At 66.2% G+C, this 55,900-nt stretch carries 53 protein-coding genes (1 of these 53 cut by a window edge); 11 read left to right on the top strand and 42 right to left on the bottom strand.

Annotated elements, in window-relative coordinates:
* From ACFDR9_RS05840 to rpsF, 5 genes are all read right to left on the bottom strand, one after another.
* Positions 1-584 carry the start of a replicative DNA helicase gene (locus ACFDR9_RS05840; RefSeq protein ID WP_017879141.1) on the bottom strand. 802 nt of this gene lie to the left of the window's left edge, so the window shows 584 of its 1,386 coding nt (coding positions 1-584); the start codon lies at positions 582-584; its stop codon lies off the left edge, out of view.
* A 119-nt stretch (positions 585-703) separates the two neighbouring features.
* Positions 704-1,156 carry a 50S ribosomal protein L9 gene (rplI, locus tag ACFDR9_RS05835; protein ID WP_035787940.1) on the bottom strand — a complete coding sequence of 151 codons (453 nt, stop codon included), beginning with the start codon at positions 1,154-1,156 and terminating at the stop codon, positions 704-706.
* 32 nt (positions 1,157-1,188) lie between these two features.
* Entirely contained in the window at positions 1,189-1,479 is a 291-nt protein-coding gene (gene rpsR / locus ACFDR9_RS05830) for a 30S ribosomal protein S18 (protein WP_010400024.1), read from the bottom strand.
* Between the two features lie 27 nt (positions 1,480-1,506).
* On the bottom strand, positions 1,507-1,806 hold the full coding sequence (gene priB, locus ACFDR9_RS05825; RefSeq protein WP_026133464.1) for a primosomal replication protein N: 300 nt from the start codon (positions 1,804-1,806) through the stop codon (positions 1,507-1,509).
* Between the two features lie 20 nt (positions 1,807-1,826).
* Complete coding sequence (gene rpsF / locus ACFDR9_RS05820) at positions 1,827-2,213, bottom strand: 30S ribosomal protein S6 (RefSeq protein ID WP_017879137.1); 387 nt, start codon at positions 2,211-2,213, stop codon at positions 1,827-1,829.
* Positions 2,214-2,471: 258 nt separating this feature from the next.
* On the opposite strand from rpsF, the gene lexA reads away from it, so the two are divergent.
* Positions 2,472-3,110, top strand: coding sequence for a transcriptional repressor LexA (lexA, locus tag ACFDR9_RS05815; protein ID WP_409030370.1), 639 nt, complete (start codon positions 2,472-2,474; stop codon positions 3,108-3,110).
* 120 nt (positions 3,111-3,230) lie between these two features.
* Here lexA and ACFDR9_RS05810 read toward each other — a convergent pair whose 3' ends face one another.
* From ACFDR9_RS05810 to ACFDR9_RS05725, 18 genes are all read right to left on the bottom strand, one after another.
* A complete protein-coding gene (locus ACFDR9_RS05810) occupies positions 3,231-4,472 on the bottom strand; it encodes a cystathionine gamma-synthase family protein (protein WP_409030369.1) in 1,242 nt (413 codons plus the stop codon).
* Positions 4,473-4,540: 68 nt separating this feature from the next.
* Positions 4,541-6,064 carry an amidophosphoribosyltransferase gene (gene purF, locus ACFDR9_RS05805; RefSeq protein ID WP_026133461.1) on the bottom strand — a complete coding sequence of 508 codons (1,524 nt, stop codon included), beginning with the start codon at positions 6,062-6,064 and terminating at the stop codon, positions 4,541-4,543.
* Between the two features lie 39 nt (positions 6,065-6,103).
* Positions 6,104-6,592: a CvpA family protein gene (locus ACFDR9_RS05800; RefSeq protein ID WP_017879134.1), complete on the bottom strand. Its 489-nt coding sequence runs from the start codon at positions 6,590-6,592 to the stop codon at positions 6,104-6,106.
* Positions 6,593-6,632: 40 nt separating this feature from the next.
* On the bottom strand, positions 6,633-7,670 hold the full coding sequence (locus tag ACFDR9_RS05795) for an SPOR domain-containing protein (protein ID WP_409030368.1): 1,038 nt from the start codon (positions 7,668-7,670) through the stop codon (positions 6,633-6,635).
* 26 nt (positions 7,671-7,696) lie between these two features.
* On the bottom strand, positions 7,697-8,995 hold the full coding sequence (gene folC, locus ACFDR9_RS05790) for a bifunctional tetrahydrofolate synthase/dihydrofolate synthase (RefSeq protein WP_409030367.1): 1,299 nt from the start codon (positions 8,993-8,995) through the stop codon (positions 7,697-7,699).
* Between the two features lie 76 nt (positions 8,996-9,071).
* Positions 9,072-9,944, bottom strand: a complete 873-nt coding sequence (gene accD / locus ACFDR9_RS05785; protein WP_026133459.1) for an acetyl-CoA carboxylase, carboxyltransferase subunit beta — start codon at positions 9,942-9,944, stop codon at positions 9,072-9,074.
* A 267-nt stretch (positions 9,945-10,211) separates the two neighbouring features.
* On the bottom strand, positions 10,212-11,009 hold the full coding sequence (gene trpA, locus ACFDR9_RS05780; protein ID WP_017879130.1) for a tryptophan synthase subunit alpha: 798 nt from the start codon (positions 11,007-11,009) through the stop codon (positions 10,212-10,214).
* 84 nt (positions 11,010-11,093) lie between these two features.
* Positions 11,094-12,338 carry a tryptophan synthase subunit beta gene (gene trpB, locus ACFDR9_RS05775; protein ID WP_035787935.1) on the bottom strand — a complete coding sequence of 415 codons (1,245 nt, stop codon included), beginning with the start codon at positions 12,336-12,338 and terminating at the stop codon, positions 11,094-11,096.
* Positions 12,322-13,014 carry a phosphoribosylanthranilate isomerase gene (locus ACFDR9_RS05770; RefSeq protein WP_026133457.1) on the bottom strand — a complete coding sequence of 231 codons (693 nt, stop codon included), beginning with the start codon at positions 13,012-13,014 and terminating at the stop codon, positions 12,322-12,324. Before ACFDR9_RS05770 ends, trpB begins: the two co-directional genes overlap by 17 nt.
* Positions 13,015-13,126: 112 nt before the next feature.
* Entirely contained in the window at positions 13,127-13,939 is an 813-nt protein-coding gene (gene truA, locus ACFDR9_RS05765; protein WP_017879127.1) for a tRNA pseudouridine(38-40) synthase TruA, read from the bottom strand.
* A 68-nt stretch (positions 13,940-14,007) separates the two neighbouring features.
* Positions 14,008-16,740, bottom strand: a complete 2,733-nt coding sequence (locus ACFDR9_RS05760; RefSeq protein ID WP_409030366.1) for a FimV/HubP family polar landmark protein — start codon at positions 16,738-16,740, stop codon at positions 14,008-14,010.
* 350 nt (positions 16,741-17,090) lie between these two features.
* Positions 17,091-18,218: an aspartate-semialdehyde dehydrogenase gene (gene asd / locus ACFDR9_RS05755; protein WP_081611973.1), complete on the bottom strand. Its 1,128-nt coding sequence runs from the start codon at positions 18,216-18,218 to the stop codon at positions 17,091-17,093.
* Between the two features lie 50 nt (positions 18,219-18,268).
* Positions 18,269-19,342 carry a 3-isopropylmalate dehydrogenase gene (gene leuB / locus ACFDR9_RS05750; RefSeq protein ID WP_017879124.1) on the bottom strand — a complete coding sequence of 358 codons (1,074 nt, stop codon included), beginning with the start codon at positions 19,340-19,342 and terminating at the stop codon, positions 18,269-18,271.
* A gap of 14 nt (positions 19,343-19,356) precedes the next feature.
* Positions 19,357-20,004 carry a 3-isopropylmalate dehydratase small subunit gene (leuD, locus tag ACFDR9_RS05745; protein WP_017879123.1) on the bottom strand — a complete coding sequence of 216 codons (648 nt, stop codon included), beginning with the start codon at positions 20,002-20,004 and terminating at the stop codon, positions 19,357-19,359.
* Between the two features lie 53 nt (positions 20,005-20,057).
* Complete coding sequence (locus ACFDR9_RS05740; protein ID WP_409030365.1) at positions 20,058-20,180, bottom strand: entericidin A/B family lipoprotein; 123 nt, start codon at positions 20,178-20,180, stop codon at positions 20,058-20,060.
* Positions 20,181-20,240: 60 nt separating this feature from the next.
* Positions 20,241-21,644: a 3-isopropylmalate dehydratase large subunit gene (leuC, locus tag ACFDR9_RS05735; protein ID WP_026133455.1), complete on the bottom strand. Its 1,404-nt coding sequence runs from the start codon at positions 21,642-21,644 to the stop codon at positions 20,241-20,243.
* A 233-nt stretch (positions 21,645-21,877) separates the two neighbouring features.
* Positions 21,878-23,767: a chemotaxis protein CheA gene (locus ACFDR9_RS05730; RefSeq protein WP_409030364.1), complete on the bottom strand. Its 1,890-nt coding sequence runs from the start codon at positions 23,765-23,767 to the stop codon at positions 21,878-21,880.
* Positions 23,767-24,600 carry a protein phosphatase CheZ gene (locus ACFDR9_RS05725; RefSeq protein WP_327075882.1) on the bottom strand — a complete coding sequence of 278 codons (834 nt, stop codon included), beginning with the start codon at positions 24,598-24,600 and terminating at the stop codon, positions 23,767-23,769. The genes ACFDR9_RS05730 and ACFDR9_RS05725 overlap by 1 nt, the downstream gene beginning before the upstream one ends.
* A 476-nt stretch (positions 24,601-25,076) precedes the next feature.
* On the opposite strand from ACFDR9_RS05725, the gene ACFDR9_RS05720 reads away from it, so the two are divergent.
* The 3 genes from ACFDR9_RS05720 (at position 25,077) to ACFDR9_RS05710 (ending at position 27,619) form a co-directional block, all read left to right on the top strand.
* Entirely contained in the window at positions 25,077-25,541 is a 465-nt protein-coding gene (locus ACFDR9_RS05720) for a universal stress protein (protein ID WP_026133453.1), read from the top strand.
* 150 nt (positions 25,542-25,691) lie between these two features.
* Positions 25,692-26,336 carry a response regulator gene (locus ACFDR9_RS05715; RefSeq protein WP_409030363.1) on the top strand — a complete coding sequence of 215 codons (645 nt, stop codon included), beginning with the start codon at positions 25,692-25,694 and terminating at the stop codon, positions 26,334-26,336.
* Between the two features lie 482 nt (positions 26,337-26,818).
* Entirely contained in the window at positions 26,819-27,619 is an 801-nt protein-coding gene (locus ACFDR9_RS05710) for a Crp/Fnr family transcriptional regulator (RefSeq protein WP_035789016.1), read from the top strand.
* 152 nt (positions 27,620-27,771) lie between these two features.
* Here ACFDR9_RS05710 and ACFDR9_RS05705 read toward each other — a convergent pair whose 3' ends face one another.
* Positions 27,772-28,926, bottom strand: coding sequence for a glycine zipper 2TM domain-containing protein (locus tag ACFDR9_RS05705; protein ID WP_409030362.1), 1,155 nt, complete (start codon positions 28,924-28,926; stop codon positions 27,772-27,774).
* 201 nt (positions 28,927-29,127) lie between these two features.
* Between ACFDR9_RS05705 and hemP the strand changes: the two genes are divergently transcribed.
* From hemP to ACFDR9_RS05690, 3 genes are all read left to right on the top strand, one after another.
* Positions 29,128-29,328 carry a hemin uptake protein HemP gene (gene hemP, locus ACFDR9_RS05700; RefSeq protein ID WP_409030361.1) on the top strand — a complete coding sequence of 67 codons (201 nt, stop codon included), beginning with the start codon at positions 29,128-29,130 and terminating at the stop codon, positions 29,326-29,328.
* Between the two features lie 101 nt (positions 29,329-29,429).
* Positions 29,430-29,792, top strand: coding sequence for a hypothetical protein (locus ACFDR9_RS05695; RefSeq protein WP_051068346.1), 363 nt, complete (start codon positions 29,430-29,432; stop codon positions 29,790-29,792).
* A 5-nt stretch (positions 29,793-29,797) separates the two neighbouring features.
* Positions 29,798-31,027 carry a DUF2325 domain-containing protein gene (locus ACFDR9_RS05690; RefSeq protein ID WP_409030360.1) on the top strand — a complete coding sequence of 410 codons (1,230 nt, stop codon included), beginning with the start codon at positions 29,798-29,800 and terminating at the stop codon, positions 31,025-31,027.
* A 59-nt stretch (positions 31,028-31,086) separates the two neighbouring features.
* Here the strand turns inward: ACFDR9_RS05690 and ACFDR9_RS05685 are convergent, their stop codons facing one another.
* The 5 genes from ACFDR9_RS05685 to ACFDR9_RS05665 are packed head-to-tail and all read right to left on the bottom strand — an operon-like array spanning position 31,087 to position 35,543.
* Positions 31,087-32,451, bottom strand: a complete 1,365-nt coding sequence (locus ACFDR9_RS05685) for a sulfite reductase subunit alpha (RefSeq protein ID WP_409030359.1) — start codon at positions 32,449-32,451, stop codon at positions 31,087-31,089.
* On the bottom strand, positions 32,448-33,467 hold the full coding sequence (locus tag ACFDR9_RS05680) for an FAD:protein FMN transferase (protein WP_409030358.1): 1,020 nt from the start codon (positions 33,465-33,467) through the stop codon (positions 32,448-32,450). Before ACFDR9_RS05680 ends, ACFDR9_RS05685 begins: the two co-directional genes overlap by 4 nt.
* 21 nt (positions 33,468-33,488) lie before the next feature.
* A complete protein-coding gene (locus ACFDR9_RS05675) occupies positions 33,489-34,307 on the bottom strand; it encodes a DUF4198 domain-containing protein (RefSeq protein WP_409030357.1) in 819 nt (272 codons plus the stop codon).
* 18 nt (positions 34,308-34,325) lie between these two features.
* Positions 34,326-34,841, bottom strand: coding sequence for a DUF2271 domain-containing protein (locus ACFDR9_RS05670; protein ID WP_409030356.1), 516 nt, complete (start codon positions 34,839-34,841; stop codon positions 34,326-34,328).
* A 54-nt stretch (positions 34,842-34,895) separates the two neighbouring features.
* Positions 34,896-35,543, bottom strand: a complete 648-nt coding sequence (locus tag ACFDR9_RS05665) for a PepSY-associated TM helix domain-containing protein (protein WP_409030355.1) — start codon at positions 35,541-35,543, stop codon at positions 34,896-34,898.
* A 320-nt stretch (positions 35,544-35,863) separates the two neighbouring features.
* On the opposite strand from ACFDR9_RS05665, the gene ACFDR9_RS05660 reads away from it, so the two are divergent.
* The gene (locus ACFDR9_RS05660) at positions 35,864-36,373 is read left to right on the top strand and encodes a pyridoxamine 5'-phosphate oxidase family protein (RefSeq protein ID WP_409030354.1); all 510 of its coding nucleotides are present in this window, start codon (positions 35,864-35,866) and stop codon (positions 36,371-36,373) included.
* Positions 36,374-36,494: 121 nt separating this feature from the next.
* On the opposite strand, the gene ACFDR9_RS05655 is transcribed toward ACFDR9_RS05660, so the two are convergent.
* The 12 genes from ACFDR9_RS05655 to ACFDR9_RS05600 form a co-directional block, all read right to left on the bottom strand.
* A complete protein-coding gene (locus ACFDR9_RS05655) occupies positions 36,495-36,737 on the bottom strand; it encodes a hypothetical protein (protein WP_409030353.1) in 243 nt (80 codons plus the stop codon).
* A gap of 224 nt (positions 36,738-36,961) precedes the next feature.
* Positions 36,962-37,393 (bottom strand): KGG domain-containing protein, encoded by a 432-nt coding sequence (locus tag ACFDR9_RS05650; protein WP_409030352.1) that lies wholly within the window; start codon positions 37,391-37,393, stop codon positions 36,962-36,964.
* 149 nt (positions 37,394-37,542) lie between these two features.
* Complete coding sequence (gene pdeM, locus ACFDR9_RS05645; RefSeq protein WP_409030351.1) at positions 37,543-38,202, bottom strand: ligase-associated DNA damage response endonuclease PdeM; 660 nt, start codon at positions 38,200-38,202, stop codon at positions 37,543-37,545.
* Positions 38,199-40,661 (bottom strand): ligase-associated DNA damage response DEXH box helicase, encoded by a 2,463-nt coding sequence (locus ACFDR9_RS05640; RefSeq protein WP_409030350.1) that lies wholly within the window; start codon positions 40,659-40,661, stop codon positions 38,199-38,201. The genes pdeM and ACFDR9_RS05640 overlap by 4 nt, the downstream gene beginning before the upstream one ends.
* Positions 40,658-42,307, bottom strand: a complete 1,650-nt coding sequence (locus tag ACFDR9_RS05635) for an ATP-dependent DNA ligase (RefSeq protein WP_409030349.1) — start codon at positions 42,305-42,307, stop codon at positions 40,658-40,660. The genes ACFDR9_RS05640 and ACFDR9_RS05635 overlap by 4 nt, the downstream gene beginning before the upstream one ends.
* The gene (locus tag ACFDR9_RS05630) at positions 42,300-43,364 is read right to left on the bottom strand and encodes a ligase-associated DNA damage response exonuclease (RefSeq protein ID WP_409030348.1); all 1,065 of its coding nucleotides are present in this window, start codon (positions 43,362-43,364) and stop codon (positions 42,300-42,302) included. The genes ACFDR9_RS05635 and ACFDR9_RS05630 overlap by 8 nt, the downstream gene beginning before the upstream one ends.
* 179 nt (positions 43,365-43,543) lie before the next feature.
* The gene (locus ACFDR9_RS05625; protein WP_409030347.1) at positions 43,544-45,262 is read right to left on the bottom strand and encodes a RecQ family ATP-dependent DNA helicase; all 1,719 of its coding nucleotides are present in this window, start codon (positions 45,260-45,262) and stop codon (positions 43,544-43,546) included.
* 221 nt (positions 45,263-45,483) lie between these two features.
* A complete protein-coding gene (locus ACFDR9_RS05620) occupies positions 45,484-48,840 on the bottom strand; it encodes a PAS domain S-box protein (RefSeq protein WP_409030346.1) in 3,357 nt (1,118 codons plus the stop codon).
* Positions 48,837-49,973, bottom strand: coding sequence for a hybrid sensor histidine kinase/response regulator (locus ACFDR9_RS05615; RefSeq protein WP_017879099.1), 1,137 nt, complete (start codon positions 49,971-49,973; stop codon positions 48,837-48,839). Before ACFDR9_RS05615 ends, ACFDR9_RS05620 begins: the two co-directional genes overlap by 4 nt.
* 9 nt (positions 49,974-49,982) lie before the next feature.
* Positions 49,983-50,339: a chemotaxis protein CheB gene (locus tag ACFDR9_RS05610; RefSeq protein ID WP_409030345.1), complete on the bottom strand. Its 357-nt coding sequence runs from the start codon at positions 50,337-50,339 to the stop codon at positions 49,983-49,985.
* 1 nt (position 50,340) lies between these two features.
* Positions 50,341-51,177, bottom strand: a complete 837-nt coding sequence (locus ACFDR9_RS05605) for a CheR family methyltransferase (protein ID WP_409030344.1) — start codon at positions 51,175-51,177, stop codon at positions 50,341-50,343.
* Positions 51,178-51,256: 79 nt separating this feature from the next.
* Entirely contained in the window at positions 51,257-52,234 is a 978-nt protein-coding gene (locus tag ACFDR9_RS05600; RefSeq protein WP_409030343.1) for an aldo/keto reductase, read from the bottom strand.
* 87 nt (positions 52,235-52,321) lie between these two features.
* Between ACFDR9_RS05600 and ACFDR9_RS05595 the strand changes: the two genes are divergently transcribed.
* Together ACFDR9_RS05595 and ACFDR9_RS05590 are read left to right on the top strand one after the other, a co-directional pair.
* Positions 52,322-53,215, top strand: coding sequence for a LysR family transcriptional regulator (locus ACFDR9_RS05595; protein WP_035787930.1), 894 nt, complete (start codon positions 52,322-52,324; stop codon positions 53,213-53,215).
* Positions 53,216-53,290: 75 nt separating this feature from the next.
* On the top strand, positions 53,291-54,424 hold the full coding sequence (locus ACFDR9_RS05590) for a serine hydrolase domain-containing protein (RefSeq protein WP_409030342.1): 1,134 nt from the start codon (positions 53,291-53,293) through the stop codon (positions 54,422-54,424).
* 27 nt (positions 54,425-54,451) lie between these two features.
* Here ACFDR9_RS05590 and ACFDR9_RS05585 read toward each other — a convergent pair whose 3' ends face one another.
* Positions 54,452-55,039: an O-methyltransferase gene (locus tag ACFDR9_RS05585; RefSeq protein ID WP_409030341.1), complete on the bottom strand. Its 588-nt coding sequence runs from the start codon at positions 55,037-55,039 to the stop codon at positions 54,452-54,454.
* A 54-nt stretch (positions 55,040-55,093) separates the two neighbouring features.
* On the opposite strand from ACFDR9_RS05585, the gene ACFDR9_RS05580 reads away from it, so the two are divergent.
* Positions 55,094-55,810 (top strand): transposase, encoded by a 717-nt coding sequence (locus tag ACFDR9_RS05580; RefSeq protein WP_409030340.1) that lies wholly within the window; start codon positions 55,094-55,096, stop codon positions 55,808-55,810.
* Positions 55,811-55,900: the final 90 nt, after the last annotated feature.

The following is a 55,900-nucleotide window of genomic DNA, read 5'->3' as shown; positions in this document are numbered from 1 at the left end:
CCGGTGATCTCGCTCTGGTTGTCGCGGCTGTAGAGTTCGTCGATGCGCTCGACGACCTGGGTCAGCAGCGGCTGGATCGCGGTCCAGCCCTGGGCGCCGCGGGCGCCCTCCTCGGCGATGGCGAAAATCTTCGACTCGGCCTCGTCGAGCATCTGCTTGACCTCCTTGCCCTGCGGGCTGAAGGCGGTGCCGGAGATGTCGTCGGCGACGGTGATGAGCTTGCGCAGCACGCCGCGGTCGCGGACGATTTCGGCGTAGCGGCGGATGTTGGCCGCCGACGGCGTGTTTTGCGCCATCGCGTTCAGGTACACCAGGCCGCCGACCTCGTCCGCCTTGCCCAGCTGGGTCAGGGTTTCGTACACGGTGATCACGTCGGCCGGGCGCGAGGCGTTGATCATCTTGACGATTTGCTCGAAGATGATGCGGTGGTCGTAGCGATAGAAATCCTCCGCATGCATGAAGTCGGCGATGCGGTCCCACGCCGCGTTGTCGCGCAGCAAACCGCCGATGACGGATTGTTCTGCTTCGATCGAATGCGGCGGAATACGGAGGGAGTCGAGTTGCGGATCTGAGGGGGCGTTCATGGCGCGAATTATACCCGCTTCGGCGGCGCGGCTAAAAAAAATTGGCGATAAAAAAGCCGGGCGGACCCGGCTTTTTAGCATTACAACAAGCTTGCACCGGCCGTCGGGCCGGTAGCGCTTTAAGCGTGCTCGCCGACGACGGCGATGGTGACGTCAACGACGACGTCGGTGTGCAGCGCAACCGACACGGCGTGCTCGCCGGTGGTTTTGAGCGGGCCGTTAGGCATACGCACTTGCGCTTTTTCGACTGCGAAACCTTGCTTCGTCAACGCTTCAGCGATGTCGAAGTTGGTGACGGAACCGAACAGACGGCCATCGACGCCGGCTTTCTGGGCAACTTGAACGGTCATGCCGTTCAGTTTTTCGCCCTGGGCTTGGCAAGCGGCCAGTTTAGCGGCGGCAGCTTTTTCCAGTTCCGCGCGCTTGACTTCGAATTCAGCGATAGCGGTAGCGGTAGCACGGCGAGCCATGCGTTGCGGGATCAGGAAGTTACGAGCGTAACCGTCTTTGACTTTGACGACTTCGCCGAGGTTGCCGACGTTAGCGACTTTTTCTAACAGAATGATTTGCATATTTCTCTCCAGGAATTCTCTGACGCCAGCAATTAAGCGTGGTGCAGGTCGGTGTATGGCAGCAGCGCGAGGAAGCGGGCGCGCTTGATTGCGGTGTCAACTTGGCGCTGGTAGTGCGCTTTGGTACCGGTCAGGCGTGCTGGCATGATCTTGCCGTTTTCCTGGACGAAATCTTTCAGCGTATCGACGTCTTTGTAGTCGACTTGTTCAACGTGCGCGGCGGTGAAGCGGCAGAACTTCTTACGTTTGAACAGCGGGTTTTGCTGTTTGCGCTTTTCTTTAAGCTTGAGCTTGTTTTTGTCGAACTTTTTACCGAATGCCATTTGAGGCTCCTGTATCTAATAAATGCGCTAGTCTGAATTGACAGCACTAAAATCAATGATGTGAAACACCAGGCTTTTACTGTTGCGGCTCTTGCGAGCCAGGAAACCGGTGAACTGATAGACCCCGCCCAAGGCTGCCTCACTGAACCGGCCTGAGATTTCGCCAGCGGCAAGCGCGGCGACGTCAAACTCGGTCAAGCGGGCGATGCCGGCCTCCATTTGTTGCGAACTGTGCTGCAATACTGCATTCACAATCGGCATACCCGCCGGGGTGTAGCGCAATACTTCGCGCTCGGCAATGACGGCGACAACTTGTAGCTGGTTCAGCTCAGGTTCCCGAACAACAATTAAGCTGCGACGGCGGCGGCAGCCGCAGGCGCTTCGGTGCGATGGCTTTTGGCCGCGTCTTCACGTTGAACCGACTTCATCATCGGCGAAGGAGCTGTTTCAGCTTTCTTCATCTTGACGGTCAGATGACGCAACACGGCATCATTGAATTTGAATGCTGTTTCCAATTCGACCAGGGTCTCATTGTCGCACTCGATGTTCATGCAGATGTAGTGTGCTTTGGCGAGTTTTTGGATCGAGTAAGCCATTTGACGGCGGCCCCAATCTTCCACGCGGTGAACCGAACCGCCGCGTGTCGACACACTGGCTTTGTAACGTTCGATCATGGCGGGCACTTGCTCGCTCTGGTCCGGATGGACGATAAATACTATTTCATAATGACGCATGCAAACTCCTTAAGGACGGATTGATAATCGCCCACCTCGGCGTCAAGACGAGTGTGGGAAGCGGTGAGCCGAAGATTATAACGCCTTTTTTGTCAATACTCAACACCCATCTTGCGCGCCGCCGCCGCGCAACACGGGCCGGTTGCTGGTTTTCGGCATTATTTCTCAAAAACGGGTAAAAGCCCTTGCATTGGCGTCGATACTGTACAAAAATACAGTCTGTTTATATAGACAGCATTTCACGATGCGCGGACCCCCATGATCAAGCTCACTGCACGGCAAGAACAAATTCTGAATCTGATCAAGGATGCGATTGAAAATACCGGCTTCCCGCCGACCCGCGCGGAGATCGCCAACGAACTGGGCTTCAAGTCGGCCAACGCCGCCGAGGAGCATTTGCAGGCGCTGGCGCGCAAGGGCGCCATCGAGATTTCGCCCGGCACCTCGCGCGGCATCCGCCTGATCGGCGCCTCCGTCGACGCGCCCGCCGCGCGCGTGCCGGCCTCGCTGATGATGTCGCTGCCGCTGATCGGCCGCGTCGCGGCCGGCTCGCCGATGCTGGCGCAGGAGCACGTCGAGACCCATTACCAGGTCGACCCGGCGATGTTTTCGGCCCGCCCCGATTTCCTGCTGAAGGTGCGCGGCGAGTCGATGCGCGACGCCGGCATCATGGACGGCGATTTGCTGGCGGTGAAAAAGGTCGACAGCGCCAAGAACGGCCAGATCGTCGTGGCGCGCATCGGCAACGACGTCACCGTCAAGCGCTACCGCAAGACCGGCAGCCTGATCGAGCTGCTGCCGGAGAACCCGGACTTCAAGATCATCAAGGTCGATCCGGAAGCCGACGAGTTCGCCATCGAGGGCTTGGCGGTCGGCCTGATGCGCAGCTGGCATTGAGATCGATGAAAGAATAGTGCAAAAAGCCGGCCTCCTGGGCCGGCTTTTTTGTTGACCCGCAGCGTGTCGCGGGTCGGATTGCGCCGTTCCGGCCAACCCGAGCGACGACAACCGCACCAACTAGCCGGCCAAGGCGGCGCGGAAGTCGTCCAGCAGGTCGGCGCTATCTTCGATGCCGACCGAGACGCGGATCAGCGATTCGGCGATGCCCATCGAGGCGCGCCGCTCGGCGCCCATTTCAAAGAAGATGGTGTGGGCGACCGGGATCACCAGCGTGCGGGTGTCGCCCAGGTTGCTGGCCGGGATCGCCAACTTCAGCCGGTTCAGGAAGTCGAAGCAGTCGATGCCGTCCTTCAACTCAAAGCTGAACAGGAAGCCGTAGCCGCGGAACAGTTCGCCGGCGAGGGCGTGCTGCGGGTGCGAGGCCAGGCCCGGGTAGTGCACGGCGGCGACGCGCTCGTCCGCCTCCAGCAGTTGCGCCAGCGCCATGGCGTTGGCGCAGGCGCGCTCCATGCGCAGCGCCAACGTTTCGGCGCCGACGGCGATGCTGTGCGCCGCCTCCGGCCCCAGCGAGGCGCCGAAGTCGCGCAAGCCCTTGGCGCGGATCTGCGCCATGCCCCATTGCTTAGGCGCGGCCTTCTTGTAGTTCTCGACGATGTTCGGGAAGCGGCCCCAGTCGTAGGCGCCGGTGTCGGTCAGGCAGCCGCCAAGCGCGTCGCCATGGCCGCCGATCGACTTGGTCAGCGCGTTCACCACCAGGCCGGCGTGCACCGTCTTCGGGCGGAACAGGTAGGGCGAGGTCATCGAGTTGTCGACGATGTAGAGGATGCCGCGCTGCTGGCACAGTTCGCCGATGCGCTCCAGGTCGGCGATCTGGGTGCGCGGGTTGGCGATGGTTTCGACGAAAACAATGCGCGTCGCCGGCGTGAGCGCCGCGGCGACCCGCCCGACGTCGGTGGCGTCGACGAAGGCGACGCCGACGCCCTGCCCGGCCACCGTTTGCCACAGGCTGTTGGTGTTGCCGAACAGGAAGGACGACGAGACCACGTGGTCGCCGGCCCGCAACAGCGCCTGAAACACGGCGCCGATGGCGCCCATGCCGGTGGCGAAGCAGATGCTGGCGACGCCGTCTTCCATCTTGGTGATTTTATCTTCCAGCGCCGAGACGGTCGGGTTGCCCTGGCGGCCGTAGCGGAAGCCCGGCTCCTTGCCCTGGAATACCGAGGCGAGCTGGCGCGCGTCGGCGTAGCCGAAAGCCACCGAGGTGTGGATCGGCCGGTGCAGCGAGCCGTGTTCGATCGACTTCTGGCGGTCGCCGTGCAGGATGGTGGTGGTAAAGCCGTAGTTTTTTGTGTCGCTCATGGTTTTTCCGGAAACGCCGCCGCGCGCGCGCGGGCAAAAAAAAAGCCCGGCGCAAGCCGGGCGCGTCATCACCCTTCGGTGGTGGCGAGGTTGAGGTTCAGCTGCGAACGCGGGGTGTCTTCCACCGCCGCCGCCTTCGGATTGTGGCGCGCGTACTCAAGACGGTCGAGATAGGCTTGCGACACGTCGCCGGTGACGTAGACGCCGTCGAAGCACGAGGCTTCGAAGTTCGTCAGCGCCGGGTTGACGTCCGAAATGGCGCGCTTGAGCGCGTCGATGTCCTGGTACACCAGGGCGTCGGCGGTGATTTCGCGGCACACTTCCTCGGTGGTGCGGCCGTAGGCGATCAGCTCGTCGCGGGTCGGCATGTCGATGCCGTACACGTTCGGGAAGATCACCGGCGGCGCGGCCGAGGCGAAGATGACTTTCTTGGCGCCGGCTTCGCGCGCCATTTGCACGATTTCACGGCTGGTGGTGCCGCGCACGATCGAATCGTCGACCAGCAGCACGACCTTGTCCTTGAACTCGGAGGCGATGGCGTTGAGCTTCTGGCGCACCGATTTCTTGCGCATGGCCTGGCCCGGCATCAGGAAAGTGCGGCCGATGTAACGGTTCTTGATGAACCCTTCGCGGTATTCGATGTTCAGCGCCAGGGCCAGTTGGATCGCGGCCGGACGGGACGAGTCGGGAATCGGCATGACGACGTCGATTTCGCCTTCCGGGAATTCCTTGCGGATCTTCTCGGCCAGGTATTCGCCCATTTTCAGGCGCGTCGCGTAGACCGAGGCGCCGTCGATGATCGAGTCCGGGCGGGCCAGGTAGACGTATTCGAAGACGCAGGGGTTCAGGCTCGGGTTGTCGGCGCATTGCTGGCTGTGCAGCACGCCGTCGAGGTCGATGAAGACCGCTTCGCCCGGCGCGATGTCGCGCACGAAGCGGAAGCCCATGCCTTCGAGCGCGACCGATTCGCTGGCCACCATGTATTCGGTGCCCTTGTCGCTTTCGATGATGCCCATGCACAGCGGACGGATGCCGAACGGGTCGCGGAAGGCCAGCAGGCCCAGGCCGGCGATTTGCGCCACGGCGGCGTAGGCGCCGCGCACGCGGCGGTGCAGCACGGTGACGGCCTTGAAGACGGCGGCCGGGTCGAGCGTCAGCGCGCTGGTGGCTTCGTCGATTTCATGCGCCAGCACGTTGAGCAACACTTCCGAGTCGGAGTCGGTGTTGATGTGGCGGCGGTCGTTCTTGAACATCTCGGTCTTGAGTTGTTCCCAGTTGGTCAGGTTGCCATTGTGCGCCAGCGTGATGCCGAACGGGGCGTTGACGTAGAACGGCTGCGCTTCCTCCTCGCTGGACGAGCCGGCGGTCGGATAGCGGCAGTGGCCGATACCCGAGTTGCCTTGCAGCGAACGCATGTTGCGGGTGCGGAAAACGTCACGGACCAGGCCGTTGGCCTTGTGCATGGAAAACATACTGCTGTGATTGGTCGCGATCCCTGCCGCGTCCTGACCGCGATGCTGCAACAGCAGCAAGGCATCATAGAGCATTTGATTAACAGGTTGATGAGAAACGACGCCGACGATGCCACACATGGTGTGCTCCTAAACTGGTGCTACTGATTTTAAAAAAATTCAAAATTGCACGTACTGCGCGTAAGCGGCCGGCAGAAAGGGCTTGATGGTGCGGGCCCCGCTTTCCGCCAGCGGACTTAACAGCGCGTGTTTCCAGAAAGCCTGCTGCGGGATCGACGTCATCCCGCACAAGATAACGGCGGCCAACACGATGACTAGGCCGCGCGCCAGGCCGAACAGGCCGCCGAGGCCGCGGTCGGCCAGGCTCAGGCCGGTTGCCGTGACCAGCGCGTCCACCGCCATGGCGAGCAGCCCCATCAACAGGCGCACGCCGATAAACAACACCACGAACGCCACCATCAGGCGTATCACCTGGCCGGGTATAACATCCGGCAACAACGCCGCCAGCGCCGCGCCATAGGCGTTGGCGACGACGAAGGCGACCACCCAGCTCACCAGCGACAGCATTTCCTTGACCAGGCCGCGCAGCGTACTGATGACCACCGAGCAGATCAGCACGAACAAGACCAGGTAGTCGAACAGCGTCACGCCGCCCGCCCTTGGTGGCCGCTCGCCGCCATCTTTGGCGTCAAGCCGGCACCAGGCTGCCGCCCAGGCCCAGCTTGCTCAACTTGGCGCGCGCCTTCTCGGCGTCTTCCTTGCTGCCGAACGGCCCCACCCGCACGCGGATGCGCTCGCCCGTCGGGGTCGGCACCTTCTGCGTGTAGGAGTGGATGCCCGCTTCCTTCAGCCTGCCCTGCAATTCGTCGACCTTGTCCTGGGTCGCCAGCGCGGCAACCTGCACCACGAACTTGCCGGAGCCGGCCTCCTGTGGCTTGGCCGCCGGCTTGCCTTCCAAAATCGCCAGCGCGCGCGTGGCGTCTTCGGCCGGCTGGGCCGGCTTGGCGGCCGGTTTCGGCTCGACCGGTTTGGGCTCGACCGGCTTGGCCTCGGCCTGGCGGGTCTCGTGCGGCTTGGCGTCGGGCTTCGGCTTCGGTTCCGGCTTTGGCTCCGGCTTTGGCGTGACCCTGGCCTCGGCCTTCGGCGCGTCCGGCTTGGTCGCAACCCTGGCCTCGACTTTGGGCGCTTCCGGCTTCACCGGCTTCGGTTCAATGTGAGTCTTTACTTCGGCGAGCACCGGCGGCGCCACTGGCGTCGGCGCCACCTTGACAGGCGCCGCCGGCACCGGCGCCGCGGCATCGTCAACGATTTCCTCGGACTGGTCGAGGGCCTCGCCGGCCGCCACGCGCGACGACACCGAACCCGACGCCGACGTGGCGGGGCCGTGCTGCGCGGCCGGCTTGTCCTTCGACGGGATCTGGATCGCGATGTCGGAGGCCAGCGGCTTCGGTTCGGAATCGAGCAGCATCGGCAAGCCGACCGCTACCCCCAGCGCCAGCGCGACGGCGCCGACCAAACGGCGGCGCGCGCGTTTTTTCTCCGGCAGCACCGGATCGGCGGCGTCCTTGCCGCCGCGGCGCGGCCCGGCGCCGGCGCTGTTGCCGGCGTTGCTGGCGCGCTTGGAACGCGCCTTCGCAGTCGCGCCCTGGTCGTCGGCGGTGTAAAAGCCGCTGTCTTCGCCAGCGCCATCTTGCTTGTTTTTACTAAATTTCGAGAACAAGCCCATGCGTGATATTTTTCGGTGGAATACGGTCAGTGAAGTGAGGATTTTCGGGCCACCATCACGCCGGCGACGGTCAGGAAGGAGCCAAAGACCACAATTCTATCATTCTCGCCGGCCCGGCTCATCGCATTTGCATATGCCTGGGCTGGATCTGGGAAAATAGTGACGCTGCGCTCGTCGCTATCGTCCCTGCCGGCCAGCATCGATTGCGCCTTCGCCGCCAGCTCGGAGGCCGTCGCCGCGCGCGCCGACGGCAGGTCGCAGACGCACCAATGGTCGACGTGCTCGCCCATCGCCGCCATCACGCCGTCGATGTCCTTGTCGAGCATCGAGCCGAACACCGCGTAGGTATAGGGATGGAAGCCCATATTGCCCAGGTTCTGGTTCAGCGCGGCGGCCGCGTGCGGGTTGTGGGCGACGTCGAGGATCACCGCCGGGCGTCCCGGCAGCACCTGGAAACGGCCCGGCAGTTCCACCGTCACCAGGCCGGTGCGCACTTCCTGCGCGCCCACCGGCAAGTCCAGCTTGAGCACCTCCAGCGCGGCCAGCACGGCGGCGGCGTTGAGGATCTGGTTGGCGCCGCGCAGGCTCGGATAGGCCAGCGCGTGGCGCCGTTGCACCCGCCCGCCGTAGTTCCACTGCTGCTTGTCGCCCGAATAGTTGAAGTCGCGGCCCATCAGCCACAGGTCGGCGCCGATCGCCCCGGCGTGCTCGATCAGCGACTGCGGCGGCACCGGGTCGCTGCAAATGGCGGCCTTGCCGGCGCGGAAAATGCCGGCCTTCTCGAAACCGATCGCCTCGCGCGTGCTGCCCAGGTAGTCGGTGTGGTCGATGTCGATGCTGGTGACGATGGCGACGTCGGCGTCGATGACGTTGACGGCGTCCAGGCGCCCGCCCAGGCCGACCTCGAGGATTGCCACGTCCAGCCCGGCGCCGGCCAGCAGGTGCATGATCGCCAGCGTGGTGAACTCGAAGTAGGTCAGCGGCGTGTCGCCGCGCACCGCCTCGACGGCCACAAAGCTGGCCACCAGCTCGGCGTCGCCGGCCATGTTGCCGTTGACGCGGGCGCGCTCGTTGAAGTCGAGGAAATGCGGCTTGATGTACAGGCCGACCTTGTAACCGGCGCGCAGCAGCACCGACTCCAGCATGGCGCAGGTGGAGCCCTTGCCGTTGGTGCCGGCGACCATGATGACCGGGCAGTCGAAGCGCAGCGCCATGCGCGCCTTGACCGCTTGCACGCGGTCCAGGCCCATGTTGATCTGGGTTTCGGAATGCCGGGTTTCCAGCATGGCGAGCCAGTCCGGCAGAGTAGTGGGGAGGTTGGGCATGGCGGGGCTTTACGTGAAAGCGGCGCGCCGGCGGAACAATTTCCCGTTGGCGCGCCGCGAATAAAACGACAACAAATTAAGCGAGGACCTCGACGGCCTGGTTTTGCAGCAAGGCCAGCAGGCGGGCGATTTCTTCGCGCATCTTGCGCCGGTCGACGATCATGTCGACGGCGCCCTTGGTGACCAGGAACTCGGCGCGCTGGAAGCCTTCCGGCAGTTTTTCGCGCACGGTGTTTTCAATCACCCGCGGGCCGGCGAAGCCGATCAGCGCCTTCGGCTCGGCGATCACGACGTCGCCCATGAAGGCGAACGAGGCGGACACGCCGCCCATGGTCGGATCGGTCAGCACGCTGATGAACGGCAGCTTCTTCTCGGACAGCTTGGTCAGCATCGCGGTGGTCTTGGCCATCTGCAACAGCGACAGCAAGCCTTCCTGCATGCGCGCGCCGCCGGTGGCGGTGATGCAAATAAACGGCACCTTCTGCTCCAGCGCGACCTGGGCGCCGCGCACGAAGCGCTCGCCGACGACCGAGCCCATCGAGCCGCCCATGAATTCGAATTCAAAGCACGCCACCACCACCGGCAGGCTCATGATGGCGCCGCCCAGCACCACCATCGCGTCGGTCTCGCCGGTCGCTTCCATGGCCGACTTCAGGCGGTCCGGGTATTTTTTGCTGTCTTTGAATTTGAGGGTGTCGACCGGCAGGATTTCCTGGCCGATTTCATAGCGGCCGCCGGCGTCGAGCAAGCCGTCCAGGCGGGCGCGCGCGCGGATGCGCATGTGGTGGTCGCACTTCGGGCAAACATGCAGGTTCGACTCCAGGTCGGTGCGGTACAGCACGGCTTCGCACGACGGGCATTTGACCCACAGGCCTTCCGGCATGGTTTTGCGCGCCGCGGCGTCGGAACGTTGAATCCGCGGGGGCAGCAATTTTTCTAACCAACTCATATTCTCTCCTATGGCCCTGTCGGGCAGACGGTTACTCCGGCAAGCGGCGCACGGGCCCGGCGGCCGCGCCGGGGCGGGGCTATGCGCCCGACCCGACGGGCCGGCGGCCCCGTCCCATCCTTGCTTCACCAGTGATAGCTTCGTTCAGTGGCCGTAGTGTAGCCGTTTAGGGCCGGGCTGTCGAACTTGCCCCAAAACAATTATCAAAGTGGGCGGCGGCGTCCGGCCTCATCTACTGTCGCTTTGCGCCGCAACGGCGTTGCGGCGTCAGGCGTCGAGCGCCTCGCGGATGCCGGCGACGAAGCTGCGCACGGCGGCGGGCGCTCCCTGCGGCGGCGCATTCTCGATTTCCTGGATGATGCGGCTGCCGATGACGACCGCGTCGGCCACCGCCGCCACCGCCTTCGCCGTGGCGGCGTCGCGGATGCCGAAACCGACGCCGATCGGCAGCTTGACGTGCCGGCGGATCGCCGCCAGCCGCTCGGCCACCTGGACGGTGTCGATATTGCCGGCGCCGGTGACGCCCTTGAGCGACACGTAATAGCTGAAGCCGCCGCCAACCTTGGCGACCTGGGCGATGCGTTCCTCGGTCGAGGTCGGCGCCAGCAGGAAGATCATGTCGAGGCCGTTGGCGCGCATCGCCGCGGCGAACTCCTCGCATTCCTCGGGCGGATAGTCGACGATGATGGCGCCGTCGGCGCCGGCCGCCTTCGAGGCGGCGATAAACGCCTCGGCGCCCATGCGTTCGAGCGGATTGGCGTAACCCATCAGCACCACCGGGGTGCTCTGGTTGGTTTCGCGGAAGCGGCGCACGTATTCGAAGACGTCCTTCAGGCCGATGTTGAACTTCAACGCGCGCTCGCAGGCGCGCTGGATCACCGGGCCTTCGGCCATCGGATCGGAAAACGGCACGCCCAGTTCGAGGATGTCGGCGCCGCCCTCGACCAGCGCGTGCATCAGCGGCAGCGTCAATTCCGGGCCGGGGTCGCCGGCGGTGATGAAGGTGACCAGGGCGGTTTTTTTCTGCGCCGCGAGCGCGGCGAATGTGGCGGTGATTCTGGACATGGATGGCTTTCTATGATTGTGTGGAATGGGGCGGGCCGGCGCCGCTGCGGGCGCCGCTGGCGGCTTACGCTACGCTAAGCCGACCTACCAATTCAGCCCCATCCGCTCCGCCACGGTGTGCATGTCCTTGTCGCCGCGGCCGGACAAATTGGCCAGCACGATCTGCTCCTTCGGCAGGGTCGCCGCCAACTGGGCCGCGTAGGCCAGCGCGTGCGACGACTCCAGCGCAGGAATGATGCCTTCTATGCGGCAACAATCGTGGAAAGCCTGCAGCGCCTCGTCGTCGGTGATCGAGACGTACTGCGCGCGCCCGGAATCCTTCAACCACGCGTGCTCGGGGCCGACGCCCGGATAGTCCAGCCCGGCCGAGACCGAATGGGTCTCGATGATCTGGCCGTTTTCGTCCTGCAGCAAATAGGTGCGGTTGCCGTGCAACACGCCCGGGTAGCCGGCCGTCAGCGAGGCCGCGTGCTTGCCGGTGTGCAGCCCCTCGCCGGCCGCCTCGACGCCGACCAGGCGCACGTCGCGCCGGTCGATGTAGGGATAGAAAATACCCATCGCGTTGGAGCCGCCGCCGATGCAGGCGAGCACGTAGTCGGGCTGGCGCCCGGTCATTTCCGGCATTTGCACCAGGCATTCCTCGCCGATGACCGACTGGAAATCGCGCACCATCATCGGGTACGGATGCGGGCCGGCCACGGTGCCGATGATGTAGAAGGTGTTTTCAATGTTGGTGACCCAGTCGCGCATGGCCTCGTTGAGCGCGTCCTTGAGCGTCTTGGAACCGGACTCGACCGGTACAACGGTGGCGCCCAGCAGCTTCATCCGGTAAACGTTCTGGGCCTGGCGCTTGACGTCCTCGCTGCCCATGTACACCACGCATTCGAGGCCGAAGCGGGCGCAGATGGTGGCCGTGGCCACGCCGTGCTGGCCGGCGCCGGTTTCGGCGATGATGCGCGGCTTGCCCATGCGCTTGGCCAACAGGGCCTGGCCGATCACGTTGTTGATCTTGTGGGCGCCGGTGTGGTTCAAATCCTCGCGCTTGAAATAAATCTGCGCGCCGCCCATCATCTCGGACCAGCGCTTGGCGTGGTAGATCGGCGACGGACGGCCGACGAAATGCTTCAGCTCGTAGCGGTATTCGTTGAGGAATTCGGCGTCGTTGCTATAGCGCGCGTAGGCCTCGTTCAGCTCGGCCAGCGCGTGGCTCAGGGTTTCGGCGACGAAGGCGCCGCCGTAGGGGCCGAAATGGCCCTTGGCGTTTGGCAAATGGTAATCGGTGGCGTGGAACAATGCGGCGGCTGGGCCGGATTCAGGCAGGCTTGTCATGGGATTTTTCTCTTTCAATGATGGCATCGGCGGCACGGATCGCCCGGACGAAGTCGCGGATCCTGCGCGCGTCCTTGATACCCTTGTCCGCCTCGACGCCACTGCTGACGTCGACTGCGTAAGGGCGTACGCGTACCACCGCGTCAGTCGCGTTTTGTACGCTCAAGCCACCACTTAAAACGACCCGAGGCGCGAGTTCTTTTGGAATGAGAGACCAATCAAATACCTTTCCTGCGCCGCCGTAGGCATCGACATACGTATCGAGCAAGAGGCCCGAAAACAAGGTGCTGGCGGCGCGGTAGCGCTGCTCGTATTCTAACAAATCGGCGGCGCTCGTGTCGGGCTTGACGCGAAAAACCTGCATGAAGGGACGATTCGCGGCGGCGGCCAGCCTGGCGCTGTGCTCGGGCGATTCGTCGCCGTGGAACTGCAACAACGCCAGCGGCGCGATGCGCGCCACCATCGCCAACTCGTCGACGCTGGCGTTGACGAACAGGCCGACGGCGCCGACGAAGGGCGGCAGCGCGGCGATCAGCTCGGCGGCGCGGCGCGGCGTCACATAGCGCGGACTCTTCGGATAAAACACCAAGCCGATCGCGTCGGCGCCGGCCTCGACCACCGCCGCCACGTCCTCGGCGCGGGTCAGGCCGCAAATCTTGATACGCGTTCTCTGCATCATCACTCTCCTGCAAATAGGGGATCGTCCCTACACTGCGGGGTCACGTCTCAATATGGCGGTTTTCAAGGCAAGAACACCGCCATTCCGGGACCTGCCCCCAGGGTTGTTGTTAGAACCAGGGCAAGGGGCTGGCGGCTTCTTGCGGCAGGCACCATTTGGGGTCGTAGTCGATTTTCGCCAGATACAAACCGTCCGGCATGAAGGTCGGCGCGGCGTCGGCGCGGCAGCGCCCCGCCAGCACTTCGCCCAGCCATTGCGGCGGGTGTTTGCCCAGGCCGATGTAGATCAGCGAGCCGACCAGGTTGCGCACCATGTGGTGCAGGAAGGCGTTGGCGCGGATGGTGAAGACGATCAGTTCGCCGCGCCGTTCGATGCCGATTTCATGCATCAGCTTGACCGGCGACTTGGCCTGGCAGTGCGCCGCGCGGAAGGCGGTGAAGTCGTGCCAGCCGATCAGCGGTTTGACCGCTTCGCGCATCGGCGCCACGTCGAGCGCGCGGAAGACCCAGCCGGCGCGCCCTTCCAGCAGCGGCGAGCGGGTGGGATTGTTGTAGAGCACGTAATGGTAGGTGCGCGAGCGCGCGCTGAAGCGGGCGTGGAATTGCTCGTCCGGGTTGGCGGCGGCGACGCTGGCGTCGATTTCGTGCGACCAGCGCACCGCGATCGAGGCCGGCAGGAAGGTGTTGACGCCGCGGATCCACGAGTGGATGTCGCGTTCGAGGTCGGTATCGAAGTGTACCACTTGCTCCAGCGCGTGCACGCCGGTGTCGGTGCGGCCGGCGCAGGTGGTGCCGACCGGTACGCGGGCAAATTTTTCCAGCGCGATTTCAAGCTGGTCTTGCACCGTCTGGCGGTCTTCTTGTTTCTGGTAACCGTGCCAGGCCGTGCCGTCGTACTGGACCCCGAGTGCTATCCGTTTCAATTGCTGTCCAATGTGAAGTCTGTGTCAGCGCATTATACTGCCGCGCCGACACAGTCCGGGCCGCGGCCTTACCCCAGCAGTTGCCGCATCGAGTTGGCCTTCGCCACTTGGGCGTCGCTGCCGCCCTTGATGACTTCGTCGATCAGTTCGCGCGCGCCTTCCTTGTCGCCGATTTCCTGGTAGGCGATCGCAAGGTCGAGCTTGGTGTCCATTTCCATGTGCGCCGCCGACAGCGGGTCGTCGACGCCGCTGCCAGCCGATTTGGCCTCGGCGCCCAGGTCGAGGTCGATGCCCGACAGGTCGAACTCCGGCGCCGCCGTTGCCGCCTCTTGCGTCACCGGCGATGCCGGCTTGGCGAAGAAGTCGTCGATCGATTCGCTCGACAAGGGCTCCGCCACCGCCGCCGGCGTCGCCGGCAGGTCGAAATTCATCAGGTCCAGATCCATCAGCGGGTCCGGCGCGGGCGCCGCGGCAACGCTGTCCACCGTGCGCGCCGGCTCAAGGTCCAGGCCGAAGTCCATGCCGTTGTCGGGCGCGGGGGCCGGCTCGGCGCTGGCCTCGGCTTTGTCGAACGGCATGTCGAAGTCCATGTCGAACGACGCGTCGGCGGCCGGCGCCGGCGTCGCGTCCGGGCCGGGCATGGCGATCGGCGCCGTCGTCGAGACCGGCTCGAAGCTCAAGCCGCCGAGGTCGAAGTCGAGGAAGTGGCCGGTGTCGGCGGCGACCGAGGCCGGCGTCGGCAGCGCCGTCTCCTGCGACGCCGCGTCCAGCCCGAAGTCGCTGGCGCGCGCGGCCGGCGCGGTCAATTCCTGGTCCAGGTCGAAATCCGGCTGGAAGTCGGGTTCGGCCAGCGCGGCGGCGGCCACGGCCGCGCCGGCGGTCGCGGCGGTGGCGGTGGCGGCCGCGAGGTGGGCGTCGAAGGCGTGTTCCTGCGGCTTTGCCGGCGACACGTCGGCCGGCGGCGCGGCGCCGTCGCTGTAGAGCGGATTGTTCGGCTCCAGGGTCAGCCCCAGCCCGGCGGCCTGGCGCCATTCCTCGCCCTGCCCCTTGGTCATCGCGTACAGTTCGCCGGCCTGCATTTCAAAGGCACGCGCGTCCTTGCGGGTGGCGTAGATTTCAAGCAGCTTCAGGCGCACCGGGTGGCGCTCCGGATGGGTGCGCAGCGCTTCCTTCAGAATTTCCTCGGCCTGGGCGTCGCGGCCGTAGGCGATGTAGACGTCGGCTTCGGCGACCGGGTCGACTTCGTTGGTGTCGAGCTGGCTGGCCGACGGCGCGAAATTGGAGTTGAACACGCTGTTGTTGGTGTCCACGCTCTGGCCGCCGGATTCGGCGAAGATCGAGTGGGCTTGCTCGCCCGGGTCGCCCAGCACGCCCGGCTCGACCTTGGGCGGCGCCTTTTTCTTGCGCCGCGACATGACCAGCGCGGCGACGCCGGCCAGCAGCGCCGCCAGGGCGATGCCAACCGAGCTGATGTTCTCCATCAGCGTGTCGACGATGGACGGCTCCGGCGCCGGCGCCGGCGGGGCTTTCTTCACCAGCGGCACCGGCTTTTGCTTGGGCATCTCCGCGCTCGGCGCCGGGACCGGCGCGCCCACCACGGGCGCGTCCGGCACCACGACGGCAACGGCCGGCGCGCTGGCCGCGGCCTGCATCGCCTTGCTTTTTACCGCCATCAACTTTTCCAGGTCGCTGACGTTCTTTTCCAGTTCCTTGACGCGGGCCGCCGCCTCGGCGACCTGCTTTTCCTTGGCGATCTTGTCTTCGACGCCGGCGACGGCGGTGGCGCCGCCGGCCGACGCGGCCGGGGCCGCCTTCGACAGTTTCAATTGGTCTTTCGATTCGTTGGCCGGGGTGGCGCGTTCCTCGACCTTGGCGGTGATCTTGCCGGCGGCGCTCTGGCCCGCTTCCGCGTCCTTCGACGGCGCGCCGGCGGCGACCTGGCCGGCCAGCTTGTTGCGGTAGGCGGCAAAATCGGCCGCGTGCGCGACGATGACGCCGCGCGCCTCGCCATCGCCGGTGTGGCGCAAGGTGTCGGCGTCCGGCACGGCCAGGATGCGGCCCGAGCGCAGGCGGTTCATATTGTTGCCGCTGAACGCTTCCGGATTGGCGCGGTAGAGCGCCACCAGCATCACGTCGAGCGACACGTTGGTCGGCTTGAGTTGTTTGGCGATACGGCTCAGGGTGTCGCCCGTTTTGACGCGGTAGTCCGGCTCGTCGGCCCGCTTCTGCGCTTTTTCAGGCGCCGGCTGGGACGCGGCGCGCGCCGCGCGTTCGGCCCGCGGCGCGGCCGGGGCCGCCGGCTCCGCCTGCTGGGCCCGCTGTGCCGCTTGGCTTGGCGGTGCGGCCTGGCTTGGCTGTGCCGCTTGCTGCTGCGGCGCTGGCGCCTGCTGCTGCGCGCCGCGCGGCGTCGCCAGGTCGACTGGCGCGGCCACCTGCGCCATCTGCGACTGGCGCATGTCGGCCGGGTCGAGCAGGAAGGTGTATTCGCGCACCAGGCGGCCGCCGTTCCAGCTCAGTTCGAGCAGCATGTCGACGAACGGTTCGTTGACCGGCTGCGACGAGCTGACGCGGATGAACTGGCGCCCGCCGCGCTGCTCGACGGCGAAGCGCAGCGACAGCAACGCCGGGTTGAAATCGATGTTGGCCAGGCGGAAGGCTTCGGCCGGGGCCAGCTTCGCAGCCAGCCCGGACGCCTCGTCGGCCGCCACGGAAGTGAGCTCGATTTCGGCCCGCAGGGGCTGGCCCAGCGAGGATAAAACAGTGAGCTTGCCGAGACCGGCCGCTTGCACCGCGGGAGACAATAAAACTGCACAGGCGACAGCACTGGTGAGTGTTTTCAGCGCGAAGGAAACGACCCTGGGGCGAGTATTTACAGGCATATTTGGCGGCATCATGGTTGACAGGGGAGAATAGGTGCTTTCCCGGAGGTCTCAACATATCATCATGCACTGGCGCGTGCAAGCTTTGCGCACGCTTTCCGCCCCTGCGGAAGGGGTTGTTTGATTTTCGGCGGTACTTTAGGCTTGAAATAGCCGTTTTCGCCCTGTAAGCCAGAGGCGAAGGCCGGGGTCGGAGCGCCAGGGTCCGACCCCGGTTTGACGCCGCCGGCCCGGTTTTCAGGCGGCGGCGCGGGGGTTTTTTGAAGCCCGGTTTACGCGTCCAGCAGGATGCGCAGCATGCGCCGCAGCGGCTCGGCCGCGCCCCACAGCAATTGGTCGCCGACGGTGAACGCGGACAGGTATTCGCCGCCCATGCTCATCTTGCGCACGCGCCCGACCGGAATGGTCAGGCCGCCGGTGACGGCCGCCGGCGACAAGTCGCGCACCGAGGCTTCGCGGGTGTTCGGCACCAGTTTGACCCATTCGTTGTTGCTGGCGATGATGTCGTTGATTTCGTCGAGCGGCACGTCTTTTTTCAGCTTGATGGTCAAGGCCTGCGAGTGGCAGCGCATCGCGCCGATGCGCACGCACAACCCGTCGACGGCGATTTCCTTGCTGCCGAAGTCGGCGCCGCGGCCGAGGATCTTGTTGGTTTCCGCGCCGGCCTTCCACTCTTCCTTCGACTGGCCGTTGCCCAGGTCCTTGTCGATCCACGGGATCAGGTTGCCGGCCAGCGGCGCGCCGAATTGCTTGATCTCATCGGCGCTGTAGCCGTGCTGGGTCGCCAGCACCTGGCGGTCGATTTCCAGGATCGCCGAGGCCGGGTTGTCGAGCAAGGCCTTGACCGAGCTGTTGATGGTGCCGAACTGGGTCAGCAGTTCGCGCATGTGCTGCGCGCCGCCGCCGGAAGCGGCCTGGTAGGTCATCGAGGTCATCCAGTCGACCAGGTCGTGTTGGAACAGGCCGCTCAAGCCGATCATCATGCAAGAGACCGTGCAGTTGCCGCCGATGTAGTTCTTGACGCCCTTGCCCAGCGCGTCCTTGATGACGTGCAGGTTGACCGGGTCGAGCACGATGACCGCGTCTTTTTCCATGCGCAAGGTCGAGGCCGCGTCTATCCAGTAGCCGTTCCAGCCGGCCGCGCGCAGTGCCGGGAACACCTCGGCGGTGTAGTCGCCGCCCTGGCAGGAGATGATGATCTCGCACTTGCTCAGCTCGGCGATATTGCCGGCGTCCTTCAGCGTGGTTTCGTTCTTTGCCATCGCCGGCGCGGCGCCGCCCGGGTTCGAGGTGGTGAAAAACACCGGCTCGATGAAGTTGAAATCGCCCTCTTCCTGCATGCGTTGCATCAGGACCGAACCCACCATACCGCGCCAACCTACCAAGCCAACTAGTTTCATCACTTTTCCTCAACAATAAACGGGCACGCCCGTAGCTTCACATATGTTCTTTATTGCGCCAGCGCCTTGACCACGGCGTCGCCCATGTCGACGGTGCCGACGCGGGTGGTGCCGGCTTCGTAGATGTCGCCGGTGCGCAAGCCCTGCGCCAGCACCTTCTTGACGGCGGCGTCGATGCGGTCGGCCTGCTCGCTGCGGTTCAGCGTGAAGCGCAGCATCATCGCCGCCGACAGGATGGTCGCCAGCGGATTGGCGATGCCCTTGCCGGCGATGTCCGGCGCCGAGCCGTGCGACGGTTCGTACAAGCCCTTGTTGTTGGCGTCGAGCGAGGCCGACGGCAGCATGCCGATCGAGCCGGTCAGTTGCGCGGCGCAGTCGGACAGGATGTCGCCGAACATGTTACCGGTCACCATGACGTCGAATTTTTTCGGCGCGCGCACCAGTTGCATCGCCGCGTTGTCGACGTACATGTGCTCGAGCGCGACGTCCGGGTATTCCTTGCCGACGTCGATCATGATGTCCTTCCAGAACTGGAAGGTTTCCAGCACGTTGGCCTTGTCGACGCTGGTCAGGCGCTTGTCGCGCTTTTGCGCGGCTTGGAAGGCGACGTGGGCGATGCGGCGGATTTCGCCTTCGGCGTAGCGCATCGTGTCGTAGCCTTCGCGCTGGCCCTTGAAGGGGCCGTCCGGGCATTCGCGCACGCCGCGCGGCTGGCCGAAGTAGATGTCGCCGGTCAGTTCGCGGATGATCAGGATGTCCAGCCCGGAAACGATTTCAGGCTTCAAGGTCGAGGCGTTGGCCAGTTCCGGGTACAGGATGGCCGGGCGCAAGTTGGCGAACAGGCCCAGGTTCTTGCGCAGGCCGAGGATCGCCTGCTCCGGGCGCAGGGAACGCTCCAGCTGGTCGTACTGGTAGTCGCCGACGGCGCCGAACAGCACCGCGTCGGCGGCCTTGGCCAGCGCCAGGGTCGCGTCCGGCAACGGGTGGCCGTGCTGCGCGTAACCGGCGCCGCCGACCGGCGCCGTTTCCATTTCGAAGGATTCGCCCAGCACGTTCAAGACCTTGACGGCTTGCTCGATGATTTCCGGGCCGATGCCGTCGCCAGGCAGGATTGCAATTTTCATATTATTCGATCAAGTTAGATAACGTTCGCCAACCACGGTTGACTGGCCAGATGGCGCTCCTCGAAGCTATGGATGGCGTCGGCGTGGCGCAGCGTCAGGCCGATATCGTCCAGTCCATTCATCAGGCAATACTTGCGGAAGGCGTCGATGTGAAACGGATAGGAGACGCTGCCGTTGCTGGTCCTTACGCACTGCTGTTCGAGGTCCACCACCAGCTTGTAGCCGGGGAAGGCTTTGACTTCGTTAAACAGATGGTCGATCTGCGCTTCCGGCAAGACGATCGGCAGCAGGCCGCTCTTGTAGCAATTGTTGAAGAAGATATCGGCGAAGCTCGACGCGATGATCGCGCGAAAACCGTACTGGTCGAGCGCCCACGGCGCGTGTTCGCGCGAGGAGCCGCAACCGAAGTTCTTGCGCGTGAGCAGGATCGAGGCGCCCTGGTAGCGCGCCTCGTTGAGTACGAACTCCGGGTTCAGCGGGCGGCGGCTGTTGTCCTGGCCCGGCTCGCCGTGGTCGAGGTAGCGCCACTCGTCGAACAGGTTGGGGCCGAAGCCGCTGCGGTGGATCGACTTCAGGAACTGTTTCGGGATGATGGCGTCGGTGTCGACGTTGGCGCGGTCAAGCGGGGCCACCAGCCCTTCGTATTGCGTAAATTTGTCCATGGTTGCTCTGCAGTGTGCTGACGGGCGGACCGTCAGGCCCGCCGCATCGCGTGTTATTTTTTGCCGGCGCCTTCAACGGCTTGCCCGACCTTTTGAACGTCTTTACCGAAGCCCGACATGGTATTACAACCGGTCAAAATAAGGGCGGTAACGCATAGCGCAATGAGTTTCTTCATCTTATTCTCGCTTGAGGGTGATCTTGGTATAAGCGGCCGCCGCGACCAGCGCGGCCGCCGTCATCGCAGCTTGCGCACGTCGACGAAATGCCCGGCGATACCGGCCGCGGCCGCCATCGCCGGCGACACCAGATGGGTGCGTCCGCCCTGCCCTTGCCGTCCCTCGAAATTGCGGTTCGAGGTCGAGGCGCAGCGCTCGCCCGGCTCCAGCCGGTCGGCGTTCATCGCCAGGCACATCGAGCAGCCCGGGTCGCGCCATTCGAAGCCGGCGTCCTTGAAGATCTGGTCCAGGCCCTCGCGCTCGGCCTGGTCCTTGACCAGCCCGGAACCCGGCACCACCATCGCCAGCGCGACGTTGGAGGCGCGGTACTTGCCGCGCACCACGGCGGCGGCGGCGCGTAAATCTTCGATGCGCGAATTGGTGCAGGAGCCGATGAAGACCTTGTCGATGCGGATGTCCTCGATCGCCATGTTTGGCTGCAAAGCCATATACAGCAGCGCCTTTTCCATCGCGTCGCGGCGCACCGGATCTTTTTCCAGTTCCGGGTCCGGCACGCGGCCGTCGACCGCCACCACCATCTCGGGCGAGGTGCCCCAGCTGACCTGCGGCTTGATGTCGGCGGCGTTGAGCGTGACCACCAGGTCGAAGCGGGCGCCGGCGTCCGAGTGCAAGGTGCGCCAGTAGTCGACCGCGCGGTCCCAGTGCGGTCCGACCGGCGACAGCGGCCGGCCCTTGACGTAGTGGATAGTGGTGTCGTCGACGCCGACCATGCCGGCGCGCGCGCCCGCCTCGATCGCCATGTTGCAAACCGTCATGCGACCTTCCATTGACAACGCGCGGATGGTCGAGCCGCCGAACTCCATCGCGTAGCCGGTGCCGCCGGCGGTGCCGATCTTGCCGATGATGGCCAGCACGACGTCCTTGGCGGTGACGCCGGCCGGCAACGCGCCGTCGACCTGCACCAGCATCGCCTTGGATTTCTTCGCCAGCAGCGTCTGCGTGGCCAGCACGTGCTCGACCTCGGAGGTGCCGATGCCGTGCGCCAGGCAGCCGAAGGCGCCGTGGGTCGACGTGTGCGAGTCGCCGCAGACCACCGTCATGCCCGGCAGGGTCGCGCCCTGCTCCGGCCCGATCACGTGGACGATGCCCTGGCGCTTGTCGTTCATGTTGAAATAGGTCAGCCCGTAGCGCTTGGCGTTGGCGTCGAGCGTCTCGACCTGCAGCCGCGAGACCGGGTCGGCGATGCCGCCGGCGCGGCCGGTGGTCGGCACGTTGTGGTCGGCCACGGCCAGGTTGGCCGAGACGCGCCACGGTTGCCGTCCGGCCGCACGCAAGCCGTCGAACGCTTGCGGGCTGGTGACCTCGTGCACCAGGTGCCGGTCGATGTACAGAATTGTCGTGCCGTCATCCTCGGCCCGCACAACGTGGGATTCCCAAAGTTTGTCGTAAAGCGTCTTCATTATGATTTATGCGGCGTAGCCACAGCCTGTAGTGAGTAATCCACAATGATTATGCCATATTTTGTGCAATGCAAAACCGGGGCCGGGCCGCGGCCCGGTATGGCGATACGAAATTCGGTTTCGATACACAATCCATGACAAACATTGCCAAGTGAGTCGAGCCGTCCCGCGGCGGGACGGCCCAAAAAAAATGCCCGCGGGTGAGGCAGGCACTGTGTCTGTTGCGGCGGTCCGGTCTAGGCCGCCATACGTACACTTCCCCTGCACCCGTCCATCAGAAACGATAGTCCGACCACTAGGACCAACTCGCCCTCGGCCGAGCGGGCGGTGCCGGTAATGCCCTCGACCGCGATCGCGGTCATCGGCTTGATGACCAGGTCGGCGGTGCCGTCGACGGCCTCGACCGCGAGAATGTACGGTTGTGGCGCCGCCACAACAATGCCCACCCGTTCGCTGCACAACTCGTAGCCCAGCGCGCCGGCCAGCGAGCGCACCGGCAGCGGCCGGCCCTGGTCCTTGAGCACCGGGAAACCGCCCACTTCCATGAAGGTTTCCGGCAATTCGACGACCCGTTGCACCACCGCCATCGGCAGCGCCAGCGCGGCGCCCGAGGTCGATACCAGCATCGTCGGCACGATCGACAGCTCGATCGGCAGGCGGATCGAGAACTTGGTGCCGACGCCGAGCGCCGAGTCGATGTGGATCGCGCCGCGGTTCTTCTCGACCGCGGTTTTCACCACGTCCATGCCGACCCCGCGACCGGAGACGCTGGAGGCGACGTCCTTGGTCGAGAAGCCCGGCAGGAACACCAGCTGGAACGATTCGTCGTTGGACAACTGGGCCGATTCGCTGATCAGGCCCTTCTCGGTGGCTTTCTTGCGCAGCTTGGCCGGGTCCATGCCCTTGCCGTCGTCCTGCAGCACGATCATCACGCTGTTGGCTTCCTGCCAGGCCTTGAGCGAGATGTAGGACTTGACCGGCTTGCCGGCGGCGGCGCGTTCTTCCGGCGTCTCGACGCCATGGTCCAGCGCGTTGCGCAACATGTGCACCAGCGGGTCGTACAGGCTGTCGACGACAACGCGGTCGACTTCGGTTTCGGCGCCCTCGATGGTCAGTTCGACGTCCTTGCCCAGGTCCTTGGCCAACTCGCGCACCAGGCGCGGGAATTTCTGGAACAGGCGCCCGACCGGCTGCATGCGCGTGGCCAGCGTGGCGCGTTGCAATTCGGTGGAGTAGCGCGAGGCCCGCTCCAGCGTCTCGGCCAGCGTTGCCATCAGCGTCGCGGCCTGCCCTTCGAATTTGAATTGCAGCAGGCGTTCGAGCAGCACGGCGGCCTGGTTGGCGGCCTGCACCGACTCGCCGGCCACTTCCAGCAGGGCGTCGAGCTTGACGGCGTCGACGCGGATGCTGTCTTCCTTGACCGGCGCGGCGGTGCGCACCTCGGCGCGTTCCTCGCGGAGGTCGACACCGTCCCAGTTCTTGCCGCCGGCTTTGGCGGCCGGGGCCGCTGCCGCCGCCGCGGGCGCGGCGGCCACCGGCTCGGCGACGGCGGCGCTGGCGGCCGGCGCCGCTGCGGCTGCCGCCGCGACGGCCGGCACGTAACTGCCTTCGGGGATCACCGCGACATACATCGCTTCCCAGTCCAGGCCGTCGGCGCCAACCGGCACCGGCGCGGCGGCGGCGACGGGCGCGGGCGCGGGCGCGGCGGCCGGAGCGGCCGCGGCCGCCTTGGGCGCCATCGCCTTGCCTTCAATGGCGTTGGTCAGGATCAGTTCGAGTTCGGCCGGCATCGCCGGCAGACTCTCCGGCGCGTTGCCGTTGGCCAGCTCGGTGAGCTGGTCGGCAACAAAGCCGGACGCCTGCAACGCCGCCTCGATGGCGATCGGCGTCACCGGCGCGGCGCCGGTGCGCAGCGCGTCGAACAGGTTTTCGGTCAGGTGGCAGGCCGCCACCAGCGCCGGCAGGTTCATGAAGCCGGCGCCGCCCTTAATGGTATGGAAGGAGCGAAACACCGCGTTCAACGTTTCCTTGTTGTCGGGGTCGCGCTCAAGGCACAGTAAATGCTCTTCAACGTTAACCGCAAGATCCATCGCTTCAACGACAAAATCCTTGAGCATATCGTCCATTAGAATCCCAGGTCAGCAAGAAGATCATCGACATTGTCTTGGTCCAGCGCCGCCGACGGCACCGATGGACCCTGCATCAACACCACCGGCTTGTGCGCCAGTTTCTCACGCATGGCCGGCGGCGCGTTGTCGCGCAACAACTCTGCCAGTTCGTGCTCCACCGTCTTGGTGATCATCACGACCTTCTTGATCAACTGCCCGGTGATGTCCTGGAAGTCCTGCGCCATCATGATTTCCAGCAAGCGCGCCTTTTCCGCCTCGGTGGCCTCGGTCACGGTTTGGGCAAACTGTTTCGAGTCGCCGGCCAGGGTCTTGAATTCATCCAGGCTGAGCTTGCCGGCGAACAGCGCGGTCCAGCGCCCGTCCATGTCCTTGGCCTTTTTCGACAGCGCGTCCTGCGCCGGCATGCCGTCGTCGAGGGTGTTGAGGACCTTGTTGGCGGCCTGCTCGGTAAGGCTGGCGACGTATTCCAGGCGGTCCTGGGCGTCGACGATCTGCGACGAGGCCTCGGTCAGGGCCTTGTCGTAGCCAAGCTCGCGCAGCGAATCGTGCAACAGGCGGACGATGCCGCCGAGGCGCTCGAACATCGGTTTGTCGGCGGCGTCATCGGCGCCAGCCGGCGCTTCCGCCGCGGCGGCGACGGACGCCGGCGCCACGGCCGCGGCCGCGGCGGGCGCCGGCACGCTCGCCGCTACCGAGTCGAACAGGGCATCGAAATCGTCGTCGGCGGACGCGGCGGGGGCTGGTGTGGGGGTTGGAGCAGGTTTCGGCGCAGTGGTTTGCGCGGACACTTCATCGAATAGTGCGTCGAAATCATCAGCGGCGTTGGTCATAGTCCCTGCTTCTCCATAATTTGTAAAAATGTGTCGCCTACACGTTGCGTATCACAGACTTATACCTGGAATTCTTCCGATTAAGATGACTTCCGGCAATATAACAGCGTTTACGCGAGTGTAGCAGGGCGCTGGCTGCTTGTTCAATGTGAATCCGCTGTTTCGGCCGCCGCGCGCCAGCGCAAGGACCTCGGCGCGACGGAATCGCCCGTCAGCAGTTGCATTTTGAAATACTAACATCGGATAGAGAAGCAAAACACGCACCGGGCAACAAATGCCCGCCTTTTTGTAAAAAGCGCCGCCAAAACGCCCCGCGGCGGCGCAAAGCGTGGCCTGACCGGCACGGCTGGCGAAAAAGCGTCGATAGCATTGATAAATATCAAGTCTTTGCGGTCGGACAATGATCGCATTCGCGTCTACAATGAAGACAGGCCGCGCCGCCTGCGGCCGCGGTCAAGCTGATCAAGGAGATGGCCATGTATAAGAAAATTCTGATTGCGACCGACGGCTCCGCCGTCTCGAACATGACGGCCTGCGCCGGCGTCGCGTTCGCCGAGCAAATGCACGCCGACATCCTGGCGCTGTACGTGGCGCCGGAATACCAATACCCGGTATACATCGAGATCATTCCGCCGAGCTATCCGAGCGAAGAGGAATACCGCGCCGCCATGAGCAAGGCCGGCGCCGAGCACTTGCAGCCCATCCACGACGCGGCCGCCAAACGCGGCCTGAAAAGCGCCGGCCTGACGGCGTTTTCCGACAGCGCGGCGCTGAAAATCGTCGACGTGGCCAAGCAGTGCGACTGCGACCTGATTTTCATGGGCTCGCACGGGCGCAGCGGCTGGGGACAATTGTTGCTCGGCAGCGTCACCAACAAGGTGCTGTCGCATACCACGCTGCCGGTGCTGGTACACCGCCTGATCAAGGAACCGTCGACCTGAACGCGCGGCGCCGGTATGCGCCGGCGTTATTCGCGGCATCACTTAAGGAAATAGCAAACTAACTAAAAACTATAGTATATTCGCCTCCTTATTTCAGTTTAACCTCTTGCAGCGGCCAGCAATGCCGGCCGGGCACCTAACCATTTCCCTATGATACGAATTGTCATTGCCGACGACCACACCATCATGCGTGAGGGTTTGAAACGCATACTCGACGGCGCGCCCGACATTGATATCGTTGGCGAAGCGATCGACGGTTTCGAAGTCCTTGGCCACGTGCGCCAGGGCGGCTTCGACCTGCTGCTGCTCGACCTGTCGATGCCGGGGCGCAGCGGCGTCGACCTGATCCGCCAGATCAAAAGCGAGGCGCCCAAGCTGGCCATCCTCATTCTCACCATGCACGAGGAGGAGCAGTACGCGGTGCGGGCGATCCGCGCCGGCGCACAGGGCTACCTGACCAAGGAGAGCGCCGGCACCCAGCTGGTCGGGGCGATCCGCAAGGTCGCCTCGGGGCAGCCCTACATCAGCGCCGAGGTGGCGGAGCAACTGGTGCTCAACATCATGATGCCGAATGAGAGCTTGCTGCACAAACAGTTGTCGGACCGGGAATTCGAGGTCTTTTCCCTGCTGGTGGCCGGCAAGTCGATCACCGAGATCGCCAACAACTTGCACCTGAGCGTGAAAACGGTGAGCACGCACAAGACCCGCATCATGCAAAAAATGGGCATGAGTTCCCTGTCCGAGATGGTCCAGTACGCCGTTGCCCACCGTCTGCTGTCGCCTTTCAAAACCTGACCCACGCGGTCGCCCGGCCAGTTCGCAGTAGGAACAATCCTACAGCGAGCGCGCCACCTCCTACCGCCATATTCAGCGCCTGCTGATATCAATCAAGCACCCTAGTTGGCATACTGAAATCAGCGAATCAAGTTGCTGGCCGGTTACTCCCCTACCCGACAGGCCGTCAGCGGATTGAGCCGCAACGTGGTCTGTACGGTGTTTGTGCCCAGGCGACGCGCCGCCCGACCCGCTGCCGCTGCCGCTCGATCCCGTTTGGGGCCGCCCTGAACCTTGACGAGTGGTCCAGGTTCTGATCGACAGGCGCCGCCGTACTTGGAGACGGCGCGCCGCACCGGTCGGAGCGGGACGCTCAGCGAGGCGAGCGCTTCCCTAATCCGATATTTGAAATTTGATGTACCTGTCAACAGGAGATGAGCATGCTGTCAACGCAAACGTCTGAAATCCGTCCCGCTTCGTCGTCGGCCGCGCAGTCTTCGTCGATGGAAGCGGGCCGCCAGCGCCAAGGGCGGCTGTGGTCGAATTTGAAGGAAGTCTGTGATTTGCTGCATATTTCAACCGCCTGCTCGATCGCCGCCGACGAGCTGCTGTTCCAGCACGTGCAGTTCAAGACCGGCCAGCGCGTCCACACCATCGGCCAGCCCTTCGACACGCTCTACATCGTCAACTCGGGTTTCCTGAAAACCGTGCTGATCGACGAATTCGGCAACGAGCAGGTGCTGAGCTTCCCGATGAAGGGCGACATGCTCGGCGTCGACGGCATCCATTCCAAGCATTATTCGTCGGAGGCGGTGGCCTTGTCGGACTGCGACCTGATCCTGCTGCCGTTCAAAAAACTGACGGCGCTGGGGCGCATCCATATCGAGCTGGAAAATGTCATGTACGGCGTGATGAGCCGCGAACTGGTGCGCGAACAAGCGATGATCGGCATGCTCGGCGCCCTCAGCGCCGAGGCGCGGGTGGCGCGCTTCCTGGTGTCGCTGGCCGACCGCTTCGCCCAGATGGGCTACTCGAGCAAGTTGTTCAACCTGCGCATGACGCGCCACGAAATCGGCAGCTACCTGGGCTTGACCCTGGAAACGGTCAGCCGCACGCTGTCGGCCTTCAATGAAATCGGCCTGATCAGCGTCGACCAGCGCACCATCGGTATCAAGGACCCCGACGCGCTGAAAACGCTGCGCCGCCTGCCGCCGTCGCGTTCGCGCGCCAAGCAACTGGCGGCCGCGAAACTGCGCGCCGGCGCCGAACCGGCCGCCCCCGTGCAATTGTTGGCGACCATTTAATTGGCCGCCGTTGCGCACGCCAGCGTCGATCAGTAATCAAGTGTCAGCGTGAGTTGATGTGAACCGGTTTTACCCCCAGCTTCGGCCCGGCCAGCGCAAGCTGCAACCGGGCCTTTTTTCGTACTGTCCCGCCGGGCGCTTCAGCGACCGCTTTACTGCTCGCGCGCCAGGGTGCCGTTGACAACCCGGACCTTGTCGCCGACGCGGTAAGACGGATCGTTTTCAAACGCCACCGTCTGGGCGCCGCCGTTGGCAAACCGCACCACCACCTCGTAGTGCTGGGTCTTGCGTACATTGCGCTCGATGTTACGGCCGGCGTAGGCGCCGCCCAGCGCGCCGGCGATTTGCGCCGCGGTGCGGCCGCGGCCGTCGCCGACCTGGCTGCCGAGCAAGGCGCCGACGACACCGCCGCCGATGGTGCCCAGATAGCTGCCGTCGCCGTTCACCTCGATCACATTGACCGCTTCGACCGTCGCGCAGTTGGCGCACACCACCGGCGCCGGCCGTGGCACCGGCGGCGCCGCGCGGGCGGCCAGCATCGGCTGCCTGAGCGTGGCGCTGGTGACGCGCTGGCCCTGGCGCAAATTGGCCACCACCGCGCTGGCCGGCGTGATGTTGTCGCGGCGCTTGATGGTGTAAGTGCCGACGTATTCACCGGCGCGCACCTCGGGCAGGAAAAACACCCCCTTGGTGCCGACGATGGTCATGTCGGCCTTGGCGCCGGGCGTGCCGCGCACGGTGAATTGCAAGTCGCTGCCGGGAAGCAGGTCGTCGCTTGGCAGGACCTCGAAGCGCTCGATTTTCAGGTCGGCGATGGCGTCCTGGCGGGCGCCGTGGCGGCCCACGCCCTTCAGCAAGGACTCACTGAGGACGGCGCTGGTGACCAGGTTGCCTACGCGCAAATTCGCCGTCACGGGGCTGCGCGCCTCGATGCTATCGCGTCTGCCGAGCGTGTAGGTGCCTTCGTACAGGCCGGCGTCCACCTCGTTAAGCACCAGGTTGCGGCGGGCGCCGTCGATACGGATGGTGGCGCTGCCGCCCGGCGTGCCGTACAGGCTGAAGTTCAGTTCGACGCCCGGTTCCAGACGCCGCACTTCGTCGACGTTGAAGCCTTCGATGCGCGGCGCCGCCGTGTCGTACTGGCTCGACTGCTGGGCCTGGGCCTGGGCTTGGGCCTGTTGCGGCAGCGCGCTCAGCGCCACGGCAAACAGCGGCAACATGGCGAAATGCACGGCGCACAGGGTGCGCGAATAGTTTGGAAGGGTTTTGATGATGTTCTCCTTGGATCGTTGGGCGCCTGGACGCACGGTAGCGGGCGGTGCTTGCCACCCGTCAATAAAGCCAGCTTAATCCGTTCGCCGCCGGGCAATCTGTACGCTGGCGTACATAGGCGCGCAAATGCGGCTTGCCTATACCGCTTGCCGCAGCAAATAAAGCTTGCATTTTCAGCCACGCTCAACAATAATGCAAATACGAATCATTCTCAACTGAGATAAAGAAGGTTAGTCATGCACAGCCAAAAATCCACCACCGCCACCCCCTCTATCCACCCAGCCGCGGCACTGTCGAGCGCGCAGCCGGCCCAGCCGGCGCGGCGCATTACCAGCGCGGCGCTGTTGGAGGAGCGCCGCGAAGTCGAAATCGAGCACGCCGGCAAGGTCTACCGCCTGCGCGTGACGCAATTGAACAAGCTCATTCTCACCGCCTAGGCAGTTTCCGGCCAACGGCCGGCCCACCCCAGCCAGCCAATCCCGCGCGGTCGCACGACACGCCGGCAGCCAGCCAAACCACCCCCGAACAGGAGCGTTTGATGGCGATCGATCGTATTGACCCCATATTTCTGTCCCAAAACAATGTGGCGCACCAGCCCGAGCTGATGCTGTCGGCCGTGCTGCACCTGATGTCGCACTACACCGCGCGCAGCGCCGAAAACGGCGCCTGCCTGAAACTGGCGTCGGTGATTGAACGCCACCTGAAGGCGCTGGCCGGCCTGCCCGACCTCGGGCCGGTGCTGCAGGCGACCTGCCAGCAATTGTCCGAACAGTGGGCCGCGGTCGTCGAGCGGGCCATGCCGCAGCCGCATAAAAGCTCCTTCCTCAGCCGCATCATGGGCGCCGCCAAGGCCGCCGCGCCGGCCCAGCGCCCGCCCACCTCTTCACGCCAGACAGGATAGCCGCCATGTGCGACAAAGACCAAGCCACCGCGACCACGCACCCGCCCGTGATCAGCAATTGCGCCGGCGACGACGCCGCGCCCGCCGCGCTGACGTCGCGCCGGCGGCGCATCTGGGAACTCTCGCACACCTGCCACTGCCCGCTGGTCGGGGTCGGCCTGCCGCTGGGCGGCCTGCGCAAGCTGGTGGGCAAGATGACCGGCGGGCGCGTACTGGCCGACGACTACGAGGTACACGTCGGCGCGGTGACCGAGTGCGGCAGCCGCAACCGCCTGTCCGAAGCCTTGCACAAGGAACTCGAACGGCGCTACGCCCACGTGGTTCAGCGCTTCCGCGGCGCCAAGAGCGCCGACCAGGTGGCGCAGCTGTGGCAGGCGGCGGTGGCGGGCGGCGACGTCGCCGGCGCCTTTTGGGCCGGCTTGACGCACCCGCGCTGCGACGCCGAGCTGGAGGAGCGCATGTGCCGCGACCTGCACATGATCCAGCACCAGGCCGGCGCGTGCGTGCGCGCCGACATGGGCAAGTTCAACCAGTTGGTCGAGGAAAACGCCGCCATGGCGCGCGAGCTGGCCAAGCTGCAACAACGCAGCCAGGCCCTGCTGGCCGACAAAAGCACCGAGCTGGAGCGCACCGACGGTTTGCTGATGCAGGCGCGCGCGCAGGCGATCGGCAAGGACAGCGTGATCGACGGCTTGCGCGCGCAACTGGCGCAATTGCGGGAGTCGATTCCGGGACTGGCGTCGCGCACCCGGCTGGCGCAGCGGCTGGCGCAGATGGACCGGCGCGAGCGCGACTTGCGCATGCAGATCGTCGACTTGAAGCAGACCCAGGCGCGCGCCCCGGACGCCCCGCCAGCGCCGGCGCCCATCAAACCGGAGCCGGCGCGCGGCATGAAGATGCCGATCCGCCTGGTCGACCGGAGCGTACTGTGCGTGGGCGGGCGCAGCGGCAATGTCGCCACCTACCGCGCGCTGATCGAGCGGGTTGGCGCGCAGTTCGCGCACCACGACGGCGGCCTGGAGGACAACGCCAACATGCTCGATTCGAGCTTGGCGGCGGCCGACCTGGTGATTTGCCAGACCGGCTGCATCAGCCACAGCGCCTACTGGCGCGTCAAGGACCACTGCAAACGCACCGGCAAGCGCTGCGTGTTCATCGACAATCCGAGCATCTCCAGCCTGGCGCGCGGGCTGCAGGAAGTGAGCGGCGACATCGAACCGGTAGCGGCGGTCTAAGGAAGGCCGCCGGCGGCAAAGGGCCGGCGGCGCCTAAAAAAACCACCGCCCTGCGCACGTCAATACACATCGCGGCGGTAGCGCCCCTCGGCGGCCAGCGCGTCGAGCGCGGCGCGGCCCAGGATCTGCCGCAGCGCCGCGTCGACGCCGCCGGCCATGCCGTTCAGGCTGCCGCAAACATAAATCGCCGCGCCCTGCCCGACCCACTGCGCCACCTCGTCGGCGTTGCCCAGCAGCCGGTCCTGCACATACAAGCGCTGCGCCTGGTCGCGCGAAAACGCCAGGTCCAGGCGCGCCAGCGCGCCGCTGGCCTGCCATTGCTCGATGTCGTCGCGGTAATGGAAATCGTGGGCGGCGTTGCGCTCGCCGAAAAACAGCCAGTTGCGCTTCTGCCCGGCCAGCGCGCGGCTTTTCAAATGCCCGCGCAAGCCGGCGATGCCACTGCCGTTGCCGATCAAAATCAAGGGCCGCGCGGCGTTGTCTTCCAGGCGGAAACGGCGGTGCTGGCGCAGGCGCAGCTGGACCGGCTCGCCAATGCCGGCCTGTACCGCCAGCCATCCCGACGCCAGCCCCAGGCCGCCGTCGGGATGCGCGTGCAGGCGCACCAGCAAATGCACCCGGCCGTCCTGGGTGATCGAAGCGATCGAATATTCGCGCGGCCGGGCCGGGTCGGCCGGCGCCGCCACCTGCACCAGGTCGCCCGAATGCCACTGCGGCAGCGCACCGGCGCCGCGGTCAAGCGCGATATGGTAGACCGGCGCGCCGGCGCTGCCCGGATTGAGCAGGCGCCGCTCGGCCAGGCGCCACTGTTCGAAGGCCGGCGCGCTCCAGTCCGGCGCGTCGCTGGTACCGGCCAGGTGGCTCAGCTGGCGGAACCACGGTTCGATGGCGGCGGCCTCGCCGCGGTTCACTTCGACGCGCGCGAACAGCCGCGCCGCGCCCTGCGCCGCCAGCCACTGGTCGAGCGCCCGGCCGAAGCCGCAAAACCGGGCGTAGGCGCTGTCGCCCAGCGCCAGCACGGCGTAGTGCAACTGCGCCAGCGGCAGCGGCGCGCCCATTACCCGATCGAGGAAGGCGGCGGCGTTGTCCGGCGCGTCGCCCTCGCCGTAAGTGCTGACCAGGAACAACACGCGCTCGGCGCCCTGCAAGTCGGCGCCGGCCAGTTCGGCCAGCGCGCACAGGCGCACCGGCAGCCCGGCCAGGCGCAGCGTCTGCGCGGTTTGCCCGGCCAGCTCCTCGGCGTTGCCGGTCTGGCTGGCATAGGCGACGATCCAGGCCGGCGCCTGCGCCAACGCGGCGCGTTCGCGCTGTGCGGCGCGGCGCTTGCGGCGCTGGCGCAGATACGGCGCCAGGCACACCGCCGCGTAACCCAGGGTCAAACCGGCCAGCAGCGCCAGCCGGGTGGGATCGGAGGTCAACATCATGCGTCGAGCATGCCTTGCAGGTGGCTGCTCAGGCGTTCGCTGAAGCCGGCGCCGTCGCGCAGCACGAAGCGCGCGGCCAGCCCCAGCCGTTCGGCCAGCGCCAGGCCGGCATCGAGGCCAAGCACGGTGAGCGCGGTCGACCAGGCGTCGGCCGCCATGCACGCGGCATGCACCACCGTGACCGAAGCGAGCAGGTTGGCGATCGGCGCGCCGCTGCGCGGGTCGATGGTATGGGGGAAACGCCGCCCGTCCTGTTCGAAGAAGCGCCGGTAGTCGCCCGAGGTGGCGACCGCCAAGCCGTGCAAGGCCAGCACCATCTGGCCGGGAGCGCCGGCGGCGCCTTCATCGGCGCCGTCAACCTGCTCCAGCGCGACCCACCACGGTTGGCCGTCGGGCTTGGTGCCCGCGCCGCGCAACTCGCCGCCGACGTCGACCAGGTAATGGCGCACACCCTGCCCCTCCAGATAACCCGCCAGGAGGTCGACGGCATAACCCTTGGCCACCGCCGACAGGTCGAGCAGCGCGCCGCCGGGCTGGCGCGCGCGGCGCGACACCGGGTCGAGTTCGACGCTGCGGGCGCGGTGTTGCGCCAACAGCGCCGCGGCCTGGCCCGGCGTCGGCGCGGCAAAGCCGGGCTGGTCGAAACGTCCGGTCGGGCCGAAGCCCCAGCGGTTGACCAGCGCCCCGGCGCAGGGATCGTAGGCGCCGCCGCTCTGCCGCGACACCGTCAAGGCAAACGCCAGCACCTCGAAAAACCCGGCCGGCAGGCTGTGCCAGGTGCCGGCCGGGGCGCGGTTGAAGCGGCACAGGCTGGAGTCGTCGTACCAATGGCTCATCTGCGCGACGACGCCGTCGAGTTGCTGCTGCAAACCCTCTTGCAGATGCTCGCAGCGGCCCGCCGCGACCAGCCGCACCGACCAGGTGGTGCCCATGCTGGCGCCGCTACAGTCGCGGATGGTGCCGCCGGCGGGCGCCGGGTGCGCGGAAAAATGGTGAGGCAGGAGTACCCGGCGCATCGTCAGTCTTTATAGAAAGGGTTATTCGGGCAGCACTTCGACGGTCGCGGAATAGCTGACGCGACGCGGCGGCTGCACCGCGGGCTGGTCGGCAACGGCGGGCGCGGCGGCCGGCCAGCTGCTGCTCAGGAAATACATGCCGGCGGCCGGGATCGTAAACGTGACCTCGCCCTTGGCGTCGGTGCTCAGACGGATCTCGCCCAGCACGCCGCGGTAACGCACCCCGCCCGCCACCAGACTGAAGGCCTGGTGGGCCGCCGGCTTGCCGTCGAGCAGGAAACGCCAACTGGCTTTTTCACCGGCGCGCATATCGTTCGGATGGGTCAACGGCACCAGTTCAAGGCCGGCACCGCTTGGCTTGAAGACCGCGTCGTTGGTACTATTGGCGCTAAAGAAGGTTTCCAGGCGGCTTAGCATGCGGGTCGCCTTGACGTCCTGCGCGCCGGCCGGGATGTCCTTGGCGAACGCCTCTTCGGAACCGCGCCAACGCTTCGATTCGCCGTTCAGCTTGTAGCTGGCCATCATGTTGTGGGAAACGATGGCGGCCTTATAGGTACCCGGCTTGAGCATTTTCACGTCGAACACACTGCGCAGGCGGCCGGTGAGACTGTTTTCCGGCTGCACGCGGGCGCCGTCAGGACCGGTGATTTCCAGCGCGTCGAGCTTCAGCGCCTGGTGGTCGATGTCGAACAGGTCTTCGGAAATGGCGGCGTCGACCGTCACCCAAGGATCTTTCGACTCGACCATGGAGCTCGACGGCACCATCCAGGGACGGTGCGCCTGCGCATTCAATGCCAGCCCGGCCAATGCCAGGGCCGCCAGCGGCTTACTCATATTCATGAACATGGTTTTCCAGTCTTACGGTTTGAGTTGGACAGCGACGGCACCGAGTTCTTCCTTGCCTTTGGCGGGTAGCGCCAGCGCCGACTTCGGCGGCCACTGGAACGGTACGCGCACCAGTTCGCGGCCACCGGCCTCGCGGGTCGCCTCGATTACCACCTGGTAATCGCCGGCCGGCAGCTTGTCCAGCGCCGCCTTGGCGCCAGGGAAACTCAATGTGTGTTCGCCGGGCGCGCGCGTGGCGCCGCTGACGCCGTCCATCGGCATGGCCAGGTCGCGCCCGCTCTTGCGCCACCACTGGCGCATGTCCTTCAACCACTTGGTGCCGGCGTTGTCTTTCTTTTTGACGTCGTACAACACGGACAGGTTGGCCAGCACTTTTTGATCGGCGCCCTCGAGCCACACCGCCACGTAGGGACGGTGGTATTCAGCGACGTTCAGTTGCGGAATTTCAAACTTGAGGGCCAGATCGGCCGCCATCGCAGAGGCGCTCATCAGCGGAATGCTGAGCGCGATGGAATAGCGTAATTTCATGGTGTGCCTGTCAAAATAAAATGAATCGAAGAATGCCGAAACTGATTGGTTACATTAGTGGATAAACAAAATAGCGATGACGCACGGAATCACGATGCCCAGGCCCACCATCGGCCAGGTGAACGGCCGGTTGGCCGCGTGGAACTTCAGAATCAGCAAACCGGTCAGGCAAAACACCAGGCAAGCCCCGGCGAATATATCGATGAACCAGTTCCAGGCGGTGCCGGTGTTGCGGCCCTTGTGCACGTCGTTCAACCAGGAAATCCAGCCGCGGTCGGTCAGCTCGTACTCGGCGGCGCCGTCCTCCAGGCCAATGCGCACCCAGGCGTCGCCGCCGGCCTTCGGCAACGGCAGATAGACCTCGTCGACCGACCACTCGGCGACGCGGCCGCCGGCTTGGAGCGACCAGGTGTCGCTCAACCAGCGTTCGGCGCCGGCCGGCAAGGGCTCCTTGGCGCCGTCGTGGCCGGCGGCGAACTGGCGCAACTCGGCTTGCAGCGGACCCGGCAGCGTCGCGTTCTTGCGCGTGACGGCGGGCTTGGCCTCGATCTGCGAGGCGTGGTTGAGCGTGATACCGGTGACGCTAAACAGCAGCATGCCCAGCAGGCATAACGCCGAACTGATCCAATGCCACTGATGCAAATTCTTCAGCCAAACGGCGCGGCCGGCGTTGCGGTTCGAACTGCCCGCCTGCGGATTCACAGGCAGTCGCCTAAGGCGGTATGCGTCATTGCTATCCTTCATCAAAAAATTGTTCAGCCTGCGACCGTGGCTGGCCGATCCATTCTAAGGAGCAACGACTACGACTGGCAAGAAGACTGGCGAGAAATATAAATGATAATGATTATCATTTATAAAGTCAACTACCAAGTGCCGGCTGATACATGCCGATACAAATAGGCCGGTTCATGCAGCCGCGCGTGGATAGGCGGCCAGCGTACGTTGTCGAACAGAGTCGCGCGGGGCAAGCGCTTATTGTTATGTTCAGGACAAACCGACACGCCCGATTTTAAGGAGATAACATGACGCAATTCGCACAAGACCAACTCGACGCCATCAAGGCGAAAATCAAGCACGTGGAATTTGGCATGCTCACGACGAGCAACGTCGCGGGGCGGCTGACCAGCCGGCCGATGACGCAGCAGCAGATCGACGGCCAAGGGCAGATCTGGTTCTTTACCTCGGACAAGTCGCCGTTCACCCACGAACTGCAGGCCAATCCGCAGGTGAACGTCAGTTTCAGCGACATTAAGGAAAGCCTGTACGTATCGGTGTCGGGCCACGCCGAATTGCTGAAAGACCGGGCAAAAGCCGGGGAAATGTGGAATCCCATCGTCAAAGCCTGGTTTCCGGAGGGATTGGACGACCCGCATCTGGCCTTGATCAAGGTCAGCATCGAAACGGCCGAATACTGGGATTCCCATTTGAGCAAAATGGCCCAGTTGTACGCGATGGCGAAGGCCGCGGTGACCGGCGAGCGGCCGCAGGGCATGGGCGAACACGCCAAGATCGACGTCAACGCGCCGCGCTAAGGCGACTGGAGGGGAATATGCGGGCCGCAGTCGCCCGGCAAAAAAGCACCCGCGAAAAGCCGGGGTCAGACAGGTCCGACCCCGGAGTTAGGCCCTTGCTTCAAGGACCTGGCTGAAGCCCTTACTCAACCTTTTCCTGGCCGCCTTGCTGCTGCTCTTCCGCGCTCTGGCGGTTGCGGGCGCGGTCGGCGCGCCGCACTTCGCCGAGGATGAATTGCTCGTCGCCAATGTCGAAACCTTCGTCAAAGTCGACCAGTATGAAATTCGGGTCCTCTCGTTCGGCGCGCTGCTGGGCGCCGGAGGACGATCCTTGTTGGCTTTCTTGGCTATTACCTTGGCTGTTACCTTGGTTAGATGAGTTCATGACACTCTCCTTGATGGTCTCGATACGCACAATGGAAGCGAAGCAAAAGCTTGCCTGAACTCATATTAGTCCACGCCTTCCCTTCCTGTATAGGACTAAAACGGCCACGATCGCAAGATTTATCCTACGCAAGTGCAAGCGGGAAACGAATGTTTCTCGCTTGCACCTTAGGCCCCGCAAGTCCCGCCTGCGGTCTTCAAGGAGAGCACATTCGGCTACTGGGCTCAGCGCGAACCCGAGCCGCCGGACGAGCCACCCTTCTGACCTTGGCGGCTGCCGCTTTCGCTATCCTTGCTTTGACGGCTGCCGCTTTCGCTGTCCTTGCTTTGACGGCTAGCGCTTGCGCCGCCGCCCTTTTCCTCCTGATCCTGATCCTGGTCGGCGCGCGCCGTGTCGCGCGAACCGCTGCCGCTGGCCGCGCTTTGGCGGCTGCCGTCGTTCTTGTGGCTTTGGCTGCCTGCCCGGCGCGCCTCTTCCGAGGTGAACTCATGAGCGGTACCCTTCTCATGGGCGGCGCGCCCGCCTTCGCTGGCGATCTCCCGTTGCAGCTCGGGGTCCATCGACGCGAAACCGCGCTTGCTGGTGTCGCTTTGCTTGCTGTCGCCGCTCTTGTCTTGTTTGCTGCCTTGTTTATTATCGTTGCTGGATGTGGCCATGATTATCTCCATTTGTAACGGATTGAGATCGCCCAATCATCTTGGCGTCCCGCTAAGGGAAAGTTCATGGTAGTGCGCGCGCCTGCGTTCCAAAATAGGAGAAAAACACGCACGCCTGTAGGACCAGTCTTGCACCCCGTTGACCTGTCTCAACCCCGCCCGGGCAGCGCCAGCACCGCCTCGCCGGCGACCAGGAACAACCGCTCGCCGGCCGCTGGCGCGACCGCGAAGCCGCCGGTGAACGCGCCGAACGACGGCAACACCGCGCGCGCCGCGCCGACCAGAAAACACGGCAAGCGCAGCGCGTCGCGGCCCGCCGCCAGCCGGAACACCGGGTGCACGTGCCCGGCCAGCACGTAGCCGGGCGCCGCCAGGTCCGGATGGTGGCACAGCGAAAACGGCCCGAGCTGCCACGGCTCGTCGACCATTTCGATGCCCAGCAGGGCCGACGGATCGCCGGCGTGCCGGTCGTGGTTGCCGCGCACCAGCGTCAGCGCCAGCTTTCGATGGCGCCCGCGCCAGGCCAGCATGGCCGCCAGCGTGGCCGGCGCGTGGGCGGCGCGGGCGTGCAGGAAGTCGCCCAGGAAGACAATCCGTTCCACCGGGTGCAGGGCGAGCAGTTCGTCGAGCGCCGCCAGATTGGCCGAGGTGGTGCCGCGCGGCACCGGCACGCCCTGCGCGCGGAAGGCGCTGGCCTTGCCGAAATGGATGTCGGCGACGAGCAGCGTCTTGCGGCGCGGCCAGTACAGCGCCTTCTGCGGCAATAACAGCACGGACTCGCCGGCCAGGCTGAGCGCGTACGCCGTCATGCGGCGGCCTTCTCCAGCTCGCGCAGCAGGCGGCCGATGCGGTCGGCGAGTTTTTCGGTTGTCAGTTTTTCTCGGAAACGCTCGACCATCAGGCCAAAGCCGAACGGCGTGGCGCGCTTGGTTGGCTTGAAAGCGATGCGGCGCCCCTGCAACTCCAACAGGGTGGCGCGCAGGCGCGTCAGCTCCAGCTCCTGCTCCAGCACTTCGCGCTGGGCCTGCGTGAGCAGCAGATTGCCGGCGTCGTGCTTGCGAAACACCTCGAAGAACAGCGACGACGACGCCTGCAACTGGCGCGCGCTCTTCGGCTGCCCCGGATAGCCTTGGAACACCAGCCCGGCAATGCGGGCGATTTCGCGAAAACGCCGCTGCGACAGCTCGGTCGCGTTCAGGCTGGCCAGCACGTCCTCCAGCAGGGCGTCGGCGCTGAACAGGGCCGCGCCGCCATCGGCGCCCTGGAACAGCGCCGCCACGTCCAGCGATTCCGGCCCCAGCAGCTCGAAACCGTAATCGTTGACGGCAATCGAAAACGTCGCCGCTTGCAGCCGGCCGATGCGGTAGGCCAACAGCGCGGCCAGCCCGATGTGCACGGCGCGCCCGGCGAACGGGAACAGGAACAGATGCCGGCCCTCGCGGCTGGCCAGGCTTTCGACTAGCAGCGTGTCGGCCGACGGCAGCGCCGACCAGCGCTGCTGGATCTCCAGCAGCGGCTTCAGGGCCAGCATTTCCGGGCCGTCGTAGCGGCCCAGCGCGGCCAGGCGCAACTGTTCCAGCGCCGCGTGCGCCAGCTCCGACGACAGCGGCATCTTGCCGCCCTGCCAGCGCGGCACCGCCCCCTTGCTGCCGCTGGCGCGCTTCACATACGCGGTCATTTCATGGACCCGCACAAACTCCAGGATGCGCCCGCCGAACAGGAAATGGTCGCCCTGCTTGAGGCGCGAGATAAAGGCTTCCTCGACGCTGCCGATTTTGCCGCCGCGCATGAATTTGACCTGGATCGACGCCTCCGAGACGATGGTGCCGATGCCCATCCGGTGGCGCCGGCCCAGCGCCGCGTCCGGCACCCGGTAGACGCCGTCGGCGTCGGCCAGCACGCGCCGGTATTCCGGGTACACGGTCAGGCTCTGGCCGCCGCGCGCGACGAAGTCCAGCGCCCACTGCCATTCCCGCGGCGTCAGCGCGCGGTACGACCAGGCCGTGCGCACCTCGTCGTACAGCGCGTCGGGGCGAAAACCGCCGCCCAGCGCGACCGTGACCAGATGCTGCACCAGCACGTCGAGCGGCTTGTCCGGCGCCGGCCGCGGCTCGACCCGGCGCTCGGCCACCGCCTGTTTCGCGCCGGCCGCCTCCAGCAGCTCCAGGCTGTGGGTCGGCACCAGCGTCAGGCGCGACACGCGTCCGGGCGCGTGGCCGCTGCGCCCGGCGCGCTGCAACAGCCGGCCGATGCCCTTGGCGCTGCCGATCTGCAGCACCCGTTCGACCGGCAGGAAGTCGACGCCCAGGTCCAGGCTGGAGGTACACACCACCGCCTTCAAGCGGCCGTCCTTGACACCCTTCTCGACCCAGTCGCGCACCGCCTTGTCGAGCGAGCCGTGGTGCAGCGCGATCACCCCGGCCCAGTCCGGCCGCGCCGCCAGCAGGTTCTGATACCACAGCTCGGCCTGCGAGCGGGTGTTGGTAAACACCAGCGTGGCCTGGTGGCGCTCGATCTCGGCCACCACCGGCTGCAGCATGTCCAGGCCCAAATGGCCGCTCCACGGAAAGCGCGACGGCTGCGGCGGGATCAGCGTGTCGACCAGGATCTGTTTGCCGATATCGCCCTCCAGCAGCAGGCCGCCGGCGTCGGCGCCGCCCAACAACACGGCCTGGGCCTGGGCGACGTCGCCGATGGTCGCCGACAGGCCCCAGGTCAGCAGCGCCGGATTCCAGCGCCGCAAGCGCGCCAGCGCCAGCTGCGCCTGCACGCCGCGTTTGCTGCCCATCAGCTCGTGCCACTCGTCGAGCACCACCATGTCGAGCATGCCGAACCGGGCTTCGGCGTCCGGTTTGCTCAGCAGCAAGGTCAGGCTTTCCGGCGTCGTCACCAGCACCTCGGGTAGCGTCTTGGCCTGGCGCGCGCGCTGCGCCGCGCTGGTGTCGCCGGTGCGCGCGTCGATGCGCCAGCCGGGCGCCAGCGCCGCGCCGGACTCTTGCAAGGCGCGCAGGGTGTCGGCGGCCAGCGCCCGCATCGGCGTAATCCACACCACCCGCAGGCCGCGCTTCGCGGCCTTGCCGCCGGCGTCGGCGCGCGCGCCGCGCAACAGCGCGGCAAACCACACCGCGTAGGTTTTGCCGGCGCCGGTGCTGGCGTGCAGCAGCCCGGAGCGGCCGGCCAGCGCCGCCCGCCACAGCGCGCGCTGGAAAGGGAACACCCGCCAACCGCGTTCGTCGAACCACTGGTCGATGCGCCGCGCCAGCGTCATGGAGGCGCCGCCAGCAGGCCCTTGAGCGCGTCCAGCGTGTCGGCGTCGTCGACGCTTTTGTCGTCGCGCCGGCGCAGGATGCGCGGAAAGCGCACCGCGATGCCGGCCTTGTGCCGGCTCGACGCGGCGATGCCCTCGAAGCCGATCTCGAACACCATGCTCGGCTTGACGCTGCGCACCGGGCCGAACTTCTCGATCGTCGTCTTGCGGATCACGTTGTCGACCTGGGCGATTTCGGCGTCGGTGAGGCCGGAATACGCCTTGGCGAACGGCACCAGCTTGCGCCCGCCCGCCCCGGCGTGGCCGGGGTCCGGGTCGGCGTCCCAGACGGCGAAGGTGTAGTCGGTGTACAGCGAGGCGCGGCGGCCATGGCCGCTTTGCGCGTAGATCAGCACCGCGTCGATGGTGTAGGGGTCGATCTTCCACTTCCACCAGGTGCCGACGTCCTTGGTGCGGCCCACGCCGTAGGCGCCGTCCCGCGCCTTGAGCATCATGCCCTCGACGCCGCGGGCGCGCGATTCGCCGCGGATCGCCGCCAACTCTTGCCACTGCGCCGCGACGATCAGCGGCGACAGGCGCAACTGCGGCGCGGCCACCCGCGCCACCAGCGTTTCCAGCAGCGCGCGGCGCTCGCGCTGCGGCAACGCGCGCAGGTCGAGGCCGTCCAATTCCAGCAGGTCGTAGGCGACCAGCGCCGCCGGCAGCTCGGCCAGCAGCTTGGCCGACAGGCTCTTGCGGCCGATACGCTTTTGCAGCTCGCTAAACGGCGCCGGCGCCTCGCCGGCGTGCCATATCAGGATCTCGCCGTCGACGACGCAGCCGTCCGGCAGGGGCAGCGCGGCCAGCTCGGGGAAGCGTTCGGTGATCAAGTCCTCGCCGCGCGACCAGAGCCAGCTTTGGCCCTCGCGGCGCACCAGTTGCGCGCGCATGCCGTCGTATTTCCACTCGACCTGCCAGCGCCCCGGTTCGCCCAGCGCCTCCGGCTCGCCCTGCAACTGGTGCGCCAGGAAAAACGGATACGGCTGGCCGCCGCGCAGCGCGTGCTCCTGCTCGGAGCGGGCGCCGATCAATTGCAGGAAACCGTGCGCGGTCGGGCTGACGGCGCCGTCGGTCCAACCCATCAGGCGCTGCGCGATCAACTTGCTGTCGACGGCGGCGATGGCGCTCAGCGCGCGCGTCACCAGCAGCTTCGAGACGCCGACGCGAAAGCCGCCGCCGATCAGCTTCACCAGCAGGAAACGCTCGCGCGCGTCCAGCTCGTCCCAATACTGGAATAGCGCCGCGCGGATGGTTTCCGGGGCGGCGCCGCGCAACGGCGCGATGCGCCCCTCGATCCACTCGGCCAGGCCGACGTCGCTGTGGCGGCTGGGCGCCGGCAAAATGTGCGCGATGGTTTCGGCCAGGTCGCCGACGGCGTCGTAGCATTCGGCGAACAGCCAGTCGTCCAGCTTGGCGTAGGCGGTCGCGTACGCGCGCAGCAGCTTGCTCGGCACGGCCTGGCGCGGTTTGCCGCCGGCCAGGAAATACACGGCCCAGGCCGCGTTCTCCGGCGCCGCGCTGCTGAAATAGGCTTGCAAGGCGTCGAGCTTGCGCTTGGTGGCGGTGGTTTCGTCGAGCTCGGCGTACAGACGGGCGAATTCACGCATCGGCGGCTCCGTCGGGCGACGCCGCGGTTGCGGCGGCCGGGCCGGCGTCGGCCACCTCGGCCGCCTCGGCCGCCTCGTCGTCGCCGTACTCGGTGTCGAAGGCGCCGGCCTGCCAACCCTTCTGGCGCAGCCAGCGCACCATCGTTGGAATCGAGCCGTGCGTGACGATGACGCGCTGCGCCCCGCTCGCTTCGACGGCTTGCATCAGGCCCGGCCAGTCGGCGTGGTCCGACAGCACGAAGCCGCGGTCGACGCCGCGCCGCCGGCGCGCGCCGCGCAGCAGCATCCAGCCGCTGGCGAAGGCGTCGCTGTAGTCGCCGAAGCGCTTGATCCACGGCGAGCCCGCGGCCGACGGCGGCGCGATGACGATGGCCCGCTTCAGCGCGGCGCGGTCGGCCAGCTCGTGCACCATGCGCGTCGGCGGCAGGCGCACGCCGCAGTCGCGGTAGACCTGGGTCAGCGCCTGCGCGGCGCCGTGGCAGACGATGGGGCCGATGTCGGCGTCGAGGCCGCTCAGGATGCGCTGCGCCTTGCCGAAGGCGTAGCAGAACAGCACGCTGGCGCGGCCCTCGGCGGCGTTCTTGCGCCACCAGTCGTTGATGTCGTCGTAGACTTCGCGCTGCGGCTGCCAGCGGTAAATCGGCAAGCCGAACGTCGATTCGGTGATGAAGGTGTCGCAACGCACCGGCTCGAAGCCGGCGCAGGTGGCGTCGGCCTCGACCTTGTAGTCGCCCGAGGCGACCCACACTTCGCCGCGGTGTTCGATGCGCACCTGCGCCGAGCCGAGCACGTGGCCGGCCGGGTGCAGCGATATCGTCACGTCCTTGTGTCGCAGCGGCACGCCGTATTCCAGGCCGTCGATATGGATAGGACCCAGGCGCGCGCGCAGCACCGGCACGCCGGCGGCCGCGCTGAGGTAATGGCCGTGGCCAACGCGGGCGTGGTCGGCGTGGGCGTGCGTGATCACCGCCCGCTCAACCGGACGCCACGGGTCGATGTAAAACTGCCCCGCCTCGCAATACAGGCCCTGCGGCCGCACCACCACCAAATCCGCCATGCCGCCGCTCCAATGTCAGTCACGATGGTTGATTCTAGTTAAAAGCATGGCTGGCGACTGTCAACTGGCGCACACAAAACCGCCGGCGCAACCCCGGGGGCGGACCTGAAGGTCTGCCCCGGCTCGTTGCCGCCGGTGTGGTGTCGGCGCCGCCGGCGCGCTATCCGACGGCGTGTTGGTCACGCCGGTGTGACAAACTCGGCCATGAAGGTCTTGGTGGTGCGTTCGGGAAATTCGATGGTGACCATGTCGCCGGCCACCGACAGCACCGTGCCGATGTCGAATTTCGGCACCTTGACCTGGCTGCCGACGGTGATCGCCGGGACGGGCGCCGGGGCCGGCGGGGCGACGGCGTCGTCGACATGGCCGGCGTCGCTGAGCGCTTCCATCACGGCCGGCGGCGCCAGGCAATTGTCGCAGTGGCAGCAGCGCTCGAAGTCGGCCTTGTCGCCGAAATAGTCGAGCAGCAGCTTCCAGCGGCAAAAACCGCTTTGCGCGTAGCCCACCACCTGTTCCAGCGCGGCGCGGTCGCGCTCCTGCTTGTCGACGTAGACCTGGGCCAGTTGCTCGAACACGCCGGCCGCCGGCGCGCCCGGCTTGGGCAGATACGCCAGCCGGCGGTTCTGGCGCAGCAGGCGGCCGTCCTTGAGCAGCTTCAGGCATACCCGCAGCCGGCCCTCGGCGACGCCGTCGACCTTGGCCTTCAATTCGTCGAACGTGAAGCTGGAGCGGCCCGCCGCCAGCTCCCTGGCGGCGTCGAACAGCTGGCGCAGCTCCTGCTCCGTCGGGTAGTGTTTGGCCAGGAAAAACTGCTGCACCCGCTTGTCGTCCTGGAAGTACAGCAGCGTGCACTCGGCCGGCAAGCCGTCGCGCCCGGCCCGGCCCGATTCCTGGTAATACGCCTCCAGGTTGGCCGGCACCTGCAGGTGGATGACGAAGCGGGTGTCGCTCTTGTCGATGCCCATGCCGAAGGCGTTGGTGGCAACCATGACGCGCCGCTCGCCGGCCATGAACAGGTTCTGGTTGTCCTCGCGCTCGCGCGCCGCCAGCCTGCCGTGGTACAGCGCGACGCTTTCGCCGGCCTCGCGCAGCATGTCGTGCAGTTGCTCGGCCGCCTTCACCGTGGCGGCGTAGACGATGCCGACGCCGGCGCTGTCGCGCACCAGGCGCAGCGCCTCGGCGTTCTTGTCGTCGGCGTTGGTGCATTGGATGACGCGGTAGCGCAAATTGGCGCGGTAGATGCCGGTGTTGACGACGTGCATCGCCGGCGCCCCCAGTTGCGCGGCGATGTCGGCGCTGACGTCCTCGGTGGCCGTGGCCGTCAGCGCCAGGATGGTCGGCCGGCCCAGCGCCTGGATCGCCGCCGCCATCTCCAGATAGGCCGGGCGGAAGTCGTGGCCCCATTGCGAGATGCAGTGGGCCTCGTCGATCACCACCAGCCCCACCGGGGTGTGCTCGAACAAGGCCAGGAAGTCCGGCGTGCCCAGCCGCTCCGGCGTGCAAAAGACGATCTCGCTGACCCTGGCGCGGATGCGCTCGATGGCGTCGCGCTCCTCGCCGCGCGTCAGGCTGCTGTTGACCTGGGCCGCGCTGATGCCGACCTCCTGCAATTTGTCGAGCTGGTCCTTCATCAGCGAGATCAGTGGCGAGACGACGATGGTGGCGCCGCCGAGGATCGAGGCGGGGATTTGGTAGCACAGCGACTTGCCGCTGCCGGTCGGCATGATGGCCAGCGTGTCCCGGCCTTCGAGCACGCTGTCGATGACGTGCTGCTGGCCGTCGCGCAGGCGCTCGACGCCGAACACGGTGCGCAGCAAACGGTCGACTTGTTTGCGCCGCGCCGCCGGGCGCCGCTGCGCGCCGGCCGACGCGGCGCCATTTTCCTGCTGGCTCGCCATGGCTTGCTCCAATGTAAAGGCGGCGCCCGCGCCCCGTGCCCGCACCAACTTTACGGTTGCGAGCGTTGCCGCGCTATAGGACGACGGCTACGCCGGGCGTAGGAGGGGGCGACGGCGCCGCGGCCGGTTTGGCGCGGCGCAAGGGGGCGACGCTTGCCATCTACCCAAGGCAAGGCGCCGGGCCGACGCCAGTGATAATAACGCCTGCCACGCCGGAGCCCTTACTCGGCGCCGGCGTATTCCAGCGCCGCCTTCAACTCCATCAAGTCATACGGCTTGCGCAGTATCCGCGCTTCAAAGCCGATCCCCTCCAGCGTTTCCTTGCCATAGCCGGTGGAGAAGATAACGCGGATGCCGGGCTTGTCGCGCAGCACCAGCCGGGCCAGTTCGATGCCCGACATGCCCGGCAGGCTGACGTCGGAAAACAGGATGTCGAAGTCGTGCTCGCGCACCAGCTCCCAGGCGCGCTCGCCGTCGGAGACGCCGCTGACGGTGTGTCCGAGCATGCCCACCAGCTCGCACACCATCTGCTGCGAGTCCAGGTTATCCTCCACCACCAGGATTTTCAGCGAAGTCGGCGCCACGCCCGGCTGCGCCGCCAGCGCGTTGTTGGTCAGGTTCAGGCTCGTCCCCCCCGGTATCGATTGCCGCGCGCGCTCCTGGTTCTGCTGGCGCCGGCCGGCCAGCACCTGGCGCAGCTTGCGCGCCAGTTCGTCGCGGCGGTACGGCTTGCTCAGCAATTCAACGCCGGCGTCGAGCCGGCCGCCGTGCACGATGGCGTCTTGCGGATACCCCGACGTAAACAGCACCGCGATGTCCGGCAACAACTCCTGCGCCCGCCGCGCCAGGTCGGGGCTGCGCACCGGCCCCGGCATGATCACGTCGGTAAACAACAAATCGACCTGCGCGCCGCCGTGCAGCGTCGCCAGCGCGCTTTCGCCGTCCTCGGCCTTGAGCACCGTGTAACCGAGTTCACCCAGCATGTCGACGACGGTGGCGCGCACGCCGACGTCGTCCTCGACCACGAGGATGGTTTCACTGCCGCCGGCGACCTCGTCGCCGAAGCCTTCGTGGTGCCGCTGCGCCTCCTGCAAACAGCGCGGCAAATAGATTTTGACGACGGTGCCGCGGCCCGGTTCACTTTCAATGCGGATGTGGCCGTGGCTTTGCGTGACGAAGCCGTAGGCCATCGACAGGCCCAGGCCGGTGCCCACGCCCTCGGCCTTGGTGGTGAAAAAGGGCTCGAAGGCGCGTTGCAGCACGTCGCCGGACATGCCGCAGCCGCTGTCGCGCACGCTCAGCAGCACGTACTGGCCGGGTTGCACGCCGGCCAGCTTGCGCGCGTAGCGCCCGTCGATGACGGCGTTGCCCAGCTCGATGTCCAGGCGGCCGGCGCCATCCATCGCGTCGCGCGCGTTGATGGCCAGGTTGAGGATCACGTTCTCCAACTGGCTCGGGTCGACCAGCGTGTTCCACAGGCCGCCGCCGACCACGCTGCTGATCTCGACCGCCTCGCCCAGCGCGCGCCGCAGCAGCGCGTCCATATCGCGCAGCAACCGGCCCAGGTCGGCCACCACCGGCTGCAGCGGCTGGCGCCGGGCGAACGCCAGCAGGTGCGAGGACAGCTTGGCGCCGCGCTCGACGGCGGCGATCGCCGTCTCCAGGCGCTGGCGCGTGGCGCTGTCCTGCGGCGCCTGCTGGTACAGCAGGTGCAGATTGCCCGAGATAATCTGCAGCACGTTGTTGAAGTCGTGGGCGATGCCGCCGGTCAGCTGGCCGACCGCCTCCATTTTCTGCGCCTGCAGCAGCGCCTCCTCGGCCTTGGCGCGCTCGGCCACCTCGCGCGCGACGCGCTGCTCGAGCGTCTCGTTCAACTCGTGCAGCGCCTGCTCGGCGCGGCGCCGCTCGGTGATGTCGGTCTGCACCGCGATCAACGCCTGCGCCCGGCCGCTCTCGTCGACCAGGCGGGCAAAGTTCGACGCCACCCAGACCTGGGCGCCGTCCGGCTTCAGGTAGCGTTTCTCCAGCGTGAACGGGGCGCCGGTGTCGACCAGGCGGCGCCGCAGCGCGGCGTTGCCGGCGACGTCGTCCGGATGCATGATGTCGTCCATGTTCAACGCCAATAGCTGCTCGGCGCCGCGCCCGAGCATCGCGCACAGCGCGCCGTTGACGCGGCGAAAATTGCCGTCCAGGTCCAGCTCGGCCAGGCCGACCGAGGCTTGGCCGAAAATCGCCGCCAGCCGGTCCTGGCTGGCGTGCAGCGCCTCCTCCGTCAGCTTGCGCCCGGTGACGTCGAACGACACCCCGACGTAGCGCCGCGGGCCGGCGCCGGCCACCACCTCGCCCTGGCGGGCGATCCAGCGCAACTGGCCGTTGTCGGGCCGGCGGATGCGGTACTCGACGTAGGCCAGCGGATTGCCCTCGAGCCCGAGTTGCATGCGCGCCGGGCCGATCTTGTCGCGGTCCTGCGGCTCGACCAGCGCCGCCAGCGCCGCCGCGTCGACCGGCCGCTCGTCGGCCAGGCCCCAGATGCGCCGGAACGAGGCCGACACCAGCACCTCGCCGGTGTCGGGGAACCATTCGAAGCTGCCGACCCCGCCGGCCTGCTGGGCGATGCGCCAGCGCTCCTCGTTTTCCCGCGTCTCGGTGACGTCGACGCCCTCGACCAGGATGCCCGAGACGGCGCCGGCGCCGTCCTTGATCGGCTGGTAGACGAAGTCGACGTAGCGCGTCCGCGCCGGGCCGCCGTCCGGCGGCAGCAGTTCGACCTCGACCTGGCGGCCCTGGTACGGCTGGCCGCTGCGGTAGGCGGCGTCGAGCAGCTCGATAAAGCCCTGCGCGCGCACCTCGGGCAGGGCCTCGGCGAGCGGGCGGCCGATCAGCGCGCGGTGCCCGGTCAGGCGCTGGTAGGGCCGGTTGGCCAGCTCGAACACGTGCCGCGGGCCGCGCAGCACCGCCATGAAACCGGGCGCCTGCTCGAACAGCGCGCGCAGCAGGCCGCGCTCCTCGTCGAGCCGGACGTTGGCCTCGCGCGCGGCGTGGCCCTCGGCCGCCAGCGTGCGGTTCACCACGCCCAGCTCCTCGCTGGCGCGGCGCAGGCTGCGCTCCTGGCGCAGCCTGCCGGTGATTTCCACCACCGTGCACAGCACCCCGGCCACCGCGCCGGACTCGTCGCGCACCGGCGTGTAGAACAGGTCGAACCAGACCTGCTCGGGGGCGCCGTGGCGCAGCAGCACCATCGGGTTTTCGCGGTGCGCCCGGGCCTCGCCGCGCAGGCCGGCCTCGAGGACGGCGCGGTTCCAGTCCCAGATTTCCGGCCACACCTCGGGCACGCTGCCGCCCAGCGCGGCCGGGTGCTTGGCGCCGGCGATGGCGGCGTAGTCGTCGTTGTAGACCATCACGTGGCGCGGCCCCCACATCAACACCATGGCGATCGGCGAATTGAGCACGATGTCGACGCTGGTGCGCAGGCTGGCCGGCCAGTCGGCGATGGCGCCCAGCGCGGTGCCCGACCAGTCCAGGGCGCGCACCAGCTCGCCGGTGGCGCCGCCGCCGCGCGGCAGGTAGCCGGCCGTCATGCGCAACCGTCCAACTGGTGCTGCCGGTCCTGCGGCGCCGGGCCGTGGCGCGGCATGGTGACGGTGAAGACGGTGCCGTCGCGCTCGTCGGAGGCGACCGCCACCGCGCCGCCGTGGGCCTGCACGAACATGCGCACCGCGTACAGCCCCAGGCCCAGGCCTTGGGCGCTCTTGCGGCTTTCGCTGCCCTGCTGGAACGGCTCGAAAATATGCGGCAGCAGTTGCGGCGCGATGGCGCCGCGGTTGCGCACGCTGACCCTGACGGCGTCGGCGGCGCCGCCGTCTACGCCCAAATGCACCGTTTCGCCGCCGTCGCCGTGGTTCAGCGCGTTGCTCAGCAGGTTCGACAGCACCTGCGAAAAAATGCCGACGTCGACCACGCCGCAGGTGTCGCCGCTGGACGCGATGGCGATGCGCGCCGCTTGCCCGGGGCCGGCGAATTCGTCGGCGATGGCGCCGCAGATGCGCGCGTAGTCGTCGCGCGCCGGACGCAGTTGCAGCGCGCCGGAGCGGGTGCGCGCCAGGTCGAGCAACTGGTCGACCATCTGCGCCATGCGCTTGGCGCTGCTCTGGATGCGCTGCGCCGTCATGACCACCTTCGGCTGCTCGCTCATCAAGGGCAGCAGCATGGCGCCGTTCATCACCACCGACAGCGGGGTGCGCAAGTCGTGCCCCAGCACGGCGGTAAACATTTCATTGAGGCGCAGCGCGTGCTTGAGCTCCTCGAGCTGGCTCGACAGCTGTTTTTTTTGCTGGTGCAGCTCGACGAAGACCTTGACCTTGCTGACCAGGGCCTTGGCGTCGACCGGTTTGAACAGGAAGTCGACGGCGCCCGCTTCGTAGCCGCGGAAGCTGTAGCTGGGCTCGCGCGTGGCGGCGGTAAGGAAAATCAGCGGAATGGCGCGGGTGCGCTCGCTGCCGCGGATCAGCTCGGCCAGTTCGAAGCCGTCCATCTGCGGCATCTGCACGTCGATCAGCGCCAGCGCGACCTCGTGCACCAGCAGCAGTTCCAGCGCGGCGGCGCCGGAGGCCGCCTTCAGGATGGTCATGCCGGGACGCGCCAGCAGCGCCTCGGCGGCGACCAGGTTTTGTTCGATGTCGTCGACGACGAGGATGGAGATGGTCGGGGTCACGGTCGTCTTTTAGCGCGCGCCGGCGCCGGTTGTATTATTGGTTGGGCTGCCCAGGCGGGCCGGGCCCGCCGCGATCTGTTCGATGCCGGGCACGGCGTCGGCGCCGGCCAGCGCCAGCGCGGCGGCGTCGGCGTCGGCCGAGGCGCCGCTGAGGACGATGCCGGGCGCGCCGGCGCCATACGCCAACGCCGCCGACTCCGGCGCGGCGTCGATCGACGGGCGCGAGAAGTTGACGGCCTGGTCCCGCGACAGCGCGACGCTGCGCTCGGACTCGAACAGCACATGATAATCGGGCGCGGCGAAATACGCGGTTCCGTTGGCAAGCGCTTGCTTGTCCTCGACTTCGCGCGGCGGCAGTGCGTCCATGTCAGATCCGCTGGTAGATTTTGGCGGCCGGCGCGACTTCGCGGAAGGCCCCGGCGTGCTCGCCGAAGCGCAGGCTCTCGCGCATGCCTAGGCCGAGGAAGCCGCGCTTGACCAGGGCCTCGTGGAACAGGCCGGTGGCGCGCCCTTGCAGGGCGCGGTTGAAGTAGATCATCACGTTGCGGCACGACACCAGGTGCACCTCCGAAAACACGCTGTCGGTGGCCAGGCTGTGGTCGGCGAAGACGAATTGCTTGCGCAGCCGGCGCTCGAAGACGGCGCCCTTGTAGGCCGCCGTGTAATAGTCCGACAGCGAGCCGCGCCCGCCGGCCAGGCGGTAGTTGTCGCTGAAGCGGGCGATGCGCTCGATCGGGTAGATGCCGGACTCGGCGACGGCGAGCGCGTCGACGTTGATGTCGGTGGCGTAAATCATGCTGCCCTCGAGCAGGCCCTCCTCCTGCAGCAGGATCGCCAGCGACCAGGCTTCCTCGCCGCTGCTGCAGCCGGCCACCCAGATCTTGATCGACGGATAGGTCCGCAGCACCGGCACGACCTGCTCGCGCAGCGCGCGGAAATACGCCGGGTCGCGGAACATCTCGCTGACCTGCACGGTAAAGTATTGCAGCATCTGGGCGAACACGGCCGGCTCGTGCAGTACGCGGTCCTGCAGCTGCGACACCGTCTGGCAGGAAAACCGCGTCATCGCCTGGCGGACGCGCCGGCGCAGGGACGCGACCGAGTAATCGCGGAAGTCGTGCTGATACTTCAGCAATATCCCCTCCAGCAATAATTTCAGCTCGATGTCGAACACCTTGTCCACCGCCACTCCCGCTCCATCCATGTACGGACAGATGCTACCAGCTTTCGTATTGTCTTTCGCACACGATAGAAGCGCAAAGCGCGCCGGCCGGCGCGCCCGCTCAGGCGTCGAGGCCCTTCATGCCCTCCTCGGTGTAGCGGGCGCCGGCCGCCATGCCCAGCGGCAACGCGGCGCCGATGCGCGCCAGCTCGGCCCGGTCCAGGCGCACCTGCAGCGCGCCGAGGTTCTCGCGCAGGTAGCCGACCCGTTTGGTGCCGGGAATCGGCACGATGTCGTCGCCCTGCGCCAGCAGCCAGGCCAGCGCCAGTTGCGCCGGGCTGCAACCCTGTTCCAGCGCGATCGCCTTGACGGTGTCGGCGATGGCCTGGTTGCGGACGCCGTTTTCGCCCGAAAAGCGCGGCAGTTGGCCGCGGAAATCCGCCGCCGCGCCGGGCGCCGCCACGCCGGTCAGGAAGCCGCGGCCCAGCGGACTGTACGGCACGAAGGCGGCGCCGACCTCGCGGCAGGCTTGCAGCACGCCCTGCTCCGGCTCGCGCGTCCACAGCGAATACTCGCTCTGCACCGCGGCGATCGGGTGGATCGCCGCGGCGCGCCGCAGCGTCGCCGGCGAGACCTCGCTCAGGCCGATGGCCCGCACCTTGCCCTCGCGCACCAGCCGCGCCAGCGCGCCCAGCGACTCCTCCAGCGGCGTCTCCAGGTTCAGCCGGTGCAGATAATACAGGTCGATGGCCTCGACGCCGAGGCGCTTGAGCGAGGCTTCGCAGGCGCTGCGCAGGTAGGCCGGCGAATTGTCGACGCGGCGCTGGTAGGCGCCGGCCGCCCGCACCAGCCCGGCCTTGGTGGCGACGACGGCCCGGCCGCGGCGCCCCTTCAGGAAGCGCCCGAGCAATTCCTCGTTGGCGCCGAAGCCGTAGGTGTCGGCCGTGTCGAACAGCGTCACGCCGGCGTCGTGCGCCGCCGCCAGCGTTTCCAGCGACTGCGCCTCGTCGGTCGCGCCGTAAAACTCGGACATGCCCATGCAGCCCAACCCCAGCGCCGACACGGCGATGCCGCTATTACCCAGTATGCGTTGTTGCATGAAGTGTTCCTTTCAATGGAGTCGAAACGCCAGTCTAGGCGCCGCGCCCGGCTTGTGGAATGCGCCATTTCGTGATACCTATAAGGTATGAGAAAACTCGACACCAATGGATTGCAGATGTTCGTCGCCGTGGCGCTGTGCCTGAACTTCCGCCAGGCCGCGCAGCAATTGCATATGACCCAGCCGCCGCTGTCGCGCGCCATCAAGGCGCTGGAACAGCGCCTTGGCGTGCGCCTGTTCGAGCGCGACACCCAGGGCGTGGCGCTGACCGAGGCGGCGCGCCAGCTGCTGCCGCAGGCGCGGCAGATCCTGGCGCTGCTGGAGCGGGCCGAACGTTCGATACTGCGCGACCCGGCGCCGGCCGGCCTGCGGCTCGGGTTGACCAGTTCGGTCGAAGCGGGCATGTTCGGTCCGCTGCGCGCGGCGCTGGCGGCGGCGCTGGGCCACAGCGCGCTGGAATTGACGTTCGCGCCGTCGCCGCGGCTGGTGGCGGCGCTGCGCGCCGGCCGCCTGGACGCGGCCATCGTCGCGCTGCCGAGCCAAACCTTCGAGCTGGCACTGCAGCCGCTGGGGGCGCAGCCTATCGTCGTCGCGCTGCACAGCGGGCACCGGCTGGCGCGCCGGCGCACGCTGGCGCTGGCCGACCTGGGCGGCGAAGCGGTGTACTGGTTCGAGCGGGCGCGCCAGCCGGCCTTCTTCGACCACTGCCACGCGGTGTTCGCCCGCCACGGCTTCGCCCCGAGCTTCCTGCGCGAGCCGCTCGACCACCACGTGCTGCTCGGCGACGTCGCCAGCGGCAAGGGCGTGGCGCTGCTGGCCGAGTCGTTCAAGGCGCTGCGCCTGGACGGCGTGTGCTACCGCAGCCTGGCCGAGGGCGGCGAACTGGCGCTCGGCGTCGGCCTGGCCACGCCGGCCGACGCGCACCCGGCCACGCCGCTGCTGCGGGCGCTGGCCCGCGAACACCTGGGCCCGCCGGCGTGAGGCCGCCGGGGCTGGCACCTTGAACGCCGCGCCCTTCTTTCCCCAACTGACCGCCCTTATTTTTTGGAATACCCGATGCAAGTACCTCAAAAAAGAACCTGGCTTCTCCAAGCGTTTGTCATCGTCCCGGTATGGTTTGGCTTGTCCGCCTGCACTTCGGCGGCAATGGATGCCCCAAGCGGCAATGCGGTCTATCCCGGCAAGTCGTGGCAAACCATCCCGACGACTAGCCTGGATGCAAAATGCAGTCAAGAGTTGGACGCAACTCGCAGCTATTTAACAACGCAGGCCACGACCGCACTCGTCGCGGTACAAGATGGCCGCACCCTGTTCAGTTATGGCGCGGTCGATTCCACCAAGCACCATATCGCATCGGCGCGAAAAAGCGTACTCGCCATGATGTTTGGCAAGTATGTCGAGAACGGCAACGTCGATTTGGACAAAACCATGGCCGATATCGGTATCGACGACGTCGGCGGCCTACTACCGATTGAACGGCAAGCCCGCTTGCACGATTTGCTCAGCGCACGCTCTGGCGTGTATCACCCTGCCGCGAACGGCGGTGACAAGCTCGCCTTTGCACCGCCGCGCGGTTCACAAGTGCCGGGCGCATATTTTCTCTATAACAATTGGGATTTCAACGCGGCAGGCAGCGCATTTGAGATGCTGACGCAGAAAAATATTTATCAGGCGTTTGCCGACGATTTGGCCGGACCGTTGCAGCTTGAAGACTTCAACCTGAAAAAGCACAGGAGGGGGGGCGATCATAGCCGCTCCGAACACATGGCCTACACCTTTTATCTGTCGGCGAGGGATCTGGCGCGGCTGGGCTACCTGATGCTTGAGCACGGCCAGTGGCGCGGCAAGCAAATCATTCCCGCCGACTGGGTGGCGAAAATCAGCCGCAGCGTCACACCTTCGGCGGACATGCACCCGGCCAGCGAAACCAGGCACGGGCTCGGATATTCTTATCTCTGGTGGACGTTGGAAGAGCCGGAAGGGTCTGTCCTGCAAGGCGCCTACACGGCTAGAGGCCATTTCGGGCAATATCTACTGGTCGTGCCCAAACGCCACATGGTCATTGCGCATAAGCGTGAGGTACCGCCCGGCACCGCGCTGGATGCCGACCTGCGCTGGGTCCGTTGGAGCGACTTCCTGGTCGCCGCGAGGATGCTTGCGGCGGCGCCATGCGGGGGTGGCAAGGCGTAACCTTGCCACGCCGATCAAGGCTTACCGTCAAGCGGACGCCTTAACGGCGATGAACTCGCCCTTGCCGACCGGGACCAGGCAGCAGGTGAAGCCGGCGTCGGCGCCGATCGCCTCCACGAAGGCGGCCATTTCGGCGTAGTGCGAGGTGGCGTTGTCAACCACCAGCACGCCGCCGGCGCGCAGCACGCGCTCGAGCTGCGGCCACCAAGCCTGGTACTGGCTGCGCTTGGAATCGAGGAAGATGAAATCGTAGGCGCCGTCGGCGGCCTCGGCCAGCACCCGGCCGGCGTCGGCCAGCAGCGCCCGGATGCTCGCGCCCGACCCGGCGCGGGCGAAATTGGCCTGCGCCAGCGCGAATTTATGCGCCGCATACTCGACCGTGGTGACGCTGCCGCCGAGCGCGGCGGTGGCGCGCGCCAGCCACTGCGTCGAATAACCGTTCGCGGTGCCTATTTCCAGCAGGCGGCGGGCGCCGCGGGCCTGCACCAGCACCGCCAGCAGTTCGCCGGTGTCGCGCGTGATGTTGAGCATTCTGCGCTCGCGTTGCGCGTGGCTGTGGTCGTTGTCTTCGCCAAACGCTTCCAGTTCGCGCAGCAGCGCGTTCAATGCGGTCATGTCCTCGCTCCGTGTCGACGGTGGATAAAATAGAGCGCGGAAATCCTGGTCGGCTTGAGTACCCGTAGAAAAAACCGGCACTTCCTGATACCCGCCAAGAGCACTACCAAGTGGACGGTACTCGAGGGAAGCCACGCTGACGCGCCGGTACGGGTGAAGGTTTCGGCGGAAGCCCGCAAACTCGACCCCAGCCTGCCCAAGACTTGGCAAGCGCGCGCCATCAGAACCATTGATGCCAAGGGACGCGTTTCCACGCTGCTGACGTCGCTCACTGAGCGCCTGCTGTTCCCCGCGGCAGAACTGGTTGCATGCTACGCCCGGCGCTGGCACGTTGAAACGAGCTATCTGGAAATCAAGCAATCGATGATCGGGATGAAGCACACTTTGCGCAGCAGAACCAAGGAGGGGATCAACCAGGAGATTTGGGGCTTGCTTATCGCCTACAACTTGCTGCGCACAGAAATGGCAAAAGCCGCGCTGGAGGCCAATTGCGAACCGACGGACATTAGCTTCATCCGAGCATTCCATAGTTTCCAGTATGAGCTGCGCTGGCTAGCAATTACAAAGGCGCAAGGCAAAATGCCGGCGTTATTGCAACGCCTGCGGCAGCGTTTGGTCCTTCTGCATGACCCGCCACGGCCCGATCGAAAGTTCGCTCGCACTGTCAAGTCAAAACCACAGCGCTGTCCTTATAAGACAACAAAAGGAACCAGTACAACAGAGACAACCAAGACAACTAAATGGGCCAAGACAACCAAAGAAAATCCGTGACTATTCAGCCTGAGCGTACAGCGTAGAAAGTTGTTGTAAACGAATCGTGGATAACGCATCATGCGTGCATGCCACCAAAACCGCCCCGCC

It is taken from the genome of Janthinobacterium sp. CG_23.3 (assembly GCF_046115965.1).
GTDB lineage: Bacteria > Pseudomonadota > Gammaproteobacteria > Burkholderiales > Burkholderiaceae_D > Janthinobacterium.
Note: the sequence above shows the minus strand (reverse complement) of the source record. Positions and strands in the feature narration are given on the sequence as shown.

Excerpts from the sequence above, each read along its gene's own strand:
- asd (WP_081611973.1), bottom strand. The coding sequence starts at position 18,218 with ATGAAACTAGTTGGCTTGGTAGGTTGGCGCGGTATGGTGGGTTCGGTC.
- ACFDR9_RS05585 (WP_409030341.1), bottom strand. The coding sequence starts at position 55,039 with ATGACCGCATTGAACGCGCTGCTGCGCGAACTGGAAGCGTTTGGCGAA.
- ACFDR9_RS05715 (WP_409030363.1), top strand. The coding sequence starts at position 25,692 with ATGATACGAATTGTCATTGCCGACGACCACACCATCATGCGTGAGGGT.
- ACFDR9_RS05620 (WP_409030346.1), bottom strand. The coding sequence starts at position 48,840 with ATGACGGCCGGCTACCTGCCGCGCGGCGGCGGCGCCACCGGCGAGCTG.
- accD (WP_026133459.1), bottom strand. The coding sequence starts at position 9,944 with ATGAGTTGGTTAGAAAAATTGCTGCCCCCGCGGATTCAACGTTCCGAC.
- hemP (WP_409030361.1), top strand. The coding sequence starts at position 29,128 with ATGCACAGCCAAAAATCCACCACCGCCACCCCCTCTATCCACCCAGCC.
- ACFDR9_RS05600 (WP_409030343.1), bottom strand. The coding sequence starts at position 52,234 with ATGCAACAACGCATACTGGGTAATAGCGGCATCGCCGTGTCGGCGCTG.
- ACFDR9_RS05710 (WP_035789016.1), top strand. The coding sequence starts at position 26,819 with ATGGAAGCGGGCCGCCAGCGCCAAGGGCGGCTGTGGTCGAATTTGAAG.
- ACFDR9_RS05725 (WP_327075882.1), bottom strand. The coding sequence starts at position 24,600 with ATGACCAACGCCGCTGATGATTTCGACGCACTATTCGATGAAGTGTCC.
- leuB (WP_017879124.1), bottom strand. The coding sequence starts at position 19,342 with ATGAAAATTGCAATCCTGCCTGGCGACGGCATCGGCCCGGAAATCATC.
- purF (WP_026133461.1), bottom strand. The coding sequence starts at position 6,064 with ATGTGTGGCATCGTCGGCGTCGTTTCTCATCAACCTGTTAATCAAATG.
- rplI (WP_035787940.1), bottom strand. The coding sequence starts at position 1,156 with ATGCAAATCATTCTGTTAGAAAAAGTCGCTAACGTCGGCAACCTCGGC.
- lexA (WP_409030370.1), top strand. The coding sequence starts at position 2,472 with ATGATCAAGCTCACTGCACGGCAAGAACAAATTCTGAATCTGATCAAG.
- ACFDR9_RS05650 (WP_409030352.1), bottom strand. The coding sequence starts at position 37,393 with ATGGCCACATCCAGCAACGATAATAAACAAGGCAGCAAACAAGACAAG.
- ACFDR9_RS05730 (WP_409030364.1), bottom strand. The coding sequence starts at position 23,767 with ATGGACGATATGCTCAAGGATTTTGTCGTTGAAGCGATGGATCTTGCG.
- ACFDR9_RS05610 (WP_409030345.1), bottom strand. The coding sequence starts at position 50,339 with ATGGACGCACTGCCGCCGCGCGAAGTCGAGGACAAGCAAGCGCTTGCC.
- rpsR (WP_010400024.1), bottom strand. The coding sequence starts at position 1,479 with ATGGCATTCGGTAAAAAGTTCGACAAAAACAAGCTCAAGCTTAAAGAA.
- ACFDR9_RS05770 (WP_026133457.1), bottom strand. The coding sequence starts at position 13,014 with ATGCAGAGAACGCGTATCAAGATTTGCGGCCTGACCCGCGCCGAGGAC.
- ACFDR9_RS05660 (WP_409030354.1), top strand. The coding sequence starts at position 35,864 with ATGACGCAATTCGCACAAGACCAACTCGACGCCATCAAGGCGAAAATC.
- ACFDR9_RS05655 (WP_409030353.1), bottom strand. The coding sequence starts at position 36,737 with ATGAACTCATCTAACCAAGGTAACAGCCAAGGTAATAGCCAAGAAAGC.
- trpB (WP_035787935.1), bottom strand. The coding sequence starts at position 12,338 with ATGACAAGCCTGCCTGAATCCGGCCCAGCCGCCGCATTGTTCCACGCC.
- ACFDR9_RS05595 (WP_035787930.1), top strand. The coding sequence starts at position 52,322 with ATGAGAAAACTCGACACCAATGGATTGCAGATGTTCGTCGCCGTGGCG.
- ACFDR9_RS05670 (WP_409030356.1), bottom strand. The coding sequence starts at position 34,841 with ATGAAATTACGCTATTCCATCGCGCTCAGCATTCCGCTGATGAGCGCC.
- ACFDR9_RS05640 (WP_409030350.1), bottom strand. The coding sequence starts at position 40,661 with ATGACGCTGGCGCGGCGCATCGACCAGTGGTTCGACGAACGCGGTTGG.
- ACFDR9_RS05740 (WP_409030365.1), bottom strand. The coding sequence starts at position 20,180 with ATGAAGAAACTCATTGCGCTATGCGTTACCGCCCTTATTTTGACCGGT.
- rpsF (WP_017879137.1), bottom strand. The coding sequence starts at position 2,213 with ATGCGTCATTATGAAATAGTATTTATCGTCCATCCGGACCAGAGCGAG.
- ACFDR9_RS05685 (WP_409030359.1), bottom strand. The coding sequence starts at position 32,451 with ATGATGTTGACCTCCGATCCCACCCGGCTGGCGCTGCTGGCCGGTTTG.
- ACFDR9_RS05695 (WP_051068346.1), top strand. The coding sequence starts at position 29,430 with ATGGCGATCGATCGTATTGACCCCATATTTCTGTCCCAAAACAATGTG.
- leuD (WP_017879123.1), bottom strand. The coding sequence starts at position 20,004 with ATGGACAAATTTACGCAATACGAAGGGCTGGTGGCCCCGCTTGACCGC.
- ACFDR9_RS05590 (WP_409030342.1), top strand. The coding sequence starts at position 53,291 with ATGCAAGTACCTCAAAAAAGAACCTGGCTTCTCCAAGCGTTTGTCATC.
- ACFDR9_RS05675 (WP_409030357.1), bottom strand. The coding sequence starts at position 34,307 with ATGAATATGAGTAAGCCGCTGGCGGCCCTGGCATTGGCCGGGCTGGCA.
- pdeM (WP_409030351.1), bottom strand. The coding sequence starts at position 38,202 with ATGACGGCGTACGCGCTCAGCCTGGCCGGCGAGTCCGTGCTGTTATTG.
- ACFDR9_RS05680 (WP_409030358.1), bottom strand. The coding sequence starts at position 33,467 with ATGCGCCGGGTACTCCTGCCTCACCATTTTTCCGCGCACCCGGCGCCC.
- ACFDR9_RS05635 (WP_409030349.1), bottom strand. The coding sequence starts at position 42,307 with ATGCGTGAATTCGCCCGTCTGTACGCCGAGCTCGACGAAACCACCGCC.
- ACFDR9_RS05625 (WP_409030347.1), bottom strand. The coding sequence starts at position 45,262 with ATGGCGAGCCAGCAGGAAAATGGCGCCGCGTCGGCCGGCGCGCAGCGG.
- ACFDR9_RS05690 (WP_409030360.1), top strand. The coding sequence starts at position 29,798 with ATGTGCGACAAAGACCAAGCCACCGCGACCACGCACCCGCCCGTGATC.
- trpA (WP_017879130.1), bottom strand. The coding sequence starts at position 11,009 with ATGTCCAGAATCACCGCCACATTCGCCGCGCTCGCGGCGCAGAAAAAA.
- ACFDR9_RS05720 (WP_026133453.1), top strand. The coding sequence starts at position 25,077 with ATGTATAAGAAAATTCTGATTGCGACCGACGGCTCCGCCGTCTCGAAC.
- ACFDR9_RS05630 (WP_409030348.1), bottom strand. The coding sequence starts at position 43,364 with ATGGCGGATTTGGTGGTGGTGCGGCCGCAGGGCCTGTATTGCGAGGCG.
- folC (WP_409030367.1), bottom strand. The coding sequence starts at position 8,995 with ATGCCCAACCTCCCCACTACTCTGCCGGACTGGCTCGCCATGCTGGAA.
- ACFDR9_RS05605 (WP_409030344.1), bottom strand. The coding sequence starts at position 51,177 with ATGGATGGAGCGGGAGTGGCGGTGGACAAGGTGTTCGACATCGAGCTG.
- ACFDR9_RS05795 (WP_409030368.1), bottom strand. The coding sequence starts at position 7,670 with ATGGGCTTGTTCTCGAAATTTAGTAAAAACAAGCAAGATGGCGCTGGC.
- ACFDR9_RS05810 (WP_409030369.1), bottom strand. The coding sequence starts at position 4,472 with ATGAGCGACACAAAAAACTACGGCTTTACCACCACCATCCTGCACGGC.